This is a genomic window from Streptococcus sp. HMSC072C09 (assembly GCF_001813105.1).
Lineage (GTDB): Bacteria > Bacillota > Bacilli > Lactobacillales > Streptococcaceae > Streptococcus.
In genome coordinates this window covers 11,708-69,378 of record NZ_KV811496.1, presented here as the reverse complement: position 1 = coordinate 69,378, position 57,671 = coordinate 11,708, and the positions used below count along the sequence as shown (strand labels likewise).

The following is a 57,671-nucleotide window of genomic DNA, read 5'->3' as shown; positions in this document are numbered from 1 at the left end:
GGGCGCACTCGACCGGTGTTCTTAGGAAACTAGTCTTGAATGTCCAAGTGCGCAATGAACGAGCAGTTCACCTGTATAAAAAGTTAGGTTTTGAGATCGAAGGTTGCCAAGCTCGTGGAGCTTGTTCAGCTGAAGGAGAATTCTTAGATGTTTACCTTATGGGGAAACTGATAGATTAGAGAGAGATTCTATATGGTTAAAAAAATTATTTTGATGTTTTTGAGCTTATTGACGGTAACAGTGATTGGGATCGGAGCCTATGGCCTTACCATCCTAAACCAAACGACTGGGACTCTCAGTAAGACTTATAAGGGCTTTGGAAATGAGACCAATGTCATTGCAGAAAACAAGCCAATGACCATCCTTTTGATGGGGGTTGATACAGGTAGCGGTTCTCGGGAAGATCCTTGGGCTGGAAATAGTGATACCATGATTTTGGTGACTGTCAATCCTCAAACAAAAGAAACAACCATGACGAGCTTGGAAAGAGATATCCTAACCAATATTACTTCAGATGGTGAAACGGTCCAAGCAAAATTGAATTCGGCTTATGCTCAAGGTGGTGCCAAGTTAGCCATTAAGACCATTCAAGAACTTTTGAATATCCATATTGACCGCTATGTCATGATCAATATGAAGGGGCTGGTTCAATTAGTGGATAAGGTTGGTGGCATCACGGTCAACAATCCATTTGACTTCGATATCTCGATCGAGGAAAATGAGCCAGAATATACGGCTAAGATCGCACCAGGACGTCAGGAGATTAATGGGGACCAAGCTCTCGTTTATTCACGGATGCGCTACCAAGACCCAGAAGGAGACTATGGACGTCAAAAACGCCAACGTGAAGTGATCAAAAAGATTGTTGAGAAAGTTTTAAGCCTCAATAGTTTGAGTCACTACAAAGGAATCATTGAGTCTGTTAGTGACAATATGCAAACCAACATTTCACTTGATAGCAACAGTCTTCTTCAATTGTTAGGATATAAAGATGCCCTTTCAACGATTCATCAGTACCAGTTGAAAGGAGAAGATGCCACCTTAGCAGATGGTGGTAGCTACCAGATTGTCACTTCAAAACATCTCTTGAAAATTCAAAATATCATCCGCAAAGCTTTAGGCAAGAAAGAAATTAAAACACTGAAAACCAATGCTTATCTATTGGATGGAGATGAAGATTTGAAGAATGCTTCTTCTCAAAATGATACGCCAGTGGCATCATCTGAGGAAGCACCTGTTTACCAAGAGTTTAACCAACTGCCAGTTGCACCATCGACTCAGGATACGGGAGTGGTGACACCTCAAAGTTCTGTCGCACCAGTAACGCCAGTTGCCCCTGCAGCTACAGAGTCGAGCAGTGTCGCACCAGCTGCGCCGTCGGAATAAGAAAAAAACGATTGAGTTTTCTCAATCGTTTTTACTTGGTTGCCAGATGTCTTGAATTTCTTTTAGAGAGGCAGTTGCTTGCTGGCTAAAGAGTTTGGTCTTGTATTGGAAATCCGTTACCAATTCTTGAAGATTGGTCTTTTGGTCTTGGATAATATCCAGATTACGTTGGATTTTTGCTAGGTTATCTTGAATGCCCTTAACCAATTGGCTGGATTCAGTCACCTCAGTTTTGATTTCTTTGCGGTTTTTAACCAGATGGTAGCTAATGCTAGCTCCTGTTGCAAACCAAAAGAGATTTTTGAGTTTCATATGGCCTCCTTTTTAACTGTTTTTGATGGTTTCTGCGAGAACTGCTAGTTGTTCAAAATTAGGCTCGTGTTCAGTAAAAGAAATGGCAAGCTCATCTTGATCGGAATAGCGAGGGATAATGTGGACATGTGTGTGAAATACGGTTTGTCCAGAAACTTCTTCCATGTTGCTGATGATATTCATTCCCTTAGCTTGGGTAGCAGCTTCTACTTTTTTAGCAACTTTAGAAACACGTGCAAATAGTTGAGCTGTGGCGGTTTCGTCCATCTCTAAAAGGTTGCGAGCGTGTTTTTTTGGAACCACTAACGTATGACCTGGTGTAACCTGAGAGATGTCCAAAAATGCGAGGACTTCCTCGTCCTCATAGACTTTGGAGGAAGGAATGTCGCCAGCTATAATCTTACAAAAAATACAATCGTCAACCATAAATACACCTCATTTAGACTAAATTTTGTTATAATATAAGAACATTATACCAGAAATCGGAGAAAATATGTTAGAAATCAACAAGTTGACAGGGGGCTATGTCAACATCCCTGTCCTGAAAGAGGTGAGTTTTTCAGTTCCGGATGGCCAACTGATTGGTTTGATTGGACTAAATGGAGCTGGGAAGTCAACCACGATTAATGAAATTATTGGTCTCCTGCATCCTTATGCTGGGGAAGTACGGATTGACGGCTTGAGTCTTCCAGAAGCTCCAACAGACTATCGTAAAAAAATCGGCTATATTCCAGAAACTCCTAGTCTATATGAAGAATTAACCTTGAGAGAGCATATCGAAACTGTAGCTATGGCCTATGATTTAGACATGGATCAGGTCATGGTGCGCGTCCAGCCTTTATTGGAACGATTCCGTTTGGCTGAAAAATTAGATTGGTTCCCGACCCAGTTTTCAAAAGGGATGAAGCAAAAGGTCATGATTATTTGCGCCTATGCAGTGGATCCAAGTCTTTATATTGTCGATGAACCCTTTTTGGGATTGGATCCTGTTGCGATTGCAGATTTGATTCAGTTATTGGCCGATGAGAAAGCAAAAGGAAAATCGATTTTGATGAGTACCCACGTTCTGGATTCGGCTGAAAAGATGTGTGATGGTTTTGTGATCCTCCATAAGGGTCAGATCCGAGCACAAGGGACCTTGGACGAGCTGCGTTCAACTTTTGGGGATGAGAAAGCAAGTCTAAATGATATCTACATGACCTTGACAGAAGAGGAAACAGCATGAAAGAGTTGATGAAAAAACGGCAACAAACGTTTCGAACTCAATGTGTAAAATATAGCCGCTATGTTCTCAATGATCATTTCGTCCTCTTTATGTTGATTTTCATAGGATTTTTGGCGGTTCAATACAGCCAATTCTTACAAGATCTCCCCAAAGATACAAGCCTGATCCGCTGGAGTCTCATGATTGGTTTGCTCCTCTTGGTTCCGATTGGCTCCATTGCGACCTACTTAGAGAAACCCGATGCTTTATTCCTTTTAGTAAAGGAAGAGGAAGTGAAACGTTATATCAAAGGGCAGGCCAAGAAGTCTTTTGTGTTTTGGTTTTTGATTCAAAGTTTTGTCCTTCTATTATTTGTGCCTCTTCTTCTGGCAACGGGGCTGGATAACCTTGCTATTGTAGCTTATATCCTTGTCTTAGGAGTGGCTAAATGGGCTGTTTTTAGCTGGAAGGAAGCGCGCTTCTACCAGGATGGAAATTTGAATTGGAACTTGGCCATTGCTCGTGAGAATGCAAGGAAACAATTGATTCTTCGTTTCTTTGCCTTGTTTACAACGGTTAAAGGGATCACTAACAGTGTTAAAAGAAGAGCTTACTTGGATGGTTTCTTAGGGCTTCTTCCCAAAACACATGGCAATACGTGGCTTCACTTATATATGCGCTCCTTCCTACGGAATGGAGATCTTTTCTCTATGACTCTCCGACTCTTGGCTCTTTCCATTCTCGCTATCATCTTTATTCCCCAGCCTCTCGTAGTGATTGCCCTTGTAGCCTTGCTCAATTACTTGGTTATTTTTCAATTACTGGGGCTTTACAGTGCTTTTGATTACCAACCCTTGACCCTCCTTTTCCCGATGAAAAAGGGCAGTAAAAAGGCAGGGTTGAACAAAACGATTCAGCTGGTCATGGGGATGATAACGGTGATAGAAGGGGGGATTGGTCTGGTCTTTATTTCAGATAAAGTCCTGTTGTTAGGCTTACTGGCTTACACAGTTGCTTTAATCCTACTCTATCTTCCATTTAAGATGGCGCGCTTGGTTGACGAAAGTCGTTAAAATTAGTAAAATAGATTGGAAACTTTTTACGGAGGAAAAGATGGACTCGAATGAAAAAGAGCTAAGCCTCACCCCAATTCCTGGGAAGAGTGGGAAGGCCTACATGGGGACCTACCCAGATGGTGGGCGCGTTTTTGTAAAAATGAATACGACCCCAATCCTTGCGGGTCTAGCAAAAGAACAGATTGCTCCTCAATTATTATGGAGTCGACGATTGCCAGATGGAAATGTGATGAGTGCCCAAGAATGGTTGAATGGGGAAATTCTCACGCCAAATGGGATGTCGAAAAAACAAGTCGTCAATATTTTAACGAGATTGCACCGTTCTAGACCTTTGATGACCCAATTGAAAAAACTTGGCTATCCTGTGGAATCTCCATTAGAATTGCTCAATTCTTGGAGCAATCGGTTGCCAATTGCCCTACGTCAGAACCACTATATCCAATCAGTCGTAAAGAATTTACGTAAGACAGTGCCTGCCTTTCGGGAGGATTATGCGACGATCGTCCACGGGGATGTTCGTCATAGTAACTGGATTGAAACAGAGAGCGGCTTGATTTATCTAGTCGATTGGGACTCTGTTCGTTTGACAGACCGGATGTTGGATGTGGCGCATATCTTGAGTCACTATATCCCAGATTCTAATTGGCGCGATTGGTTAGGCTATTATGGCTACAAGTACAATCAAAAAGTATTTGATAAACTCTATTGGTTTGGTCAATACTCTTTCTTGTGCCAAATTGCTAAATACTATGAAAATAATGATTTAGAAAATGTCAATCGCGAGATCTATGCTCTGCGCAATTTCCGGTTGAAATATGGAAAGGAAATATGAGAGTTAGAAATCGCAAGGGAGCGACTGAATTATTAGAAGCGAACCCGCAATATGTGGTCCTAAATCCAGAAGATGCCAAGGGAAAGTGGCATGAAATTTTCGGGAATGACCATCCTATTCATATCGAAGTGGGTAGCGGGAAAGGGGCCTTTATTACTGGGATGGCCAAGGCCAATCCAGAGATCAACTACATCGGAATTGATATTCAAAAATCGGTCTTGAGTTATGCTTTAGATAAGGTCTTAGAAGCTGATGTTCCTAACATTAAATTGCTTTGGGTAGACGGAGATAGCTTGACCAACTATTTTGAAGATGGGGAAATTGATCAACTCTATCTGAATTTTTCAGATCCTTGGCCTAAGAAACGTCATGAGAAGCGTCGCTTGACTTACAAGACTTTCTTGGATACCTTCAAGCAAATTCTTCCAGAACATGGGGAGATTCACTTTAAATCAGATAATCGAGGTCTATTTGAATACAGTTTGGTGAGCTTTTCTCAATACGGAATGACTTTGAAGGGAGTCTGGTTGGACCTTCATGCTAGTGATTTTGAGGGGAATGTCATGACGGAATATGAGAAAAAGTTCTCCAGTAAAGGCCAGGTCATTTACCGTGTAGAAGCACAGTTTTAGCATATTCCTTGCAATCGTTGGGGAATCGTGTTATAATACCTTAAATGAATAGAAAAGGAGAGGCGGGGAAATATCTTCGCCTCTTATCTATGAGGAGGTGGCAACCATCGCAACGATTGTTGACTTAGTAACAGAAGTGATTCAGCCAGCTATAAAGGAACCATTTGAATTGGTCGATGTTGAATATGGCAAAATGGGTGGTGACTACGTCTTAAGCATTTTCGTAGACAAACCAGAAGGAATCACACTGAATGATACAGCGGATTTGACAGAAATCATCAGTCCGCTATTGGATCAAATCAAACCAGACCCATTTCCAGAACAGTACTTTTTAGAAGTCACCAGTCCTGGCTTGGAGAGACCTTTGAAAACCAAGGAAGCACTCGAGGGAGCTGTTGGCAAGTACGTCAATATCAGCTTGTATAAGGCTGTTGAAAAGCAAAAGGTTTTTGAGGGAAACTTGGTAGGTTTTGAAGAGGATGTTTTGACCATTGAGTATATGGATAAAACACGAAAGAAAACTGTAGAAATTCCTTATAACCTTGTGTCCAAAGCAAGGTTGGCTGTAAAATTGTAACAGAATGAAAGAAAGGATGCCTTTATAGTAGAGGCAAGAAAAACATGAGTAAAGAAATGCTAGAAGCCTTCCGCATTTTGGAAGAAGACAAAGGGATCAAAAAAGAAGATATCATCGAAGCCGTCACAGAATCATTGCGTTCAGCTTATCGCCGTCGTTATGGACAATCAGAAAGTGCAGCGATTGAATTCAATGAAAAAACTGGAGATTTCCGTGTTTATACGGTTCGTGAAGTGGTGGATGAAGTCTTTGATAGCCGTTTAGAAATCAGCTTGAAGGATGCCTTGGCCATTAGCTCTGCTTATGAGTTGGGGGATAAGATCAAGTTTGAAGAAGCACCAGCTGAATTTGGTCGTGTAGCAGCTCAATCTGCCAAACAAACGATCATGGAAAAAATGCGTAAGCAAACGCGCACCATCACCTATAACACTTATAAAGAACATGAAAATGAAATCATGAGTGGAACGGTGGAGCGCTTTGACAATCGTTTTATCTATGTCAATCTTGGCTCAATCGAAGCACAATTGTCTAAGCAAGACCAGATTCCAGGAGAAGTGTTCCAATCTCATGATCGAATTGAAGTATTTGTCTACAAGGTAGAAGATAATCCACGTGGTGTCAATGTCTTTGTTAGCCGAAGCCACCCTGAAATGATCAAACGTTTGATGGAACAAGAAATTCCTGAAGTCTATGATGGAACTGTTGAGATTATGAGTGTAGCGCGTGAAGCTGGAGATCGTACAAAAATTGCGGTTCGTAGCCATAATCCAAACGTAGATGCGATTGGGACTATCGTTGGTCGTGGTGGATCGAATATTAAAAAGATTACCAGCAAGTTCCACCCAGCTCGATACGATCAAAAATTAGACCGTATGGTTCCAACAGAAGAAAACATCGATGTCATTGAATGGGTTCCAGATCCAGCTGAATTTATCTACAATGCGATCGCTCCTGCAGAAGTGGACCAAGTTATTTTTGATGATGAAGATAGCAAACATGCTCTCGTTGTGGTTCCAGACAACAAATTATCTCTTGCCATTGGTCGTCGTGGTCAAAACGTTCGTTTGGCAGCTCATTTGACTGGTTACCGCATCGATATCAAATCTGCTAGTGAGTTCGAAGAAATGGAAGCAGCTCAAGAAACTTTTGAAGACCAAGTAGAAAGTGACGAAGAGCAAGTCGATTAAGAGAGGGAGGGAACATGGTTAAAACAAGAAAAATCCCTTTAAGAAAATCTGTCGTTTCAAATGAAATCATTGATAAGCGCGATTTGCTCCGCATTGTCAAAAATAAAGAAGGACAAGTCTTTATCGATCCAACTGGCAAAGCCAATGGTCGAGGTGCTTACATCAAGCTAGACAATGAAGAAGCGGCACTTGCTAAGAAAAAGAAAGTTTTTAATCGTAGCTTTAATATGGAAGTGGAAGAAGCTTTCTATGATGAATTGATCGCTTATGTAGATCATAAGGTGAAGAGAAGAGAGTTAGGCCTTGAATAAGCAAAAGATAAGTAATTTGTTGGGCTTGGCGCAAAGAGCAGGAAAACTCATTTCTGGAGAAGAACTCGTGATCAAAGCCATCCAGGAAGAAAAAGCAAAATTAGTTTTTCTGGCAAATGATGCAGCTAGTAACCTGACAAAAAAGGTGACAGATAAGGGTCGCTATTATGAGGTTCAAGTATCTACCGTGTTTTCAACACTAGAATTAAGCACTGCAATTGGACGTGCCCGTAAGGTCGTCGCTGTTGTAGATGCTGGATTTTCAAAGAAAATGAGGTCTCTTATGGAATAGAAGAGGAGGACAGCAATTGTCTAAGAAAAGATTATACGAAATTGCCAAAGAATTGGGCAAGGAGAGTAAGGAAGTCGTCACTCGTGCGAAAGAATTAGGTTTTGACGTCAAGAGTCATGCATCTAGTGTCGATACTGATGTTGCTGAAAAGTTGATCAAGAGCTTTTCAGCGAAAAAAGAAACAGTCGAAAAGAAAGTAGCAGAAGTGGCTGCCAAGACAACGGCTGTCGCAGAGAAAAAAGAAGCAGCGCCCGTCAAAAAAGAAGGAGCAACTGAGACAAAATCAGTAACGCCAGCTGCTAAACCAAAGAGTCGTAACTTTAAAGCGGAACGAGAAGCGCGTGCAAAAGAGCAGGCTGAACGTAGGAAACAACAAGACAATCGTCCAAAACGTGATCGCAAGGACAATCAGCGTCATGGTGACAACCGAAATCAACGACCACAAGAGCGAAATGAACAACGAAATCAAGGTTCTGAGCGTCGCAATAACCGACCAGATCAAAGACGTAGTGGACAACCCCAAGTGGCACCAAAAGTTGATTTCAAAGCGCGTGCAGCGGCACTGAAAGCTGAACAAAATGCTGAATACGCACGTGGAAGTGAAGATCGCTACAAACAACAAGCTGCAAAAGCAGAACAAGAACGTCAACAGCGCCGGAAACGGGTAGAAGCACCAGAAGTGAAAGCGCCTGTACAGGAGCCAGCTGTTGAGAACCATACAAAACCAGCTGTTGCTGCTGCTCCAGCTCAAGTCGATACACGTCGGAAGAAACAAGCGCGACCAGATAAGAAACGCGATGATTTTGATCGTGAAGAAGATGGTCCAAGAAAACAACAAAGGAATCGAAATAGTCAAAATCAAGTGAGAAATCAGAGAAATAGTAACTGGAATAACAATAAGAAAAATAAAAAAGGAAAGAACAACCGTAATGATGCTCCAAAACCAGTAACAGAGCGTAAATTCCATGAATTACCAAGTGAATTTGAGTATACGGATGGAATGACGGTTGCAGAAATCGCAAAACGCATCAAGCGTGAACCGGCTGAAATCGTCAAGAAACTCTTTATGATGGGAGTCATGGCGACTCAAAACCAATCGCTGGATGGAGATACGATTGAACTCTTGATGGTGGATTATGGAATTGAAGCCAAGAAAAAGGTTGAAGTGGACAATGCCGATATCGAACGCTTCTTCGTTGAAGATGGTTATTTGAATCCAGATGAGTTGGTAGAGCGTCCACCAGTTGTCACCATCATGGGACACGTTGACCACGGTAAAACAACCCTTTTGGATACCCTTCGTAATTCACGTGTAGCAACAGGTGAAGCGGGAGGAATCACTCAGCACATTGGTGCCTACCAAATCGTAGAAAATGGCAAGAAGATTACCTTCTTGGATACACCTGGACACGCGGCCTTTACTTCTATGCGGGCGCGTGGTGCATCTGTTACGGATATTACCATCTTGGTCGTAGCGGCAGATGACGGGGTGATGCCTCAGACTATCGAAGCTATTAACCACTCAAAAGCAGCCAATGTCCCAATCATTGTGGCTATTAACAAGATTGATAAACCAGGTGCCAACCCAGAACGTGTCATCGGTGAATTGGCAGAGCATGGAGTTATGTCAACAGCTTGGGGTGGCGATTCTGAGTTTGTAGAAATCTCAGCTAAGTTCAACCAAAATATCGATGAACTCTTGGAAACGGTCCTTCTTGTGGCTGAAATCCAAGAACTCAAAGCAGATCCAACTGTTCGTGCCATCGGTACCGTTATCGAAGCGCGCTTGGATAAAGGAAAAGGTGCGGTGGCAACCCTCCTTGTTCAACAAGGTACTTTGAATGTCCAAGACCCAATCGTTGTTGGTAATACTTTCGGACGTGTCCGTGCCATGACCAATGACCTTGGACGTCGTGTGAAGGTTGCAGGACCATCTACTCCGGTTTCTATCACTGGTTTGAACGAAGCGCCAATGGCAGGTGACCACTTCGCGGTTTATGAAGATGAAAAATCAGCGCGTGCAGCTGGTGAAGAACGTGCCAAACGTGCTCTGATGAAACAACGTCAAGCAACCAACCGCGTCAGCCTTGAAAATCTCTTTGATACCTTGAAGGCTGGGGAAGTGAAATCTGTTAATGTCATCATTAAAGCCGATGTACAAGGTTCGGTTGAAGCTCTTTCTGCTTCCCTTCAAAAGATTGAAGTAGAAGGTGTGAAAGTGACCATCGTTCACTCAGCAGTTGGTGCGATCAACGAATCAGACGTGACCCTTGCAGAAGCTTCAAATGCCTTCATCATCGGATTTAACGTCCGTCCTACGCCACAAGCACGTCAACAAGCTGAAGCTGACGAGGTGGAAATCCGTCTTCACTCAATTATCTACAAAGTGATTGAAGAAATGGAAGATGCCATGAAGGGTATGTTGGATCCTGAGTTCGAAGAGAAAGTCATCGGGGAAGCAGTTATTCGTGAAACCTTTAAGGTCTCTAAAGTGGGTACCATCGGTGGATTTATGGTCCTCAGTGGTAAGGTTACACGTGATTCCAAAGTCCGTGTCATTCGTGACGGTGTCGTGATCTATGACGGAGCTCTTGCAAGCTTGAAACACTTCAAAGATGATGTCAAAGAGATCACAAATGGTCGTGAAGGTGGATTGATGATTGAAGGTTACAATGATATCAAGACAGATGATACCATCGAAGCCTACATCATGGAAGAAATTAAAAAATAAGCAAGCTGACTAGGAAAAAAGAGGGTTCCCTCTGATTTCCTAGTTTTTAAACACAGAGCAGAAAGGAGTTCCTATGGCAAGTCATTTTCGGACAGACCGAGTAGGGATGGAAATCAAGCGTGAAGTCAACGAGATTTTACAAAAGAAAGTCCGTGACCCGCGTGTTCAAGGCGTCACCATTACGGATGTTCAAATGCTAGGTGATTTGTCTATGGCCAAAGTGTATTATTCAATTATGAGTGATTTGGCTTCAGACAATCAAAAGGCTCAGACAGGCCTTGAAAAAGCAACAGGAACCATCAAGCGTGAATTAGGTCGGAATCTGAAATTGTACAAGATTCCAGATCTTACTTTTGTGAAAGACGAATCCATCGAATACGGGAACAAGATCGATGAGATGTTGCGCAATTTGAACAAAGACTAGAGAGGTTGGAAATTTTCCACGTCCAGATTGAAAGACAAAGTCTTCTTAGAAACTTTCCTTAGGTGAGTACGGACGTCAGCGAACTTCTTCGAAGTTCCATGACTAATTATTGAGCCTAAGGTCTCAATAATTCCGAGTACCTGAAACTATTAAGTTTCAGGTACTTTTCTCACGACGAAAAGTTTCAGTAGATGATTGAATCACTCTAACGAGTAACATTTCTTTTTATAGAATTTATTAGATTTATAAAAAAGAATAGTTTGTCTACAGTCTCGGGTTGGAAATTTCCAACCTCTTTTTTGGCTCTTAAAATGAGGAAAATAAAACAGAAAGAAAAAAACGGTTTCAAAAAATAATAGAAATTTACAGAAATCTCTTGTGTGATTGGAAATTATCCTTTACAATAGGAGAGGAGTTTTATTTCTGATCTCATATTTGGAGGAATGATCATGTCCATTAACTGGCAGGAAATTTTGTTTAACTTTTTGGGAGGGTTGGGTCTCTTTCTCTATAGTATTAAAACCATGGGAGAAGGACTGCAACAAGCCGCAGGGGACCGTCTTCGCTACTATATTGATAAATATACCAGCAATCCCTTTCTTGGAGTCTTAGTAGGGATTGTAGTGACAGCCCTTATTCAGTCTAGTACTGGGGTAACGGTGATTACCGTTGGTCTGGTCAGTGCGGGTCTCTTGACCCTGCGTCAAGCCATTGGGATCATCATGGGGGCTAATATTGGGACCACGGTCACCTCATTCATTATTGGGTTTAAACTGGGGACTTATGCCCTTCCAATTATGTTTCTTGGAACGGTCTTACTTTTCTTTACCAAGAATCGAATGGCCAATAATATTGGTCGGATTCTCTTTGGGGTTGGAGGAATTTTCTACGCTTTAAACCTGATTAGTGCGGGAATGAGTCCTTTGAAAGAATTGCCAGAATTTAGTCAGTACATGATCACCCTTGGAAAAAATCCAATTCTGGGTGTTTTAGCAGGAGCCATCATCACCGTTTTGATTCAAGCTTCGTCAGCTACCATTGGGATTCTACAAGGTTTGTATTCAGGTGGTTTCCTAGATCTTCGCGGTTCTTTACCTATTCTTTTTGGGGATAACATCGGAACAACCTTGACAGTTATTATTGCAGCGATGGGGGCCAATGTTTCTGCTAAGCGTGTTGCAGCAACCCACGTGCTCTTTAACTTGATCGGTACAATCCTTTGTTTGATCTTGTTAACACCTTTTACGGCCATGATTGAATACTTCCAAGGGCTCTTGCATTTGTCACCAGAAATGACCATTGCTTTTTCTCACGGAGCTTTCAACGTGACCAATACCATCATTCAATTCCCATTCATTGGAGCTTTGGCATACTTTGTAACCAAACTGATTCCTGGTGAGGATGAGGTTGTTAAATATGAACCGCTCTATTTGGATGAAAACTTGATCACTCAAGCCCCTTCGATTGCTCTAGGAAATGCGAAAAAAGAGTTGCTTCATTTAGGTGGATATGCAGACAAAGCTTTTAATCTCTCTTATGATTATATTGTTCATCAAAATGAAAAAACAGCTGAAAAGGGACATAAGACAGAAGAAGCCATTAATACCATTGATGATGATTTGACTCGCTACTTGATTCGTTTGTCGAGTGAAGCCTTGAGTCCGAGAGAAAGTGAAGTTCTCACCAACATCCTAGATTCCTCACGGGACTTGGAGCGGATTGGAGATCACGCGGAAGCCTTGATCAATCTGACCGATTATTTAATTCGTAAGAAAGTGGTCTTTTCAGAAGCGGCCTTGGCTGAATTGGAAGATATTTACAACCAAACCCATCAATTTGTAGAGGATGCTTTGAAAGCTATCGAGCACAATGATGTGAGTCTTGCAAATCAACTGGTAGCACGTCACGAGGCAATTGAAAAATTGGAGAAAAGACTTCGGAAAACTCATATTCGTCGTTTGAACCAAGGTGAATGTACGCCACAAGCCGGAGTGAACTTTATTGATATCATTTCTCACTATACACGTGTTGCAGACCATGCCATGAATCTAGCTGAAAAAGTACAAATCGATCAAATTTAATGAACGTCAAACAGAGTAAGTAGGAAGCTTACTCTGTTTTTTGTTGGATTCTATTCAAAAATAGGTCTAGACCATTTACAAATAGAAGTGAAAGCGTTATAATATGTATGAATATAAATGGAACACAGTTCCTACAATGGAAAGGACGATTTTATGTCTACATATATTAAAGCAGATCAATTTTATTACCCACATGGGGTTCGCCGCGGAGGCTATTTGGAGCTTGTTGATGGCAAGTTTGGAAAACATGTGGAAAGCTTACCAGAAGGTGCGGATGTGCTGGATTATTCTGGTTACAGCATTGCGCCTGGCCTCGTAGATACCCATATTCACGGATTTGGTGGGGTAGATGTGATGGATAACAATATCGAAGGCACTCTCCATACCATGAGTGAAGGTCTCTTGAGTACAGGGGTTACGAGTTTTTTGCCTACGACCTTGACTTCTTCTTACGAACAACTTTTGGCAGTAACTGAAAATATCGGTGCACGATACAAAGAAGCAACAGGAGCTAAGATTCGCGGGATTTATTTTGAAGGACCTTATTTTACAGAAAAATACAAGGGAGCTCAAAACCCATCTTATATGAAGGATCCAAGTATGGAAGAATTCCGGGCTTGGCAAAAAGCTGCCAATGGTTTGTTGAATAAGATTGCCCTTGCTCCCGAGCGTGAAGGGGTAGAAGAATTTGTTCGGACTATTACAGGAGAAGGGGTGACTGTCGCTCTGGGACACTCCAATGCTACTTTTGAAGAAGCTAAAAAAGCGGTTGATGCAGGTGCGAGTGTCTGGGTGCATGCCTACAATGGTATGCGTGGTTTGACGCACCGTGAACTCGGTATGGTTGGTGCCATGTATGAGTTGCCTCATACCACAGCAGAGTTGATCTGTGATGGCCATCACGTGGATCCTTTAGCTTGTGATATCCTGATGAAACAAAAAGGAAAAGAAAATGTTGCCTTGATTACGGACTGTATGACAGCTGGGGGCTTAGAAGACGGAGACTACATGCTTGGGGAATTCCCAGTTGTGGTCGCTGAAGGGACGGCTCGCTTGAAATCAACTGGTAATCTAGCTGGCTCAATCTTGAAATTGAAAGATGGATTAAAAAATGTTGTAGAGTGGGGAATTGCTAACCCTCACGAAGCAGTGATGATGGCCAGCCTCAATCCGGCAAAATCAGTCCATATTGATGATGTTTGTGGTCAAATTCGAGAAGGGTATGATGCGGACTTCATCGTGCTTGATCAAAATTTGGATCTGGTTGCGACCTATCTCGATGGGGTCAAACGTTACCAAGCTACCAATTAGATTCAAGAATCGCAGATAGAATACTTCCTCTCTAGGTCATACCTAGAGAGGTTTTTGTTTACCAATGGTAGTGCAATTTTGTGAATGCTGTCTTTTCATGCTATAATGGGAATTGAAATGTGAGGTAGCTTATGAAGGCAATTGATATACGTTTTTTATTGATGGGGATTTTTTTCTTGCTCTATGGGATTGTAAGAAAAAATATCTTTATTGTGATTGTTGGTGGGGCATTTTTACTCTATAGTTTTTATAGCAAGAAGATGGAGCCAACCAAGAAAAATATTTTTAAGCCAGAGCTCAAGCTTCGAGGGCCTAAGAAACCGAAATCGAAGAAAGGAAAGAAAAAATGAATCATTATCGTTTAAATAATGGGGTGGAGATTCCTGTATTGGGATTTGGAACCTGGAAAGCAGCGGATGGAGAAGAAGCCTATCAAGCTGTCTTAGCTGCATTAAAAGCAGGTTATCGCCATATCGATACAGCTGCGATTTATCAGAATGAAGAGAGTGTGGGCCGGGCCATTAAAGACAGTGGTCTTGCGCGCGAAGACCTGTTTATTACCACCAAACTTTGGAATACTCATCACACCTATGAAGACGCTCAAGCTGCTTTGGAAGAGTCTCTTGAGAAACTAGGCTTGGACTATGTAGATCTTTATTTGATTCATTGGCCAAATCCAAAACCCCTTCGAGAAAATGATGCTTGGAAACAACGAAATGCTGAGGTTTGGCGGGCAATGGAAGATATGCTAGCTGCTGGCAAGGTTCGAGCTATTGGTATTAGCAATTTTCTGCCTCATCATTTGGAAGCCCTCCTTGAAACAGCTCGGGTCATTCCGGCTGTGAACCAAATTCGTCTAGCACCTGGGGTGTACCAAAGTGAAGTCATTGCATCAAGTCGTAAGCATGGCATTTTACTAGAGGCTTGGGGACCTTTTGGCCAAGGAGAATTGTTCCAAAATGAACAAGTAAAAGAAATGGCTACTAAATATGGAAAGACCGTCGCTCAACTAGCCTTGGCTTGGAGTTTGCAAGAAGGTTTCCTTCCACTGTCAAAATCGGTTACACCTGAGCGGATTGCGAGTAATTTAAATTGCTTTGATTTTGAATTGACGGCAGATGATATGGAACTCCTTCGCCATCTTCCGGTTGAAGCAGGTGCACCAGATCCGGACACCAAAGATTTTTAAGAGAGAATTTCTATTCATTAATGAAAACCGAGGACAGTTTCGTTCTCGGTTTTTAAAATCCTTTCAAGGATTAAATAATTTTAAAACTCCAACAAAAACAGACGTTCTATAATACTTTCCCATACTAATTTACATTTTTCCGAACGAAAATAAATTAACAGTTAGTAACATTCGTAAATGTTACATTTGTGTTACATTTTGTTTTTTGAATGAATTTTCAGATAATTTTGCGTTATAATAGTTACTATTAAAATAAAAGGGGAGTTTCTATGAATAGACAAGAACGTTTTTCATTAAGAAAATACAAATTTGGTGTAGCCTCAGTTTTATTAGGGGCTGTTTTGGTATTTGGATCTGCACAAGCGAGTGCTGAAGAACAAGCGGCTAACCAAACGAGTGCTGGAACACAGCTTGTAGCCACTACTCAACAGGCACCTGCTGAAGAAGAGCATTCACAAGCAACAGAAGCAAATACAGCAGTTGCTAGTGAGAAAGTAGCAGTTGCAAAAGAAGCAACAGTTGCTGAAAAGACAACGAATACAACAGAAGCAGCTCTTATTGAAAAAACAGAAGCTCCGAAAGAAGCAGCTGCTGTTCCAGAAACAAAACCGGAAGTAGCAGAAAAACCTGTAGAAAAAGCAACAGAAGTGGCTTCTGCGACAAGTTCAGAAACAACGAATCGCCATGAGGCAGCTGAAAAACCTCAAAGCATCGAAAGTGACGAAATTATTACTGTTCCCCAAACCTGGAAGCAAGGTTATAAAGGGGAAGGGATGGTTGTCGCCGTCATCGACTCTGGTTTGGATGTGAACCACGAGGTTCTTCGGATTACCGATCCTTCAAAAGCTAAGTTTAAAAACCAAGGAGAAATCGAAGCTGCTAAGAAAGCAGCAGGAATTGATTATGGTAAATGGTACAACGACAAGGTTGTCTATGCCTATGACTACTTTGATGGGACCGACAATATCAAAGAGGCCGAAAGAGATTCTCATGGGATGCACGTTACAGGGATTGCAACAGGGAATCCTGATAAAGCAGCAGGAAACGGAGAAAAGATCTATGGTGTAGCACCAGAAGCGCAAGTTATGTTTATGCGTGTCTTCTCAGATCGCCAAAAAACAACGGGATCTGCTCTTTATGTAAAAGCAATTGATGATGCTGTAGCTCTTGGTGCAGATACTATCAACATGAGTCTTGGTTCTACGACTGGTTCTACGGTCAATGCGGATTCAGATATTGTGGATGCCATTAAACGGGCGCGCGCTAAAGGCGTATCTGTCTTAATTTCTGCAGGAAATAGCAATACTTTTGGGAATGGTTATTCTAGACCAGCAGCAGAAAATCCAGATTACGGTTTGGTTGGAAATCCATCAACGGTAGAGGACTCTATTTCTGTTGCTTCAATCAATAATAAAATCATTACCACAGAGGTTTTTGAAGTCAAAGGTTTGGAAGGTAATGCAGAAGTAGATAACGGGAAGTTTGATTACAGTAAATCTGCTGCAGACGCTGATTTTGAAAAAGGCAAAGAGTACGAATATGTGTCAGTTGGTCTTGGAAAAGAAGATGATTTCAAAGATCTGGATCTTACCGGTAAATTAGCCTTAATCCAACGCGGGGAAATTCCATTCTCAGAAAAGATTGCGAATGCCTTCCATCATGGTGCAGCAGGAGCTTTGGTCTACAATAATGTGGAAGGATCGAACCTTGGAATGGCAATTGAAGGAGATGCGAAAAAGATCCCATCTGTCTTTATTTCAAAACGTTATGGGGAAGCTCTTAAGGCAGGTTCCTACAAAATTGTCTTTAACAATACTATGGCCAACCGTCCATCTCCAGAGGCAGATCAATTGTCTGATTTCTCAAGTTGGGGAGTAACAACAGATGGTCAGTTGAAACCAGATGTCACAGCACCTGGTGGAAATATCTTTTCTTCTTTGAATGATAATACCTACGGAGATATGAGTGGTACAAGTATGGCCTCTCCTCATGTAGCAGGTGTGGCAGCTTTGGTCAAAGAATACCTTGTGAAGAACCACCCAGAATTGACTCCAGAACAAGTTTCTGAAACTGTCAAAGCCTTGATGATGTCTACGGCTAAACCACATGTTAATAAAGAAACCGGTGTTTATACTTCTCCACGTCAACAAGGAGCAGGGGTTGTAGACACAGCTGCAGCCGTTTCAACAGACTTGTATGTGACTGGTGAAAACAACTATCCAAGCGTTACTCTTGGAAATGTTGGAGATAGCTTTACCTTTGATGTGACGGTTCACAATATTTCAGATACCGATCGTACCTTGAAAATGTTGGTGAATACTGACACAGATGAAGTGAAGGATGGTAAATTTACCCTCCGTCCACGTAAATTGACTGAAACAGCTTGGCCTGAAGTAACCGTGAAAGCACATAGCTCTGAAACGGTTACGGTGAAAGTCGATACAAGTAAATTCACAGAAGAGTTGAGCAAAGAAATGCCGAACGGCTATTTCCTTGAAGGATTTGTTCGCTTTGTAGATCCGGCAGATGATGGGGATGTGGTCAGCTTGCCGTTTATGGGATTCAAGGGAGAATTCCAAAACCTTCCAGCTGTTGAAAAACCAATCTATGATTTGGTTCGCGAAGGAAAAGATGGCTTCTACTATCATGTTCCAAAAGATTTGAATATCTCCTCTAGTGCCAATGTTTCTGCGCTTGTTACCCTGCAAAATGACCTTCTCCTCACACAAGGAAAACGAGATGGTCGTCGGATTACAGTTCTTGGTATTGAAGAAAATGCGGAAGGTACACATTCTCTTCAATTAGATGAGAATGGGAATGTTCGCATTGCCATTTCGCCAAATGAAGATGGAAATAAAGACCTCGTTGAATACAAGACAGTCGCCCTTAGAAACATTGAAAACCTTCGTGCAACTGTTTATGCAGCAAGTGATACGGAACATAAAAATCCATTGTGGGAAGGAACTCCATCTGACCATCGTAAGAACTTCTTCAACGGTGACCAAAAGAACCCACGCAGTTACACACTAGATAACACTGCTTGGAATGGTATTGATGCGAATGGAAAAGCAGTAGCAGATGGTCTATATGATTATGTCATTCGTTATACACCAATGGTTCCTGGTGCTGAAGAGCAATCAACGACCTTTAAGGTTCAAGTTGATACCCAAAAACCAGTGATCACATCTGGATATATTCGCTTTAAAGATGGGGCACAACAGTTTGTAGCTCGTAAAGCCAAAGATGTTGGCGATGGTGGTATCTTAACTGAAAAACTCGTCTACGTGACTCCATTCGATGATCAGGGGACAATGGTCCAAACCAGTGAAGATAAGAATGGTACACGTGCGCTTGAAAATTACCATGTGATCAAGGCCAATGCAGATGGTAGCTTCGATCTTCCTGAAAACATCGATAAGAAGAATATCTACTACTATGTAGAAGACTTTGCGGGTAACGTAGATTATGTTTCACTAGCTGATTTAGTTCGGGATCAAAATAGTGGTCGGGTTCAAATTGCAGTTCGTGACGCTAAAACGAACAAAGATTTGGATACTATGTATGTTTACCGAATCAAAGATAGCAATGGCCAATACGTATCAGTTGATAAGACAAAAGATATTAACTTCTTGAACTTTGGTCATTATACTGCAGAAATCTTTACGTATGATCGTACAGAAGTGAAATTTGTCAGCAGCTTGACACAAGAATTTGATTTGACAGAGGATAATAGTTTCCAAACGATTGCTTTCCTTGCCAATACTTTAGAATATGCACCAGTTAGCATCAGCTTTGATCAACCGGTTTCAAAAGCAGCTACGATCGTATTAAAAGGGGCAGATGGTGAAAACTTTGTCTTGCCTGCTGAAAAATATGGTAAAAATGGCTTTGGTAAATCTGTAGCAACTGGTCAATATACCTTGGTTGCAACTCTTCCTACAGGCTATGAACTAGCTGAGGAGGCACCAGTGATCTCAGTTGTCGCAGGACGCAACAACAATTATCGTATTGGAGTGATCTTAAAAGTGGATCTCTTGGCTGCTTTGAACAACCAAGCAGATGTTACAAAGACAGCGCAATACTTCAATGCCAGTGCGGATAAGAAGGAAGCCTATGATCAAGCCTTGCAAGCTGCCCAAGCAGCCTTGACCAACAAGGTTAGTCAAGAGCAAGTCAACCAAGCTCTAGCTAGTCTTGAAGCTGCCAGCCAAGCTTTGGATGGGAAAGATTCAAACGTTGCGGCCTTGAAAGAAGCCATGCAGGCTTACGATGCTACAACTAAAACTGGTCGTTATGCCAATGCCAAAGAAAAAGTACGTCGCGACTACGATCGTGCTTTCCAAACAGTTGCCTTGCTTGCAGTTGATCCAACTGTGAAACAAGAACAAATCAATCAAGCACTTGCTGAGCTTAGCCTTGCGGAAGGAAAATTAAACGGGAAAGCAACTGATTTTTCAAGCCTTGAAAAATACATCAAGGAAGAATTGAAGTTCCAAGAAAAGAATGCCAAATTCATCTATGCTGGAAATGAAGAAAAAGAAGCTTACCTAGCAGCCTTCAAGGATGCACAAACCATCCTTTCAAATCCAGGAGCAAGCCAACAAGATGTGAAAGATGCTTTGACAGCCTTGAAGAATGCCAAGAAAAAACTTCATGGTAAAAAACCAAAAGCTGCGAGACGTCCATAAGAAAAACAACCTTGTTTGTTAGCCTAAAATCCGTATGAAACGATTGTTTCATGCGGATTTTAATTTACAAGTCACTAAAAATCTGTTATAATACTAGTCAAGAAAGAAGGGCTTACGGCGTTTTTCTAGCGAGCTTGGGATAGTGAGAGCCAAGTAGAGCAAAGTAAGCAAGTGGCGCTTTCTCTCAGTAAAAAGCTGAGTAAAGTAAAATAAAATGAAGTAATAAATTAGGGTGGAACCGCGTTTCTGACGCCCCTAGGTCATAGACTTAGGAGCAGAGACACGGTTCTTTTTGTATCCTAAGTCACAAGAAACTTTATGAATAAGGAGTAAAACATGTCTAAAAAATTGACTTTCCACTGCGTCAGTGGCAGAGATCTCCTTACAGTCGGACTGCCACACGCTCAGCACTAGGGTGCCTGAGCTAGACGCAGTACTAACTCGTCTTGCTTCGTGTAATCGACGGGGCAGACTCGTGTCGCAAGAAATCATTTAAATCAAGGAGTATTTAATGTCTAAGAAATTAACCTTTCAAGAAATTATTTTGACTTTGCAACAATACTGGAATGACCAGGGTTGTATGCTGATGCAGGCTTATGATAATGAAAAAGGTGCGGGAACCATGAGTCCTTACACCTTCCTTCGTGCCATTGGTCCTGAGCCATGGAATGCGGCTTATGTAGAGCCATCACGTCGTCCAGCGGACGGTCGTTACGGAGAAAACCCAAACCGTCTTTACCAACACCACCAATTCCAAGTGGTCATGAAACCATCACCATCAAACATCCAAGAGCTCTACCTTGAATCATTGGAAAAATTGGGGATCAATCCTTTGGAACACGATATCCGTTTCGTTGAAGATAACTGGGAAAACCCATCAACTGGTTCAGCTGGTCTAGGTTGGGAAGTTTGGCTTGACGGTATGGAAATCACTCAGTTCACCTACTTCCAACAAGTTGGTGGATTGGCAACTGGTCCGGTAACTTCTGAGGTCACTTACGGATTGGAACGTTTGGCTTCTTACATCCAAGAAGTCGATTCTGTTTACGATATTGAGTGGGCTCCAGGCGTTAAATACGGAGAAATCTTCCTTCAACCAGAATATGAACACTCAAAATACAGTTTTGAAGTTTCTGACCAAGATATGCTTCTTGAAAACTTCGAAAAATTTGAAAAAGAAGCAGGACGTGCTTTGGAATTGGGTCTTGTTCACCCCGCCTATGACTACGTTTTGAAATGTTCACACACCTTCAACTTGCTTGATGCTCGTGGAGCTGTATCCGTTACAGAACGTGCCGGCTACATTGCCCGCATCCGTAACTTGGCCCGTGTCGTAGCCAAAACCTTCGTCGCAGAACGCAAGAAACTTGGTTACCCACTTCTCGACGAAGCCACACGCGCCAAACTCCTAGCAGAAGAGGAAGAATAAAAAGAGTTACAAGAATGGAAAATGGGCAAACAAAGTGAGCCCGTACGGCTACCCAGAGGCAAGTCGGAGACTTGCTAAAGGGATAGGCACCGCCGTACTGCTTGATGGGGATTTTTGAAACGTTAGGTTCAAAAATCAGTTGGCTAAATCCACTTTGATGAGACTGTTGGAAATCGATGTCAAAGAGACAGAAGATTTCCCTACAGCCTCACAAAGTTAGTTAGCGACGTCCCCGGTACCTAAGGTGCCTATCAAAAAGAAGAATTTTGTAAAGGAAAAAACATGACAAAAAACTTATTAGTAGAACTTGGACTTGAAGAGTTGCCAGCCTACGTTGTCACACCAAGTGAAAAACAACTCGGTGAGAAAATGGCAGCCTTCTTGGATGACAACCGACTTTCATACGAAAGCATTCAAACCTTCTCAACACCACGCCGTTTGGCTATCCGTGTGATTGGTTTAGCAGATCAACAATCTGATTTGACCGAAGATTTTAAAGGACCTTCTAAGAAAATCGCCTTGGATGCAGATGGAAACTTCTCAAAAGCGGCTCAAGGATTCGTCCGTGGGAAAGGCTTGACGGTTGATGATATCGAATTCCGTGAAGTCAAGGGTGAAGAGTACGTTTATGTTACGAAGCACGAAGCTGGAAAACCAGCTAAAGAAGTCTTGGCTGGCCTTCCAGAGGTGCTTGCTTCATTGACCTTCCCTGTTAGCATGCACTGGGCTAACAACATCTTTGAATACATTCGCCCAGTTCACACCTTGATCGTTCTTTTGGGCGACGAAGCACTCGACCTTGATTTCTTGGATATTAAGTCGGGTCGTGTGAGTCGTGGGCACCGTTTCCTTGGACATGAAGTAGAAATTACCAATGCGGATTCGTATGAAGAAGACCTTCGCACGGTTTACGTGATTGCGGATAGCAAAGAACGTGAAAACATGATTCGTGAGCAAATTAAGGCTATCGAAGCAGAACAAGGTGTTCAAGTTCAAATCGAAGAAGGACTTTTGAACGAAGTCTTGAACTTGGTCGAATATCCAACTGCCTTTATGGGAAGTTTTGACACTAAATATTTGGATGTTCCAGAAGAAGTTTTGGTGACCTCAATGGAAACGCACCAACGTTACTTTGTTGTACGTGACCTTGATGGTAAGCTGAAACCAAACTTCATCTCCGTCCGTAATGGGAACGCTGAGCACTTGGAAAATGTTATCCGAGGAAATGAAAAAGTCTTGGTGGCACGTCTTGAAGATGGTGAATTTTTCTGGCGTGAAGACCAAAAACTTAAGATTGAAGACCTCGTTGCTAAATTGGCGAACGTGACCTTCCATGAAAAAATTGGTTCTCTTTCAGAACACATGGCGCGTGCGGGTGTTATTGCAGCGTCACTAGCTGAGCAAGCTGGTTTGACTGCAGAAGAAACGGCAGCCGTCGCTCGTGCAGCTGAAATCTACAAATTTGACCTCTTGACGGGTATGGTCGGTGAGTTTGATGAATTGCAAGGAATCATGGGTGAAAAATACGCCCTTCTCGCTGGTGAAGATGCTGCGGTTGCGAGAGCTATCCGTGAGCACTACCTTCCTGATTCAGCAGACGGAGCCCTTCCAGAGACTAAGGTTGGTGCCATTCTTGCCCTTGCAGATAAATTGGATACCCTTCTTTCCTTCTTCTCAGTTGGCTTGATTCCATCAGGTTCCAATGACCCTTATGCACTTCGTCGTGCAACACAAGGGATTGTTCGTATCTTGGATGCCTTTGGTTGGCACATCCCTATGGATGAGTTGATTGACAGCCTTTACGGACTTTCATTTGATAGCCTTTCCTATGACAATCAAGCAGAAGTGCTCAACTTCATCAAGGCGCGTGTGGACAAGATGATGGGACGCACACCAAAAGATATCAAAGACGCTGTTCTTGCTGGTTCAAACTTTGTCGTGGCTGATATGCTGGAAGCAGCTGAAGCTCTTTCAGAAGCTGCGAAGACCGATGGTTACAAGGCAGCTGTTGAATCCCTCTCACGTGCTTTCAACTTGGCAGAAAAAGCAGATGCTTCAGTAGCAGTCGACGCTAGTCTCTTTGAAAATGATCAAGAAAAAGCCCTTGCTAAAGCGATTGAAGAGCTTGAATTGACCGGTTCAGCTAGCGACAAATTGGCTCAACTCTTTGCTCTGAGCCCAGTCATTGATGCTTTCTTTGACAATACCATGGTGATGGCAGAAGATGAGGCTGTTAAAAACAACCGTTTGGCCCTTCTTGCGGGCCTTGTAGCTAAAGCTAACGCTGTTGCAGCCTTCAACCAATTGAACACAAAATAAGTACCTGATGACAGGTAGAAAGTAGGTTTTATTATGACACCTGAAAAAATCGCTCGTATCAATGAGCTTGCTAAAAAGAAAAAAACAGAAGGTTTGACACCAGAAGAAACAGTGGAACAAGCAAAACTTCGTGAAGAATACATTGAAGGTTATCGTCGTTCGGTTCGTCACCACATTGAAGGTATTAAAATTGTGGATGAAGAAGGAAATGATGTAACACCTGAGAAACTACGCCAAGTGCAACGTGAAAAAGGTTTGCATGGCCGTAGCCTCGATGACCCTAATTCATAAGCAAAAGAGTGCTGGAAGAGACTCCAGCACTCTTTTGTATCTTTAAAATTCAGAATATTCTGGACTAGATTGACCAATTTTTAAAAACATGGTATAGTAGATTGTGTGAAAATTTGAAGTATACTTTTCTGAAAATGTACAGAAAAAGAATTGGAGTAATCATATGTCAAAAAAACATCATCCTGGTGAAGAAACCGGAAATGGGATGGTTCGTGGTCTGCAAAATCGGCATGTTCAGCTGATCGCTATTGCAGGAACCATCGGGACAGGACTCTTTCTTGGAGCCGGTCGTTCCCTTTCTTTGACAGGTCCTTCTATTATTTTAGTCTATATGCTGACTGGCGCCTTCATGTACTTGATGATGCGGGCAATCGGAGAAATGCTCTATATGGACCCTGATCAACACACCTTTATCAACTTTATCACCAAGTATATAGGAAAAGGTTGGGGTTATTTTTCAGGATGGTCCTATTGGGTCTCCTTGGTATTTTTGGGAATGGCAGAGATCACCGCTGTTTCCAACTATGTCCAGCTTTGGTTTCCAAATTGGCCAGCCTGGCAGATTCAAATTATCTTTTTAGCGCTCTTAAGTTGTATAAACTTGATCGCTGTGAAGGTTTTTGGAGAGGTTGAATTCTGGTTTGGAATGATCAAGATTGTCACGATTTTAGCCTTGATCGCAACAGGAATCTTTATGGTGACGACGAATTTTGAAACACCAGCTGGACACGCTAGCTTAAGTAACATTACCAATGGTTTTCAAATGTTTCCAAATGGTTGGGTCAAGTTCGTCATGGCCTTCCAAATGGTCTTCTTTGCTTACCAAGCAATCGAATTTGTTGGAATTACTACTTCTGAAACAGCTAATCCCCGACAAGTATTGCCAAAAGCTATTAAAGAAATTCCAATCCGGATTGTAATCTTTTATGTAGGAGCTTTGTTGGCGATTATGGCTATTTTCCCTTGGCAACAGCTTCCTGTCAATAAGTCACCGTTTGTAACGGTCTTTCAGATGGTAGGAATCAAGTGGGCAGCTGGATTGATTAATTTTGTTGTACTGACAGCTGCTGCATCTTCCTTGAATTCCACCCTCTATTCAACAGGGCGTCACTTGTACCAGATTGCAAAAGAAACACCAAACAGCAAAGTGATGAATCGTTTGAAACTGAATAGCTTATCTCGTATGGGGATTCCAAGTCGCGCGATTATTTTTTCTGCGATTGTGGTTGCTGTTTCTGCCTTTATCAATGTGTTGCCAGGTGTCTCAGATGCCTTTGCCTTGATTACGGCATCTTCTTCTGGTGTCTACATTGCTATTTACATTTTGACGATGCTTGCCCATCTTAAGTACCGTAAATCGAAAGAATTTATGCCAGATGGTTTTGTCATGCCAGCCTATAAAGTGTTGAATCCATTGACCATTGTTTTCTTCCTCTTCGTATTCGTTTGTCTCTTCTTGCAAGAATCAACATACATTGGAGCGATTGGAGCAACCATCTGGATCATTCTTTTTGGGATTTACAGCAATTGGAAACATAGTAAATAAACCGCAAAACTCACCAAACGGTGAGTTTTTATTATTTCAGAGCTAGTTTGCTTTCTTTTAAGGAATTACTTGGAGGGAATAAAAGAAAAACAGAGGTGGAAGAAATTATTTTTCTTCCATCTCTGTTTTTTGTCCTTGAATGGCTTTTTTGAGCCACCAAAGTGAGCCGGCTAGGATCAGGGCAGCAAGCCAAAAAATCCAAGCCTCAATAGTGGTTAGAAAAAAGTAGAGAGCGATAGCATCGACCAATAAAAGTGGGATGAGAATCTGTTTTCTTATTTTCATAAGAATATTGTATCATAAATCCTAGAGGAAACAAATAAAATCAAGCCTTTCTAGGTATTTTGAAGGATCCGAAAAGGTCCGATAGGATTAGTTAGTGAATTTTCTTTCAGGAGTGCATCTTGGTCCCATTTGTGGTAAAATAGTAAAGATATGAGTAAAGAATTTCATCATGTAACGGTTTTGCTTCATGAAACGATTGATATGCTGGATGTTAAGCCAGATGGTATCTATGTAGACGCCACATTGGGTGGGGCAGGCCACAGCGAATATTTGTTAACAAAATTAAATGAATCGGGCCATCTTTATGCCTTTGACCAAGATCAGCATGCAATTGAGAATGCTAAGATTCGTTTGGCACCTTTCATTGAGAAAGGCATGGTGACCTTCATTAAGGATAACTTTCGTCATTTGAAGGAACGTCTAAACGAATTGGGTGTGACTGAAATTGATGGAATCTGTTATGACCTAGGTGTCTCTAGTCCTCAGTTAGATGAACGGGAACGCGGATTTTCTTACAAGAAAGATGCGCCACTGGACATGCGGATGAATCAAGAAGCTTCCTTGACCGCCTATGAGGTCGTAAATAGCTACGATTACCATGATCTAGTCCGTATTTTTTTCAAATATGGAGAGGACAAATTTTCCAAGCAAATTGCGCGGAAAATTGAGCAAGCACGAGCAATTAAACCGATTGAAACGACGACTGAATTAGCAGAGATTATTAAATCTGCTAAACCAGCTAAGGAGCTCAAGAAAAAGGGCCATCCTGCTAAACAGATTTTCCAAGCCATTCGTATCGAAGTCAATGATGAACTGGGAGCTGCAGATGAATCAATTCAGCAAGCCATGGATTTGTTGGCCCTCGATGGTCGTATTTCTGTGATTACCTTTCATTCGTTAGAGGATCGATTGACCAAACAATTGTTTAAAGAAGCTTCGACAGTTGAGGTTCCAAAGGGGCTTCCCTTTATTCCAGATGATTTGAAACCAAAGATGGAGTTAGTCAACCGGAAACCTATTTTGCCAAGTGATGAAGAGCTTGAGGATAATAATCGATCCCATTCAGCAAAACTACGGGTTGCTCGAAAAATACACAAGTAAGAGGAATTGATATGGCAGCAAGAGATGAGAGAACAAGAACACAGGTACTGCAAGATCGCTTTCGCCGTTTCTCTAGAGTAGAAAAGGCTTTTTATGGGTCGATTGTCCTAACAGCTGTGATTTTAGCCATTAGTATCGTCTTTATGCAGACACGAATTTTACAAGTACAGAGTGAGTTGACTGATTTGAATACGGAACTAGAAGCCAAAAAGACGGAATTGGCAGATGTTCGTCAAGAGGTCAATGAATTAACACGTTATGACCGCTTATCACAGTTGGCTAGCTCCCAAGGAATGAAGCTGCAAAAAGAAAATCGAAAAACAGTGAGTGCAAGTAGTGATGAATAAATTTAAAAAATTTTTAATCAGGTATTCGATAAAGAAACGTCGCTTGCCGGATCAGAATCGAAAACAAGTTGGGAAAAATCTCAGTGTACTGGCGATTTTCCTCTTTTTTCTCTTTCTGATTAATTTTGCAATGATTATTGGGACTGACAAAAAATTCGGTGTGACCTTATCGGATCAAGCAAAAAAAGTCCATGAGGAGACGGTTATTGTTCCTGCAAAACGTGGAACGATCTATGACCGAAATGGAGCAGTAATTGCTGAAGATGCGACGACCTATAACGTTTATGCTGTTATTGATAAAAAGTACAAATCAGCAACCGGAAAAATCCTCTATGTAGAAGAGAGCCAATTTAAAAAAGTAGCAGAAATCTTTAAGCAGTACTTAGGGATGGATGAGGATTACGTCATTCAACAGTTGTCGCAAAAGAAATTGAAACAAGTTTCTTTTGGATCGAACGGAAACGGCATTACTTATAGTAATATGACAGCTATCCGTGAGGCCATGGAAGCAGCGAAGATTGAAGGGGTTGCCTTTACAACTAGTCCAAATCGAAGCTATAAAAATGGAGTTTTTGCCTCTCAATTTATAGGGCAGGCCTCTCTTCAAGAAGATAAAGAGGGGAATAAAACCTTGAAGGGGCAATCAGGAATGGAGAAATCCCTCGATCGTATTCTCGCTGGTCAAAATGGGGTTATCACCTATGACAAAGACCGAAACGGGAATATCGTTCCTGGTTCAGATAAGGTTTCTGTCAAAACAGAAGATGGGAAGGATGTATACACAACCCTTTCTGCGGAACTTCAAACCTATCTCGAAACCCGAATGGATGTTTTCCAAGAAAAAGTAAAAGGAAAGTATGTTAGTGCGACTCTTGTGAGTGCAAAAACTGGAGAAATCCTGGCGACAACGCAACGTCCATCCTATAATGCGGATACCAAACAAGGGTTGGATCTGAAAAACTTGAAAACCTGGAATACCATCCTTTATCAAGGTCAATATGAACCGGGTTCAACGATGAAGGTCATGTTATTAGCTTCGGCGATTGATCATGGAACCTTCCCAGCCTATAATGAAGTATACTACAGTAACGAACTACAAGTAAAAGATGCGACGATTCGTGACTGGGATGTCAATATGGGCTTGATGGATGGACGCTATATGAACATTGCTCAGGGCTTTGCCTATTCTAGTAATATTGGGATGACCAAGCTAGAGCAGAAGATGGGAAATAACGTCTGGATGAATTACCTCCACCGCTTCAAATTTGGTCTCTCTACCCGTTTTGGCATGGGCGATGAGAGTTTTGGAAGCCTTCCGGGTGATAACTATGTTACTCAAGCTATGTCTGCCTTTGGACAAGGGATATCTGTCACCCAAACGCAGATGTTGCGGGCCTTTAGTGCCATCGCTAATGATGGGCAAATGTTGGAGCCGAAGTTTATTAGTGCTATTTACGATAAAAAATCAGACACAGCCCGCAAATCAAAAAAAGAAGTTGTTGGAAAACCAGTTTCAGGATCAGCTGCGCAACAGACACGGAACTATATGATCACCGTCGGAACAGATCCAGAGTATGGAACCTTGTACAGCGATGGACCCATCATTCAGGTACCCGGTCAAAACGTTGCGGTGAAATCAGGGACTGCCCAAATGGCGACAGATCAAGGATACTTACAAGGAGAAAATGATTATATCAACTCGGTTGTAGCCATGACACCTGCAGAAGATCCTGAATTCATCATGTATGTGACGGTCCAACAACCAGAAGTGAAATTCTCAGCGACCAGCTGGGAAGAGCTGGTCAATCCTATTTTGGAAGATGCAGTTGCTTTAAAAGACGAATTGCATCTAACATCAGAAGCACCAACGTTGGATGGTGTGACCAAAGAAACGACCTACAAAATCCCTTCAGTAGAAACTCTCTCTAAGGAGTTGAATCTGAAACAAAATTTGAGCCCAGGTGCTTATTCAGAAGAATTGCGTCGCAATTTGGTGCAACCAATTGTCCTAGGAACCGGGAAAAATATCCGCAAAATGTCTGTGGATGTAGGCTCTAAAGTCAAAGCCAATCAGCAAGTATTGTTATTGACAGAAGACTTTGATGCGGTTCCAGATATGTATGGTTGGACTAAGAAAAATGCGGACATCTTTGGAGAATGGACTGGAATTGAGATTACCTATAAAGGTAGTGGAAAGAAAGTAACTAAACAAAGTGTCAAAATGAACACCTCACTCAATAAAACTAAAAAGATTACGTTAACATTAGGAGACTAAGATGTATATTGCTACGATCCTTGTATCGTTTCTATTAACAGTGGCTGCTATTCCAGCCTTTATTCGATTTTACCATCGTGCTCATATTTCTGGGCAACAAATGCACGAAGATGTGAAACAACACAAAGCGAAAGCTGGCACTCCGACAATGGGTGGAGTTGTATTTCTCATTACAGCCGTTCTAGTTAGTTTTGTCGTTACCGTATTGACTGGAAATTTCACGCGCCCTGTTCAACTGATTCTATTTATCTTGATTCTTTATGGAATTGTTGGATTTTTGGATGACTTTTTAAAAGTTTTTCGTAAGATTAATGAAGGTCTTAACCCAAAACAAAAATTGGCCCTTCAACTTGTTGGTGGAATCATCTTCTATATTTTTTCTGAACGCCACGGTGCAGGAAGCCTTTTGAATGTTTTCGGATATGAACTTTACTTGGGCCATTTCTACATTCTCTTTGCTTTATTTTGGTTGGTTGGTTTCTCAAATGCTGTCAATTTGACAGATGGGATCGATGGATTAGCCAGCATCTCCGTTGCTATTAGCCTGAGTGCCTATTCCTTTATTGCCTATATGCAAGGAAAATGGGACATTCTCTTTGTAACCTTGAGTATGATTGGGGCTTTGCTCGGATTCTTTGTCTTCAACCACAAGCCGGCTAAAATCTTTATGGGAGATGTCGGTAGTCTAGCTCTTGGAGGGATGCTTGCAGCCTTGTCAATGGCTTTGCATGTGGAGTGGACGCTGCTCTTAATTGGTCTGGTCTATGTTATTGAAACAGGTTCAGTGATGCTACAAGTGACCTATTTCAAATGGAGCAAGAAACGGTACGGGGAAGGACGTCGGATTTTCCGAATGACTCCTTTCCACCATCATTTAGAATTGGGTGGCCTTTCTGGCAATGGCCGAAACTGGTCAGAATGGAAAGTGGATGCCTTTATGTGGAGCATTGCCTTGGTGACAAGTGTCGTGACTCTAGTTCTTCTCTACCTATAAAACGACGGTGGGCTTGCCCATCGTTTTTTTACTGACTCAGAGAGAATTCGCTGGTTAGGAAAAATGACTCATAAGAGAGGCAAGAAGACAGCTTTTCTGATATAATAATAGAGATCATGAAAGGAACTGAGAAAATGAAATTTACAGAGTTTAATTTTAAGCCTTATATTCAAGAGGCACTGAAAGAAATCAATTTTAGAGAAGCAACCGAAGTACAGGAAAAACTAATTCCGATTGTCCTAGCTGGAAATGATTTGGTAGGAGAGTCAAAGACAGGTTCTGGGAAAACCCATACTTTCCTCTTGCCGATTTTTCAAACCTTAAATGAAGACAGCCAACAAGTAGAAGCGGTCATCACGGCTCCTAGTCGGGAGTTGGCGACGCAAATTTACCAAGCTGCTCGTCAAATCGCTAGTCATTCTGAAAAAGAGATTCGGATTGTAAATTATGTTGGAGGAACGGATAAAAGCCGTCAGATTGAAAAACTGCAGGTCAAACAACCACATATCGTGATTGGAACTCCAGGCCGGATTTATGATCTGGTTGCATCGGGTGATCTGGCTATTCATAAGGCCCATACTTTTGTGGTAGATGAGGCAGATATGACACTGGACATGGGATTCTTGTCTACTGTGGATAAGATTGCTTCAAGGCTTCCGCAACAACTGCAATTTTTAGTTTTTTCAGCCACCATTCCGCAAAAATTGCAGCCTTTCTTGAAAAAATATCTCTCAAACCCAGTCATGGAGCAAATTAAGACTAAGACGGTGATTTCAGATACCATCGATAATTGGCTGGTTTCCACCAAGGGTCGGGATAAAAATGAGCAAATTTACCAATTGACCAAGACCTTGCAACCTTATTTGGCCATGATTTTCGTTAATACCAAAACGAGAGCAGATGATCTCCTTGCCTATTTGGTGGCTCAGGGATTGAAAGTGGCAAAGATTCACGGAGATATCCCACCACGTGAACGGAAACGGATCATGAATCAGGTTAAAAATCTTGATTTTGAGTATATTGTGGCCACCGATTTGGCGGCTCGTGGAATTGATATCGAAGGGGTGAGTCATGTCATCAACGATGCTATTCCACAAGATCTTTCCTTCTTTGTTCACCGTGTTGGCCGGACAGGGCGCAATGGTCTACCAGGTGTCGCTATTACTCTTTATCAACCGAGTGATGATTCAGATATCCGTGAACTAGAAAAAATGGGAATTCGTTTCGTACCGAAAGTGTTGAAAAATGGGGTTATTGAAGATACTTATGATCGGGACAGACGAGCGAATCGTGAGAAAAAGCAAGAGAAACTCGACATTGAAATGATTGGTCTGGTGAAGAAGAAAAAGAAAAAAATCAAACCAGGCTACAAGAAAAAAATCAAATGGGCAGTTGATGAAAAGCGGAGAAAAGCTAAGCGAGCTGAAAACCGTGCGCGTGGCCGGGCGGAACGAAAGGCCAAACGCCAAACTTTCTAACCCCTTCTTTCAAATGTTCAGAAGAAAACATAGATTTTCTTTATGAACTCCATAAAGAAAAACTATTAGGAACTTGTCTAAAATTATGATAGACTAAATTTGAGTAGTCTATCATTTTTCTATTTCTGTAGCAATTTTTGGAATTCCGATAGTGAATGTGATAGAATGTTTATGTTCGAGAAAGGAAGTAACAAAAATGTTTACAACTAATCTTTTAGCTGCCAACTGGTATGCTGACTTTTTAAAACACGTTCCAGATAGCAAGCTGTTTAGTTTGAGAGCCGTATTGGATGCATTTCCGGCAGTCATTGGGAAATTGCCTGTGACGATTTTATTAGCCCTAGGAGGCGCATTTTTTGGGATTATTTTTGCCATGATTTTTGCTCTGGTCAAAATTAATCGTGTACGAATTCTTTACCCGATTCAAGCTGTTTTTGTCAGTTTTTTGCGGGGGACTCCTTTGTTGGTTCAGTTGATGTTGACCTATTATGGGATTCCTCTTATTTTAAAAGCGATCAATCAGTCTTATGGAACAGCTTTTAATATTAATGCCATTCCAGCTGAGTTATTTGCAATTGTGGCTCTTGCCTTTAATGAGGCGGCTTATGCGAGTGAGACCATCCGGGCAGCCATTTTATCAGTGGATCCTGGTGAAATTGAGGCAGCGCGTAGTCTTGGAATGACCAACCGTCAAGTTTATCGCCGGATTATTATTCCCAATGCAGCAGTCGTTGCAACTCCTACTTTAATCAACTCTCTCATTGGCTTGACCAAGGGGACCTCGCTAGCCTTTAGTGCCAGTGTAGTTGAAATTTTTGCCCAAGCACGGATTATTGGGGGGAGCGATTTGAAGTACTTTGAACGCTTTATCACGGTATCGATTGTTTACTGGATTGTGAACATTCTCATTGAAATACTAGGCCGTCACATTGAACGTCGACTGGATATTGAGACTCCCGTAGCAATTGATTTACCAGATCAGGAGGTCCGGATCTAATGATTTATATTTCAGAATTATCAAAGACATTTTCAGGTCAAAAGGTTTTAAATAATCTAAGTTTGGAAATTCAAAAAGGGGAAGTCGTGGCCTTAATCGGGTCTTCGGGAGCTGGTAAATCAACCTTCTTACGCAGTTTAAACTATTTGGAAGCTCCAGACAGTGGTAGAATTAAGATTGATGATTTCGAGGTTGATTTTGAGCACATTACCCAAGATCAAATCTTGACCTTAAGAAGAAAATTGGCCATGGTGTTCCAACAGTTTAATTTGTTTGGTAGAAAAACAGCTCTTGAAAATGTGAAAGAAGGGCTCATTGTTGTGAAGGGCTTATCCGACCAAGAAGCAACGAAAATTGCTCGAGAAGAACTGGCAAAAGTCGGCTTATCGGATCGTGAAAATCACTATCCTCGTCACCTCTCAGGTGGACAAAAACAACGGGTGGCTTTGGCCCGTGCCTTGGCCATGAAACCAGAGGTTCTTTTGCTGGATGAACCGACTTCGGCCTTGGATCCAGAATTGGTTGGAGAAGTTGAAAAATCCATTGCCAATGCAGCAAAATCAGGACAAACCATGGTACTGGTCAGCCATGATATGTCTTTTGTAGCGCAAGTAGCAGATAAGGTCCTATTTTTGGATAAAGGACGGATTATTGAATCTGGAACACCAGAGGAAATCATGCAACATCCAAAAGAAGAACGGACAAAAGAATTCTTTGCTAGTTACAAACGGACCTATGTTTGATATAATAGAGGAGAGGTAAGACTCAGCTGGCGATGCTAGCTGGGTTTGTTTTCTGAAAATGTAAAAATATTTGGAGTCGTGATGTTAAATAAATTATTGTCCTTATATTTACAAAGTTTAGTGACGACAACGATTTTAGTTGGGATCGCTTCTTGTATTTGGATTGGCTACCGTGCCCTTAAGAAGAAAGATAAAACAGCCAAGCAAAGACAAGCGCATTTGTATGATATCCTCTTAATTGATATCATGACGATTCCTATTTTAACCTTTGCGGTCATAGGGATCTTGTTTATCTTTCAAGCACGATAATTGCAAAAATACCGTGTTAGAATTATAATGATTACAACGAAACGGAAAAGAGGTTGAGTATGTTTGATACAGTGATTATTGGAGCAGGTCCTGCAGGGATGACTGCGGCCCTTTATGCAGCACGAAGTAATTTAAAAGTCGCATTGATTGAGAGAGGGATTCCAGGCGGCCAAATGAACAATACGTCTGACATTGAAAACTATCCTGGCTATGCCAATATTAGTGGCCCGGAGTTGGCTGAAAAAATGTTTGAACCCTTAGAAAATCTTGGTGTGGAACATTTGTTTGGTCAGGTAGAGCGCATCGAAGACCACGGAGCAACCAAAAAGATTGTCACAGATGACGGGGAATTTGAAGCTAAAACTCTTGTGATTGCAACAGGGTCTAACCACCGTTCATTGAATGTCCCTGGTGAAGAGGAGCTGAATAGTAGAGGGGTTTCCTACTGTGCTGTTTGTGATGGAGCTTTCTTTAGAGACGAGGATCTCTTGGTCGTTGGTGGTGGCGATTCTGCGGTAGAAGAAGCTGTTTTTTTGACTCAGTTTGCAAAAACAGTGACCATTGCCCATCGTCGTGATCAGTTGCGTGCCCAAAAAGTTCTTCAAGACCGTGCCTTTGCCAATGATAAAATTCACTTTGCTTGGAATACGGTTGTTGAAGAAATTAAGGGTGAACAAAAAGTAACGTCTGTCCTTTTAAAAGATGTGAAGACAGGAGTGGTTAGAGAGCAGGCCTTCGGTGGTGTCTTTATCTATGTCGGTTTAGATCCTGTCAGTGATTTTGCGACAGAACTTGGTATTTTAGATGAAAATGGCTGGGTGATCACGGATGATCATATGAGAACCACAGTCCCAGGTATTTTTGCGGTTGGCGATGTTCGTCAAAAAGATTTGCGTCAAGTGACGACAGCCGTCGGAGACGGTGCGATTGCTGGCCAAGAAGTTTATAAATATATCACAGAAAACTTTTAATCCCCAAAAAAATCTGAGCTTCCTGTCTCAGATTTTTTTCATGCTTTCCTTTCAGTATTCAATAGGGCTGAAATGTGCTATAATGGTACTAATTTTATGGTAGGAATTCATAGAACAAATCTATAAAAAAGAGGTATACATATGTATCCAGATGACAGTTTAACCTTACATACTGATTTATACCAAATCAACATGATGCAAGTCTATTTTGATCAAGGTATCCACAATAAACATGCCGTATTTGAAGTCTATTTTCGTCAACAGCCTTTTAAAAACGGCTACGCAGTATTTGCTGGCTTAGAGAGAATTGTGAAATACTTGGAAAACTTGAGTTTTTCTGAGAGCGATATTGCCTATTTAGAGTCACTTGGTTATCATGGGGCCTTCTTGGAATATCTCCGTGATCTCAAGCTGGAGCTGACAGTACGCTCGGCTCAAGAAGGAGACTTAGTCTTTGCCAATGAACCAATTGTTCAGGTAGAGGGCCCTTTAGCTCAGTGTCAATTGGTGGAAACAGCCCTTTTGAATATCGTCAACTTTCAGACCTTGATAGCCACAAAAGCTGCTCGTATTCGTTCAGTCATTGAAGATGAGCCCTTGATGGAATTTGGAACACGTCGTGCGCAAGAAATGGATGCGGCCATTTGGGGAACTCGTGCAGCAGTCATCGGAGGTGCCAATGGAACTAGTAATGTTCGTGCAGGAAAACTCTTTGGAATCCCAGTTTTAGGAACCCATGCCCATTCTCTTGTACAGGTTTATGGAAATGACTACCAGGCCTTTAGGGCTTATGCGGAAACCCATAAAGATTGTGTCTTCCTCGTCGATACCTATGATACGCTTCGTATTGGGGTCCCTGCTGCTATTCAGGTAGCGCGTGAAATGGGAGATAAAATCAATTTCCTAGGCGTCCGGATTGACTCAGGAGATATTGCCTATATTTCTAAAAAGGTTCGCCAGCAATTAGATGAGGCTGGTTTTACAAATGCTAAAATCTACGCTTCAAATGACTTGGACGAAAATACCATCCTCAACTTAAAAATGCAAAAAGCAAAAATTGATGTTTGGGGTGTAGGAACCAAGTTAATTACAGCTTACGATCAACCAGCGCTTGGGGCGGTATACAAAATTGTTTCTGTTGAAAATGATAAAGGAGAGATGATCAATACCATCAAGCTTTCCAATAATGCCGAAAAAGTTTCTACTCCAGGTAAAAAGCAAGTCTGGCGGATTACTAGCCGTGAAAAAGGCAAGTCAGAAGGGGATTACATCACATATGATGGCGTGGATGTTTCACAATTGACAGAACTAAAAATGTTCCATCCGACTTATACCTACATCAATAAAACGGTCCGAAACTTTGAAGCCATTCCTCTTTTAGTGGATATTTTTAAAGAGGGTCAATTGGTTTATCAACTACCAACATTATCAGAAATTCAAGAATATGCTCGTAAAAATTACGATCAATTGTGGGATGAATACAAGCGTGTCCTCAATCCACAGCATTACCCGGTTGACTTGGCAAAAGATATTTGGCAGGACAAGATGGACCTGATCGAGAAAATGCGTAATGAGACCAATGGAGAAGGAGAAGCAAAATGAGTTTGCAAGAAGAGATTATCCAACAATTGGGTGTCAAGCCAAGCATTGATTCTCAAGAAGAGATTCGCCGCTCGGTTGATTTCTTAAAAAGATATCTAAAAAAACATCCCTTCTTAAAAACATTTGTATTAGGGATCTCAGGAGGACAAGATTCGACTCTGGCTGGGCGATTAGCTCAATTAGCCATGGAAGAAATGCGAGCAGAAACAGGAGATGCCTCCTATCAATTTATTGCTGTTCGTCTTCCTTATGGGGTACAGGCAGATGAAGCAGATGCACAAAAAGCATTGGCCTTTATCCAGCCGGATGTTAGCCTAGTTGTGAATATCAAGGAGTCTGCTGACGAAATGGTACGAGCAGTAGAAGCGACTGGAATAGAGGTTTCTGATTTTAACAAAGGCAATATTAAGGCTCGCAGTCGCATGATTGCTCAGTATGCTCTAGCTGGAGCACGGAGTGGAGCGGTGATTGGTACGGATCATGCTGCAGAAAATATTACTGGTTTCTTCACAAAATTTGGAGATGGTGGTGCAGATATTTTACCCCTTTTCCGTTTGAACAAGCGCCAAGGAAAACAATTGCTTAAAGCCTTGGGAGCTGATCCTGCTCTCTATGAGAAAATCCCAACTGCAGATTTGGAAGAAGAAAAACCAGGAATAGCAGACGAAGTAGCGCTGGGTGTCACCTATAATGAAATCGATGATTACCTAGAAGGCAAACAAGTGAGCCCAGAAGCTCAAGCCACTATTGAAAAATGGTGGTACAAAGGCCAACACAAACGCCACCTGCCAATCACAGTATTTGATCATTTCTGGGAGTAAAAAGGTCCACTGGACCTTTTTAGCCCGAGTCTTAAAATAGGAAAACGAGACAGAAATCGGTAACTCGCAGAGTTCGATTTCGTAGTCTCACCATACAATATTGTGAAAAGCATCAAAAAGAAGGGCGGTTTCATCCGCTCTTTTCTTCTAGATTAAAGTAAAAAATTTGCAAAGTTCAAGTTGCATGAAAGAATGAAGGGAGACAATCTATGAATCATCTTGGAAGTCTTGTCATAGAGGCAGAGCATTTATACTTGAGGCCTTTCGTTTTGGAAGATGCACCAGCGATGTATGAAAATTGGGCTTCTGATCCTGAAAATCTGAAATATGTCACCTGGGATGCCCATACATCTTCTGAGAGGACCAGAGAATCAATCAAAAGATGGGTCGAACAGTATCAAAAACCAGATACTTATAAATGGGCGATCTGTTTGAAAACATCACCGGATCAGGTAATTGGAGATATTAGTGTGGTTTCCCAAGACCAGGAAAGTCAATCTTGCGAGCTGGGTTATATCCTTGGCAAGAAATTCTGGGGGAAGGGGTTCATGACAGAAGCCGTCATAGCTGTTTTGGATTTCTTATTGAACGAAGTCGGATTTAAAGAAATCAAAGCTTCCTATGTTAGTTTAAATCCTGCTTCTGGAAAAGTCATGGAAAAGGCCGGAATGCAATATGTAGAAACCATCCCTAAAGCCATTCAACGCAAAGGATACTGCGGGGATAAAATTATTTATTCCATACAGAACCCCTCTCTATAGGGTGATTTTTACTTGAAGATTCTGCTCAAAGGATTATAATAGTAGGTAACGAAAAAAGGAGATTGCTATGTCAGAATTAACGAAAGAATTTACAGACCAGCTCTATGCCAATTATGAAGCAAACGTGAAATATGCGGCTCTTGAAAATGCTGTTACCCATAATGGGATTCATGCATCGCTTGAAACGCGCAAGAGTGCAGTAGAACATACACCAGTCTTTTCACTTGATTTGACCAAGGACAAGGTTACAAACCAAAAAGCATCTGGACGTTGTTGGATGTTTGCGGCTTTAAATACCTTCCGTCACAAGATGATTTCAAGCTTCCAATTGGAGGATTTTGAATTGTCTCAAGCACATACTTTCTTTTGGGATAAGTATGAAAAATCAAACTGGTTTTTGGAGCAAGTGATTGCTACAGCGGACCAAGAGTTGACCAGCCGTAAGGTGGCTTTTCTCCTACAAACCCCACAACAAGATGGTGGTCAATGGGATATGGTGGTATCCCTCTTTGAGAAATACGGAGTGGTTCCAAAATCAGTTTATCCAGAATCGATTTCTTCAAGCAATAGCCGGGAATTGAACACCTACCTCAATAAACTCTTGCGTCAAGATGCGCAAATCTTGCGTGACTTGATTCACTCAGGCGCAGATAGTGAGGCAGTTGCGAGCAAGAAACAAGCGCTGTTGCAAGAAATTTTTAACTTCTTGGCTATGTCTTTAGGATTGCCTCCACGTGAATTTGACTTTTCATACCGTGATAAGGACAACCAATTCCATAGTGAAAGTGGCTTAACTCCACAAAGCTTCTACAAAAAATATGTAGACCTTCAATTAGACGATTACGTCTCTATTATCAATGCCCCAACTACAGACAAGCCATATGGAAAATCTTACACCGTAGATATGCTGGGCAATGTGGTTGGTAGCCGTCCAGTCCGCTACCTAAATGTTCCAATGGATCGATTGAAAGAATTAGCCATTGCTCAAATGAAAGCAGGAGAAACTGTCTGGTTTGGTTCAGATGTAGGCCAAGTCAGCAACCGTAAAGCGGGAATCCTGGCAACAGATGTCTACGATTTTGAAGCAGGCATGGACATTCATTTGACACAAGACAAGGCGGGTCGCTTGGACTATGCAGAAAGCCTCATGACACACGCTATGGTCTTGACAGGGGTTGATTTAGACGAAGCAGGTCAGTCTCGTAAATGGAAGGTTGAAAATTCATGGGGAGACAAGGTCGGTACAGATGGTTACTTTGTGGCTTCTGATGCTTGGATGGATGAATATACCTATCAAATCGTGGTTCGTAAAGAATTCCTAACAGCAGACGAATTAGCAGCCTATGAAGCAGAACCAATTGTCCTAGCACCGTGGGATCCAATGGGAGCTTTAGCAAAATAATGATATAGAAAAGAGCCGAAAGGCTCTTTTCAGATTGAAGACAAAATATCTTAAAAACTTTCCTTAGGTGAGTACGGACGTCAGCGAACTTCTTTAAAGTTCCATGACTAATTATTGAGTCTAAGGTCTCAATAATTCCGAGTGCCTGAAACAATAACGTTTCAAGCACTTTTCTCACAGCGGAAAGTTTCAGTATTTTCTTAAATCGATTTAAATATTGGAACTCAATTTTGTTTTTTGCAGAATCACTTAACTTATTTTGCTTTAAAATAGTTTGTCTACATTCTAATAAGAGCCGAAAGGCTCTTTTTTTTATATACTCAAAAATAAAAAAGCTGGGAAGTCTAACTAAATAAATCAGATTTTATTCGTTCTGGTTTTTTAACCATTGTTTTAAAAAAAGCCGGGCAAAAGCCCGACTTCTCTGTTATATTATTCGTTATGATTGTTAGATTCTTGTGAAGAAGGCTCAGATGGTTTAGATTGATTTTCTTCGTTCGAAGAGCTAGACGATGGTTCTTCATACGAATACTGATCAGTGGAATAACTTGGCTCATAGTAGTAGTTATTGTAGTTGTTCTTACCATTGTTTAAGTAGAGATAAGAACCACTTCGATACAGTCCACTTGGTTGCGTCCAATCCGTATGACCAGAGTTATTATTATTAGCAAGATAGAGCATCATTTGACGGTAGACATCCGTTGCGACCTGTATTCCATTATCCAATACTGGTGTAAAGCGATTGGAATAACCCGTCCAGACGGCCATAGCATATTCAGGTGTGTATCCTACGAATAATTCATCTGGTGTCACAATACTTGAATAACCTGTATTTTTTGTTAACTTATTGACCTCGTTATCATCATAGTTTGATGTACCAGTCTTACCAGCTTGGTAGATTCCCGAAATGGCAGCATTTGTACCGGTACCAGACAAGAGAACTGTCTTCATCATATCTGTCATCATGTAGGCAGTTGTTGCTTTCATTGCACGAGTTCCTTCGGACTCAAATTCCTTGGTTGTGCCATCACTAAAGACAACCCGACTAACATAGGATGGTTTGTAATAGGTACCGCCATTGGCAAAAGCAGCATAGGCAGCTGCCATTTTCTCACTGCTGGCTCCGTATTTGTTGCTAGAATCGCTAGTGTTACTCGAGATAGCGTTGGCGTAAACCATTTCTGGGTAATCGATCCCTAATCCATTGAGGAATTTCTTAGCTTGTTTAAGACCAACTTTTTCCAGGGCCTTCACCGCAGGCACGTTACGAGATTGTTGAATTGCGTAGGTAATGGACATGCTACCATAGTATGAACGGTCCCAGTTGTAGACAGGCGTTGATGAATGAGGGAAGTTGTATGGCGCATCTGTTGTAGTAGCTGCTGTAGAGGTATATTCCTCATGTTCAAGAGCTGGTGCGTAATCTGTGATTGGTTTCATTGATGAACCCCAGTCACGGTTCGTTTCAACCGCTTGGTTGGTACCGAAGGAAACGTTGCTAGATTGGTGACGAGAGCCAAGTTGTGCAATGACTTTACCAGTATTAACATCGATAACTGTTGAAGCTACTTGCAATTCATCATCTGGATAGTTGACATATTCATCTGTATTGTAGATATCCCATAGTTTCTTTTGAGCTTCTGTATCCACGTTTGTATAGACATCCATTCCGGTTGTCAACAAATTGTAGCCCGTTTCTTCTTCGACTTGCTCGATCACTTCTTTTAGGTAATTATCCATATAAGCTGGATAACTGCTTGAAGAGCTAAGACTTTGAAGACCATCTGTAACAGGTGTATTCACTGCCGCTTCGTATTGTTTATTGGAAATGGACTTCATATCGAGCATTTCTTTTAAAACTAAGTTTCGGCGTTGAAGTGCCGCTTCGGGATGAGAATAAGGATCGTATTGGTTCGGCGCTTGAGGCATCCCTGCTAGAAGCGCTACTTGAGGGAGCGATAGATCTTTTAGGTCTTTTCCATAATAGCTTTTTGCAGCTGTCTGCATTCCATAGTTCCCATTCGCCATAAATACTTTATTAACGTAATAGGTCAAGATTTCTTGTTTGGTTGCTTTCTTTTCCAACTGAGTTGCTAACCAAGCTTCTTGGATCTTACGAGAGAGGGTACGGTCAGAGGCTGAAGTGGAGAAATAGGTTAACTTGATCAATTGTTGCGTCAAGGTTGACCCACCTTGACTTCCTCCTCGCAAGTTGTGAAGGAAGGAACCGCCGATCCGAATAATATCGACCCCACGGTGATTGAAGAAACGGTGGTCTTCAATCGCTACGATAGCATTGACCAAATCAGTAGGGATTTCATTGGCTGTGACATTGATTCGTTTCTCAGCCCCCAAATCTGCGATCAAGTTATTTTGGTTGTCATAGATCTTACTAGATGTTGTTGCAACCAAATCTTTTTCAGACAAGGTTGGTGCTTTCATAGCATAGTAACCAAATATCAGTCCACCGAGGACAAATAAAAGTAAGAAAAATGAAATGGCTGCGATGGCAACATATTTCAACCATTGAATGACTGTTTGTTTATTCATTTAAATACCACCTAGAAGTTTCTGTTCGATAATATCAAGATAAGGAACGCTTGGAAGACGATTCTTATCTACTAGAAAGCCGTGCTCCTGAATATAGGAGAGGGGCATGGATTTACTACCATGATCGATGTTGTAATAGTGAATTAATGCAGGAGCAGGAAGTAAGTAGGTTTCACTCAACTTTGCAAAATGCAAGAGAACGAAACAGATACCGCCTTGCTGGACAACCGCCTCCATATGATCGATCTGATGTTGATGAAAATTTTTCATCGGCATGGATTGCTTTTGCTGTGTTTCCTTAGCTTCAAAATCGATATAGTGTCCCTTGTATACTCCAGAATAGTCCGTCGTTGAGGCTTGCCTGAAATAGGCTTCAACAATTTTTGCCCGACTGCGACGTGGATAATCCACTTTCACGATTTGAATCGGTGTTGGTTTTTTATGGATGACAGCTAGACCTCGAGAAAGATAGTATTGATTACTTTCATTGATCATTTTTTCAAATGTCATCCCACGATTCGCAAAGTCGATCGGATGTTTCTTTTGTGTAGAGACCAAGGTTTTTTTGGCTACTTTATGTGGATAGTTGACCATAGTTCTCCTTATTGGTACAATTACATCACTCTATTATATCATAAATTAGAATAATGAGGAAAAAATGAATACCATACTTGTTGCAGGTTATAAGAGTTTTGATGTGGGCGTCTTTTCCAATAAAGACCCTCGACTGACCATTATCAAAAAAGCCATTGAAAGAGATCTTCGTCGTTTATTTGAAGAAGGAGTGAAATGGCTGGTCTTTTCTGGTAATTTGGGATTTGAGGCTTGGGTACTAGAGGTCGCCTTTGCATTAAAAAAAGATTACGATTTTCAAATGGCGACGATCTTCCTATTTGAGAATGTTGGCGAAAATTGGAATGAAAGCAATCAGGAATTATTAGCACGCTTCAAACAGGTGGATTTTGTGAAATATGCCTATCCCCACTATAGCAATCCGGGTCAACTAAAAGAATACAATCAGTTTTTGATAGATAACGCGGATGGAGCTTATGTTTTTTATGATCCAGAAAATGAAACCAATTTAAAATATCTTTACAAAATGATGGTAGAAAAAGAACCATTTTATGTCAAACAATTAAGTTTTGATGACTTAAATGAACTTGCTGAAAATTTTTACGAAAACTAAGTGTTATACCTTGATTTTTCTTACCATTTTTTTATATAATTGAGATGATGAACTAGATTGGAGAGAGTAATGGCGAGTATTATTTTTACTGCGAAAGATATTTTTGATCAAGATTTCAAACGAGAAGTTCGTGGTTATAATAAAGATGAAGTAAATGAATTTTTGGATGATGTCATAAAAGACTATGAAACCTATGCTGCTTTGGTGAAAGAATTGCGTGAAGAAAACGCCCGCCTTCGTGAAGAACTTGCCCAAAAAGCACAGGAAACACCACAAACATCTCCGATTGCTAGCACTGCTACGCAAGAATTCCCGCAAGTGACAACAGCGACGAACTTTGATATTCTCAAACGTCTCAATCGTTTGGAAAAAGAAGTTTTTGGGAAACAGATCGTAGATCGCGATTATTAATCCCATAGATTGTGCAATTTTTGGATAATCGCGTGAGAGAATCCTCTCATGAGGAAAGTCCATGCTAGCACAGGCTGTGATGCCTGTAGTGTTTGTGCTAGGTGAATCCATAAGCCTAGGGACTTGGTATTCAAGTTACGGCGAGTGAAGGAGCTAAGTCTAAGGATAAGCTCTAGTAACTCTGAAAGTGCCACAGTGACGTAGTTTTTAGGGAAACCTAAAAAGTGGAACGAGGTAAACCCCTCAAGCTAGCAACCCAAACTTTGGTCGGGGCATGGAATGCGTGGAAACGAACATAGCATTCTGACTGGAAACAGTAGACAGATGATTATCGAAGGAAATGGTACCTAGTCATTTCTGGAACAAAACATGGCTTATAGAAAATTGCATATAGGTTGATGAGGTGGAGAGAGATCTCAACCTCCTTTTTTAAAGTGATAGGAATAAGATGAAAAAACAATTTGAATTGATTGCAACGGTCGCTGCTGGCTTAGAGGCTGTTGTTGGTCGAGAACTACGCGATCTCGGTTACGATTGCCAGGTTGAAAATGGACGGGTTCGATTTCAAGGAGACCGTCGAGCAATCATAGAAACCAACCTCTGGTTGCGCGCGGCTGATCGAGTGAAAATTGTGGTTGGGACTTTTCCAGCCAAAACCTTCGAAGAACTCTTTCAAGGTGTTTTTGCTTTGGATTGGGAAAATTATTTGCCTTTAGGAGCACGTTTTCCTATTTCTAAGGCTAAATGTGTCAAATCAAAGCTGCATAATGAACCTAGCGTTCAGGCCATTTCGAAAAAAGCAGTGGTTAAAAAGTTACAAAAACACTATGCCCGACCAGAAGGTGTTCCTCTCATGGAAAATGGGGCAGAGTTCAAGATCGAAGTATCGATCCTTAAAGATCAAGCCACTGTCTTGATTGATACCACTGGTAGTAGCCTCTTCAAACGTGGTTATCGGACTGAAAAAGGGGGAGCCCCTATTAAGGAAAATATGGCAGCAGCAATTCTTCTGTTGTCAAACTGGTATCCAGATAAACCCTTGATTGACCCGACATGTGGTTCTGGAACGTTTTGTATTGAGGCGGCAATGATTGCGAGAAATATGGCACCTGGTTTACGTCGGACCTTTTCTTTTGAAGAATGGAACTGGATGGATGATCGCTTGATTCATGAAGTCCGTCAAGAAGCAAGCAGAAAAATCAATCGCGAGATCGAATTGGATATTATGGGAACCGATATCGATGCACGGATGGTTGAGATTGCCAAAGAAAATGCCCAGAAAGCGAGCGTTAGCAGTGATATTACTTTCAAACAAATGCGAGTCCAAGATCTTCACTCAGATAAGATCAACGGGGTGATTATCTCCAATCCTCCATATGGAGAACGCTTATCCGATGATGAGGGTGTGACGAAATTGTATACTGAAATGGGGCACGTATTTGCACCTCTCAAAACCTGGAGTAAATTTATCTTAACCAGTGATGAAGGTTTTGAATCTAAATTCGGTAGTAAAGCAGATAAAAAACGAAAACTTTATAACGGAACCCTAAAAGTTGATCTCTACCAATATTTTGGGGAACGAGTAAAACGGCAGATTAAGGCATAGAAAGGATTTTTATGACAGAGAAGGATAAAAAGCCATTAGAGCAAGAAACAGAATCAATTTTAGAGTTTGAAGATGCTAAAGAGATGACGATTGGGCAGGCCAATCGAAAGGCAGAAGAAATCGAAGCAGGTGTCACTGAAGGTGATAATGTCTTAGACAAATACATCAAACAACACCGAGCAGAAATTGAAGCTGAAAAATACGATACAAAAATTTTGGCCAAAGAAGAATTGGCTAAAGCTGAAGAGTTGGCAGCTACAGAAACAGTTGCAGAAGTAGCTGAAGCAGTGGCGGCACCGGAAGTGACGGAAACGGTCTTGGAACAAAGGCCTGAAATGGATGCTATCTCAACAGAATTACCTGCTAAGATTAAATTTGGACCCACACCAACTGAACCAATTGTAGAAGCAGAGGAGCTTCCTGAGGAAACACCAAGCAATGCGGGTAAACGAATCAAAGCAGTTCTATACTCTGCATTAGGTCTAGCGATTGTCGGGTCAGCCATTTTTGTGACCTATAACTGGATGCACAGTCGTGGGAAATCTGGTGGTACAACTGTTGTATCGTCTTCATCTAGCAAGTCATCTTCTACTTCTAAATCAAGTAGCAGTGAAACACAAGCTCAAAAATTGGAAGAGTTTACCAAAGCCTACGATGCCTTTTTTGTAGATGAATCAAAAAGTTCTCTTAAAAATGATAAATTTGGAGACTTGGAAAATCTTAAAAAACTGCTGGACAAATTAGAAGGAAGCAGTGATTATAATGCGGCTAAAACAAAATATGAAGACCTTGTGAAGAAAGTTTCTGCTATTCAAAAAGTGAATTCTCAATTCAGTTCTCCAGTCATCAAAGATGGAGTTCTTGATGCAACTGCCAAAGCGAAAAGTGATGCGACCTTTGCAGAAACAAAGACAGGCAATGAAAAATTAGATAGCTTATTGAATGAAGCAGTTGCGCAAGGACGTTCACAACAAGTTGCGACACCGGCACCAGTGACTGGAACAGGAGGTACAGATACTTCTAATGCAACTCCAGTCCCAGCTCAAGCAGCAACGCCTACGGCCCCAGCTGTCAATGCTGCTACAGGTAGTGCAGGAACGGCAAACCCAGGCTATTCAGGGTACGGTCTTCCAAGCGATGGTGTCCCACTTCAGCGGAACTTGAGCCGTGTGCCGTATAATCAAGCGGCTATCAATGATGTGAATAACCCAGCTTGGATATTTGGTGATGGGATCCTTGAAAAAGTATTGAACATTGCTCGTAAACGTGGACATATCACTGGCAATCAATACATTTTAGAGCGTGTCAATATCATTAACGGTAATGGCTATTACAACCTCTTCAAACCAGATGGAACCTATCTCTTTAGTATCAATGCCAAAACTGGTTATTTCGTAGGAAACGGAAAAGGTCATTCAGATGCTCTGGATTATTAATGCTTGATCAGACATCCCCTTTTTGGGAAAAATGACAAAAAAAAGAGAGTGGGACAGAAATCGGTAATTCGTTAGAATTCGATTTCGTCGTCCCACCTCCGCACAGTTGAGTAGGGCTGTAAAAACTGATGAAATCAGCGTAGTAGAGCCCACTCAACCACTGCGTCTTGCTCGACAATCCAAAAACAATTGAGAGGCTAGGACTTTTGTCCCAGCCTCTTTTTCGTATTAAACAAGATGACGTTCAAATGGATCATCTGAGATTCCTTGATCTAGAATCAGGCGACACCATTCTTTGGCTGAGAAGAGGCTGTGGTCCTTGTAATTTCCACAAGACTCAATGGTTGTGCCTGGCACATCCTCCCAAGTGCTGACAGATGCAATTTCTTCTAAAGATTCTTTGATTACTTTAGCAATTTCCGTACTCGAATGCTGTCCCCACATGATCATATGAAAACCGGTGCGACATCCAAATGGGGAACAATCAATCATACCATCGATGCGTTTGCGAATAAGCATTGCAAGAAGGTGCTCGATCGTGTGGAGCCCTGCCGTTGGAATCGCATTTTCATTGGGTTGCACTAAACGAATATCAAAGTTGGAGATGATGTCTCCTTTGGGTCCAGTTTCTTCCCCAATCAAGCGTACATAGGGAGCCTTCACAGCCGTGTGGTCCAATTCAAAACTTTCAACAATTACTTCTTTTGTCATACTCAAATCCTTCTTTGTTTTTCTTGATTATAGCATAAAAAAGCAGATTCAACAAAGTGGAAATAAATGAATTCCTAACAGATGTTCCATGAAAGAAACGTGGATAAAAGAACAAGCGTTAAACAAAAATATAAAAGGTTTTTCCTGTTTTTTTAGATTGTTAATTTTAGTAATTTATGGTAAAATGAAAAAGAATTTTTAATTCAACTAATTAAATAGATTTGGGGTAAAAGCATGAATTTTGTTATTACAGGTGTTTTTGCCGCGGTCATTGGTTTAGTCATTGGATATGTGGGAACTGCTCTTAAAATGAAAGCTTCAAAAGAAGCTGCGGAACTCACCCTTTTGAATGCTGAACAAGAAGCAACGAATTTACGTGGACAGGCTGAACGTGAAGCCGATTTGATTTTAAAAGAGGCGAAGCATGAGTCAAGTTCACTTAAAAAAGAAGCACTTTTGGAGGCAAAGGAAGAAGCCAGAAAATATCGTGAAGAGGTCGATGCTGAGTTTAAGTCAGAACGACAAGAATTGAAGCAATTAGAAAGCCGTTTGGCAGAACGTGCTAGCAATCTTGATCGCAAAGACGACATTTTAACAAGCAAAGAACAGTCTCTTGAACACAAAGAGCAAAGTCTTACAGATAGAACTAAACACATTGATGCGCGTGAACAACAGCTGGAAGAGCTTGAACACAAGAAAGTAGAAGAACTGGAACGTGTCGCTGCTCTAAGTCAAGGAGAAGCGCGTGACATTATTTTGAGTCAGACGGAAGAGCAACTTTCAAAAGAAATTGCCTCACGGATTCGTGATGCTGAATTGGAAGTGAAAGAACGTTCTGATAAAATCGCAAAAGACATTCTCGTGCAAGCTATGCAGCGAATGGCAGGTGATTTTGTTGCTGAGCAAACAAACTCAACGGTTCATTTGCCAGATGATAGCATGAAGGGCCGTATTATCGGTCGTGAAGGACGCAATATTCGTACCTTTGAGAGCTTGACAGGTGTCGATGTGATTATCGATGATACGCCTGAGGTGGTGACCTTGTCAGGATTTGATCCGATTCGTCGTGAAATTGCCCGTATGACAATGGAGAGCCTTCTCAAAGATGGTCGGATCCATCCAGCCCGCATCGAAGAGCTGGTTGAGAAGAACCGTCAGGAAATTGACAATCGTATTCGTGAATACGGTGAGGCCGCTGCCTATGAAATCGGTGCGCCAAACCTCCATCCAGATTTGATGAAAATCATGGGACGGTTGCAATTCCGTACTTCTTATGGTCAAAATGTTTTGCGTCACTCCATTGAAGTTGCCAAACTTTCTGGTATTATTGCTAGCGAGTTGGGTGAAAATGCTACCTTGGCACGACGTGCAGGATTCTTACATGATATCGGAAAAGCGATTGACCGTGAAGTGGAAGGAAGTCACGTTGAAATTGGGACAGAATTGGCACGGAAGTACAAGGAACACCCAGTGGTGGTCAATACCATTGCCAGTCACCATGGTGACGTGGAACCCGAAAGTGTCATCGCAGTCATTGTCGCTGCAGCGGATGCCTTGAGTGCAGCTCGACCTGGAGCACGAAGTGAGTCACTTGAAAGCTACATCAAACGCTTGCAAGATCTTGAAGAAATTGCAAATAGTTTTGAAGGAGTTAAGACAAGTTTCGCCCTTCAAGCAGGTCGTGAAATCCGTATTATGGTTAGCCCTGAGGCAATCAAGGATGATAAAGTGACGATCTTAGCTCATGATATTCGTGAGAAGATCGAATCTAATCTTGAATATCCTGGAAACATTAAGGTTACCGTTATTCGAGAATTGCGTGCAGTCGATTACGCAAAATAAACAAAAAGCTTGAGATCTAGCATCTCAAGCTTTTTGAATGAAAAAATCAGTTGAAAATTAGGCCGTTTTTTGTTACACTAGTTAGAAAGACATTGAAGGAGAAATCATGGCGGATCGTGGCTTATTAATCGTATTTTCTGGCCCTTCGGGGGTTGGAAAAGGAACGGTCAGACGAGAAATTTTTGAAAACTCGGACAATCAGTTTCAGTATTCTGTATCGATGACGACGCGTGCACAACGTCCAGGTGAAGTGGATGGTGTCGACTATTTTTTCCGTACACGTGAAGAATTTGAAGATTTGATCCGTCAAGGGCAAATGTTGGAGTATGCTGAGTACGTTGGAAATTACTATGGGACTCCTTTAACCTATGTGAATGAAACCTTGGACGAGGGAATCGATGTATTCCTTGAAATTGAAGTTCAGGGTGCACTTCAAGTAAAGAAGAAAGTTCCAGATGCAGTTTTTATTTTCTTAACTCCGCCTGATTTGGATGAATTGCAAGATCGATTAGTTGGTCGCGGGACAGATAGTGCAGAAGTCATTGCGCAACGGATTGAAAAAGCAAAAGAAGAAATCGCCATGATGCGTGAATATGACTACGCCATTGTGAACGACGAGGTTCCTCTTGCTGCTGAGCGTGTCAAACGTGTGATCGAAGCAGAGCATTTCCGTGTAGACCGTGTCATTGGCCATTATCTGGATATGTTACCAAAAACACAAACTATTGTGAAGAGATAAATAATTAGAAATTAGGTATAGGAATATGATGTTAAAACCTTCTATTGATACATTGCTTGACAAAGTACCATCAAAATATTCATTGGTCATTCTTGAGGCAAAACGGGCCCACGAATTGGAAAGTGGTGCAGTACCCACTCAAGAATTCCAATCAGTTAAATCAACATTACAAGCGCTTGAAGAAATTGAGTCCGGAAACGTAGTTGTTCACCCGGATCCAGAAGCAAAACGTGAAGCGCTTCGTCGTCGGATTGAAGCAGAGCGGATTCGCAAAGAAGAAGAAGAGCGCAAAATTAAGGAACAAATTGCCAAAGAAAAAGAAGATGGTGAAAAAATTTAAGGTTGGGGCTTCTCAATCTTATTTTTTGCTATTTAAAGGGTTCCGTGATAAAGTAAAGCTCATATGATAGAGGCTGGAGGTGAAAAAGTGATAGCAAAAGTCATCGTAGACGTCCCATTGATGCAGACAGATAAACCCTATTCGTATCAGATTCCATCAGAATTTGAAGATATGGTTGAGGCGGGAATGCGAGTTCATGTTCCCTTTGGTAAAGGGAATCGCCTCATTCAAGGGATTGTGGTAGACGTTGTAGAAGAGGCAGATACAAGCGAGGAATTGAAGGCGATTGGAGAGGTATTAGACTACACTCCAGTCTTAAATCAAGAGCAGTTCTGGTTGGCAGATCAATTGCGAAAAAGTGTCTTTTCCTACAAAATAACAATTTTAAAAGCCATGCTTCCCTCACTTCTTAATTCCAGTTATGACAAGATTTTGTATCCTCAACCATCTTTGGATCCAACTCTCAAAGAGAAACTTTTTTGTGAAAAAAATGAAGTTTCTTTTTCTTCTCTAGATGTGGCCGATCAAGCCCAAGTGATGCGGTTGGTCAGAAAAGGTGATTTGGTACTTGAATACAAGGCCAAGGATAAGAAACAAATTAAAACAGAAAAATGGTATCGCGTTAACCAGGAACGATTAAAAGAACTGCAACCGACTGCGAGAGCTAAAAAAAGACTAGTATTGAAAGAACGCCTGTTGCTAGAGCAAGAGGAGCAACCTTTAGCAGGATTGTATCAGGATTTTTCACGAGAAGTAGTGGCCTATTTTATTGATCAGGATATATTAGAAATTACCGAACGAGAAGTGAATCGGGCAGCATCTTACTATGAAGGAAAAAAACAAACCCGAGCTTTAGTCTTAAATCCAGAACAATCAAAGGCTGTAAAAACAGTTGTTTCTAAACTTGGGAAAGAATCAAAGCCCTTCTTATTAGAAGGTGTGACTGGAAGTGGGAAAACAGAAGTTTATCTGCAGATTATTCAGGAAGTTCTAAATAAGGGGAAAACGGCTATTATGTTGGTTCCTGAGATTTCCCTGACGCCACAGATGACGGATCGTTTTATTTCCCGTTTTGGTCAGGAAGTAGCCATTCTACACTCGGGCTTATCAAATGGTGAGAAGTATGATCAATGGCGAAAAGTTGAACGTGGGGAGGCCAAGGTAGTCGTTGGAGCACGCTCAGCCATCTTTGCTCCTTTAAAAAACATCGGAGCGATCATTATTGATGAGGAGCACGAGGCTTCCTACAAACAAGATAGTAATCCACGCTACCACGCAAGGGATGTCGCAGTCCTAAGGGCTCAGTACAATCAAGCAGTCTTGCTTCTTGGATCTGCTACACCAAGTTTAGAATCACGGGCTCGTGCAACAAAAGGGGTTTATGAATTAATTCGTCTAACCCAGCGGGCCAATCCGGCAGCCAAAATTCCAGAAGTTAAAGTCGTTGATTTTCGTGATTATATTGGCCAAAATGAAGCTGGTAACTTCACTCCGGTTCTAGTGGAAGCTATTGCTGATCGCTTGCAGAAAAAAGAGCAGGTTGTCTTGATGTTGAACCGCCGTGGTTATTCCAGTTTTGTCATGTGTCGCGAGTGTGGAACTGTAGATACTTGTCCCAATTGTGACATCTCACTGACCCTCCATATGGATACTAAAACCATGAACTGTCATTATTGTGGCTATAGTAAAGCGATTCCTCGACACTGTCCAAATTGCCAAAGTCCTTCTATTCGTTATTACGGGACAGGAACGCAAAAAGCCTATGATGAATTACAAGAGATCTTTCCTGAAGCTAAAATTCTGCGCATGGATGTGGATACCACTCGAAAAAAAGGGAGCCACGCAGCGATATTAGATGCTTTCGGGAATGGAGAAGCGGATATTTTGTTAGGGACGCAAATGATTGCGAAGGGCTTGGATTTTCCAAATGTGACGTTAGTGGGTGTCTTGAATGCGGATACTTCTTTAAATTTACCGGATTATCGATCCTCTGAGAGAACCTTTCAACTCTTGACTCAGGTGGCAGGAAGGGCCGGACGAGCAGAGAAAGAAGGAGAGGTTATCATTCAAAGCTACAACCCCAATCATTATGCGATTCGATTTGCCAAAGACCAAGATTATGAAGGTTTTTTTGCCTATGAAATGCAGATTCGCCGGCAGTTAGGCTATACGCCTTATTACTTCACAGTTGGACTAACCCTATCTCATAAGAGTGAGGAAATGGTGATGGAGAAGTCACATCAGGTCATGGAAATTCTCCGATCTGGCTTATCTGATCAGGTCCAAATCTTAGGACCAACACCTAAACCAATTGCACGCACACATAATTTGTATCATTATCAAATCATTGTGAAATATCGTTTTGAAGTAGGTATGACACAGGTCTTGAATCAAATCTTAGAATTTACGCAAGAAAGAGGCAACCAAGATCTACGTGTCAGTATTGATAATGAACCTCAAAGTTTCATGTAAGGAAGAAAGAAATGACAAAATTAATTTTTATGGGAACGCCTGATTTTTCAGCGACTGTTTTAAAGGGATTGTTAGCAGATTCGCGCTATGAAATTCTGGCGGTTGTGACTCAACCCGACCGCAAAGTAGGTCGCAAAAAAGAGATTCGAATGACCCCGGTGAAGCAGGTAGCTTTGGAACATCAACTACCGGTTCTTCAGCCGGAGAAATTATCGGGTAGTCCAGAAATGGAAACTCTCTTATCACTAGATGCAGATGGAATTGTGACCGCTGCTTTTGGACAATTTTTACCGACAAAATTGTTGGAGAACTTCCAATTTGCGGTGAATGTCCACGCGTCTTTATTGCCTAAATATAGAGGTGGAGCTCCCATTCACTATGCCTTGATCAATGGTGATGAAGAAGCTGGGGTTACAATTATGGAAATGGTCAAGGAAATGGATGCCGGAGACATGATTGCAACTCGTTCTCTCCCAATTTTAGATGAGGACAATGTGGGAACCTTGTTTGAAAAATTGTCTGTCCTTGGACGTGACCTACTCCTAGATACTTTGCCAGCATACCTGGCAGGGGAGATCAAGCCAAGTCCACAAGATCCAAGTTTGGTCACATTTTCACCGAATATTTTACCGGAAGAAGAGGTTTTGGACTGGACCAAAACCAATCGCCAAGTCTTTAACCAGATCCGGGGGATGAATCCTTGGCCAGTTGCTCATACGTTATTAAATGGTCAGCGCTTTAAAGTTTATGAAGCAGAGCTATGCGAAGGAAATGGAAATCCAGGAGAAGTGATTGCTTTGACCAAAAAAGAGTTGGTGGTCGCTGCAGGAGAAGGCGCATTGTCCCTCAAAGTTGTGCAGCCGGCAGGAAAACCAAAAATGTCCATCACAGACTTTTTGAATGGCGCTGGCCGTCAATTGAAAGTAGGAGATCACTTTGAAAGTTAAACAAATGAATGCGCGTGAACAGATCGTTCGAGTGTTAGAAGAGGTTTTTGAACAGGGAGCTTATTCTAATATTGCTTTAAATCAAGCGCTGGAACATTCTCAACTTTCAGATAAGGATAGAAGCTTTGTTACGGAAGTTGTATACGGTACTGTAGCACGGAAGATAACACTCGAGTGGTATCTCGCCCACGTAATTGAAGACCGGACGAAATTAGATCCTTGGCTCTATTATCTTTTGATGATGAGTTTGTATCAACTTGTCTATTTAGACCGAATTCCCGATCATGCCATCGTCAATGAAGCTGTCCGGATAGCAAAACGTCGTAAAGAAGGCAGTGAGAAGTTTGTCAATGCTATTCTTAGAAAGCTCCTCCGCGAGGGGCTACCAGCTGTTGATACGATCAAGCGAAAGAACAAACGTTATTCGGTAGAGTATTCCCTACCTGTATGGTTGGTCAAAGCATTGATCGAAGAATACGGTGAAGAACGTGCTTGCGCTATTTTTAAGAGTCTCTATCAGCGTAATAAATCCAGTATTCGTGTGATTGATTTGGACGAAAAAGAAGAGTTGGCTCAGCTACTCGAAGCAACCTCCTCTCTACTTGCTTCGTCCGCTCTCGTGAAAGAGCAGGGACATTTTGCGGCGCATTCCTTGTTTAAAGAAGGGCGCATTACTATTCAAGACGAGTCCAGTCAATTGGTGGCACCAGCTTTGGATTTGCAAGGAGATGAGTGGGTTTTAGATGCCTGTGCGGCGCCAGGTGGAAAGACGACTCACCTGGCTTCTTATCTCACAACTGGGAAAGTCACAGCCTTGGATCTGTATGATCATAAATTGAAATTGATTCAAGAAAATGCCAATCGGCTCCATGTTGCGGACAAAATTTTGACAAAGAAGTTAGATGCGACAAAAGTCTTTGAAACATTTGGACCTGATGCTTTCGATAAAATTTTGGTGGATGCGCCTTGTTCAGGGATTGGTTTGATACGGAGAAAGCCTGATATCAAGTACAATAAAGAGAGTGCAGATTTTGTATCTTTACAAGCTATTCAATTGGCAATCCTGGATAGTGTTTGTCAAAGTGTGCGTAAAGGTGGTATAATAGTGTACAGTACGTGTACAATTATGGGCAAAGAGAATTTTGAAGTGGTGGACCAATTTTTGAAAAACCATCCAAATTTCGAACAAGTCCCATTGGATCACGAAAGAAAAGATATTCTTAAAAATGATTGTATCCTTATTACACCCGAATTATATGGAAGCGACGGCTTCTTTATTAGTCGTTTTAAGAGAATCTCATAATATCAGGAGGAAACTGACAGTATGGATATGACGATCTTAACCGATGTAGGTCAAAGACGGACAAATAACCAAGACTATGCAAATCAATATACAAACAAGGCAGGAAAACCGATGGTTTTTCTTGCTGATGGTATGGGAGGACACCGTGCCGGAAATATTGCTAGTGAAATGGCAGTCACAGACCTAGGTGCGGCTTGGGTTTCTTCTGAGATCGAGACGGTTAATCAAGTACGGGAATGGTTTGCAGAACATTTAGAAGCTGTGAATCGTCGGATTCATTTGGCTGGGCAAGATGATGAGCACAAAGGAATGGGAACGACACTAGAAGCCTTGGCTTTTGTAGAAGGACAAGTGATTTATGCCCACGTTGGGGATTCACGGATTGGCCTCATTCGTCAGGGCGAATACCAGCAGTTGACCAGTGACCATTCTCTTGTAAATGCTCTTTTGCGAGCTGGTCAAATTACAGAGGAAGAAGCTGCCCATCATCCTCAACGTAACATCATCACTCAGTCCATTGGTCAAAAAGATGAGTTAGAGCCGGATTATGGTTTGGTGACGGTTGAAGCAGATGATTATATTTTGATCAATAGTGACGGTTTAACCAATATGATTGGCCCAGATGAAATCAGAGACATTGTCTTGAGTGATGTTTCACTGGAAGAAAAAGCTCAAACCTTGATTCGTTTTGCCAATAATGCTGGAGGCTTGGATAATATCACCGTTGTACTGCTCCACTTTACTGAGGAGGACGCAGCATGATTCAAATCGGCAAAATTTTTGCCGGGCGATATAAAATCATCCAACAAATTGGACGCGGCGGGATGGCAGATGTTTATCTTGCGCGTGATTTGATTTTGGATGGGGAAGAAGTTGCAGTCAAGGTACTGCGTACGAATTACCAGACGGATCCCATTGCAGTTGCGCGTTTTCAGCGTGAAGCAAAGGCGATGGCAGAGCTGGACCATCCAAATATCGTTCGGATTACAGACATTGGCGAAGAAGAAGGGCAACAATACCTTGCAATGGAATATGTTGCAGGTTTAGACTTGAAACGCTATATCAAAGAAAATGCTCCTTTATCAAATGAAGAAGCTGTTCGTTTGATGGGGCAGATCCTTCTAGCTATGCGTCTTGCCCATACGCGTGGCATTATCCATAGAGATTTAAAACCACAGAATGTTCTCTTGACACCAGATGGAACAGCAAAAGTTTCAGACTTTGGGATTGCAGTGGCCTTCGCAGAGACTAGTTTGACTCAGACCAACTCGATGTTGGGGTCGGTTCATTATTTGTCCCCTGAGCAGGCGCGCGGTTCAAAAGCTACGGTGCAAAGTGACATCTACGCGATGGGGATCATTTTCTATGAGATGTTGACAGGACACATTCCTTATGATGGAGATAGTGCAGTTACAATCGCTTTGCAGCATTTTCAAAAGCCACTCCCATCTATTCGGGAAGAGAATAAGAATGTTCCACAAGCTTTAGAAAATGTGGTGATCAAAGCGACAGCTAAAAAACTGACGGATCGCTATAAATCAGTGGCAGAGATGTATGTGGACCTTTCAAGTTGCTTGTCCTACGAGAGAAGAAATGAGAAAAAACTGATTTTTGAAGATCAATCGAAAGCTGATACAAAGACTCTTCCAAAAGTGAGTCCAACTCCAAAGACGGCTCCTGTTCCAATCTCTGAGGTACGCAGTGAAATCAGTTCGGTAGATCCTAATCGACCATTATCTGACCAGCAGACAATGGCACCAAGTAAAAAGCCAAGAAGACGCTTGCGGGCGCGCTACAAGGTATTGTTTGTTGCCATTGCACTAGTTCTTGCAGCCTTTACTTTCTTGTTGTATATGAGTCCAGCCAATAAAACAGTTCCAGATGTTTCCGGCAAAACCATTGCCGAAGCTAGAGCGGTTATTGAGGGACAAGACCTTCAAGTCGGTGAAGAGAAAGAAGAGTACAGTGATTCGGTTGCAGAAGGCTATGTCATTCGGACCAATCCAAATGCAGGTGCTCAAAAGAAAGAACAAAGTCGCATTGATTTGATTGTTTCAAAAGGTCCAAATAGTTTTGAAATGCCAAACTATGTAGGAGAAACACGAGCTAAAGCAGAGGAAGATCTGAAAAATACTTATAAAGTATCAAGCAAAATGATCACGATTGAAGAAGTTGAGACCTTCGATTATGCTGCAGGGACAGTTCTTGAACAAACCCCAGCTCC

General features: G+C 41.7%; 51 protein-coding genes, 1 other RNA gene and 2 pseudogenes (1 of these 54 cut by a window edge). 48 read left to right on the top strand and 6 right to left on the bottom strand.

Annotation, left to right across the window (positions count from 1 at the left end):
* On the top strand, nt 1–179 hold the final stretch of the coding sequence (locus tag HMPREF2893_RS04260) for a GNAT family N-acetyltransferase (RefSeq protein WP_024056393.1). The gene continues 352 nt to the left of window position 1, outside the view; the window shows 179 of its 531 coding nt (coding positions 353–531); the start codon falls outside the window, past its left edge; the stop codon is at nt 177–179.
* Nucleotides 180–192: 13 nt separating this feature from the next.
* The gene (gene brpA, locus HMPREF2893_RS04255; RefSeq protein ID WP_070674568.1) at nt 193–1,386 is read left to right on the top strand and encodes a glycopolymer--peptidoglycan transferase LytR; all 1,194 of its coding nucleotides are present in this window, start codon (nt 193–195) and stop codon (nt 1,384–1,386) included.
* A gap of 21 nt (nt 1,387–1,407) precedes the next feature.
* Here brpA and HMPREF2893_RS04250 read toward each other — a convergent pair whose 3' ends face one another.
* Both HMPREF2893_RS04250 and HMPREF2893_RS04245 read right to left on the bottom strand, forming a co-directional pair.
* Entirely contained in the window at nt 1,408–1,698 is a 291-nt protein-coding gene (locus HMPREF2893_RS04250; protein WP_003012641.1) for a hypothetical protein, read from the bottom strand.
* A 12-nt stretch (nt 1,699–1,710) separates the two neighbouring features.
* Nucleotides 1,711–2,124: an HIT family protein gene (locus tag HMPREF2893_RS04245; RefSeq protein WP_003012582.1), complete on the bottom strand. Its 414-nt coding sequence runs from the start codon at nt 2,122–2,124 to the stop codon at nt 1,711–1,713.
* A 67-nt stretch (nt 2,125–2,191) separates the two neighbouring features.
* Between HMPREF2893_RS04245 and HMPREF2893_RS04240 the strand changes: the two genes are divergently transcribed.
* From HMPREF2893_RS04240 to HMPREF2893_RS04150, 20 genes and pseudogenes are all read left to right on the top strand, one after another.
* Complete coding sequence (locus tag HMPREF2893_RS04240) at nt 2,192–2,923, top strand: ABC transporter ATP-binding protein (RefSeq protein WP_049472475.1); 732 nt, start codon at nt 2,192–2,194, stop codon at nt 2,921–2,923.
* Nucleotides 2,920–3,975, top strand: a complete 1,056-nt coding sequence (locus tag HMPREF2893_RS04235) for an ABC transporter permease (RefSeq protein WP_031575219.1) — start codon at nt 2,920–2,922, stop codon at nt 3,973–3,975. Before HMPREF2893_RS04240 ends, HMPREF2893_RS04235 begins: the two co-directional genes overlap by 4 nt.
* 40 nt (nt 3,976–4,015) lie before the next feature.
* Complete coding sequence (gene ccrZ / locus HMPREF2893_RS04230) at nt 4,016–4,810, top strand: cell cycle regulator CcrZ (protein WP_003003852.1); 795 nt, start codon at nt 4,016–4,018, stop codon at nt 4,808–4,810.
* Nucleotides 4,807–5,442 (top strand): tRNA (guanosine(46)-N7)-methyltransferase TrmB, encoded by a 636-nt coding sequence (trmB, locus tag HMPREF2893_RS04225; protein ID WP_070674565.1) that lies wholly within the window; start codon nt 4,807–4,809, stop codon nt 5,440–5,442. The genes ccrZ and trmB overlap by 4 nt, the downstream gene beginning before the upstream one ends.
* Before the next feature lie 97 nt (nt 5,443–5,539).
* Nucleotides 5,540–6,019 carry a ribosome maturation factor RimP gene (rimP, locus tag HMPREF2893_RS04220; protein ID WP_021154518.1) on the top strand — a complete coding sequence of 160 codons (480 nt, stop codon included), beginning with the start codon at nt 5,540–5,542 and terminating at the stop codon, nt 6,017–6,019.
* 44 nt (nt 6,020–6,063) lie between these two features.
* Nucleotides 6,064–7,206 carry a transcription termination factor NusA gene (nusA, locus tag HMPREF2893_RS04215; protein WP_070674562.1) on the top strand — a complete coding sequence of 381 codons (1,143 nt, stop codon included), beginning with the start codon at nt 6,064–6,066 and terminating at the stop codon, nt 7,204–7,206.
* Nucleotides 7,207–7,220: 14 nt separating this feature from the next.
* A complete protein-coding gene (gene rnpM, locus HMPREF2893_RS04210) occupies nt 7,221–7,517 on the top strand; it encodes an RNase P modulator RnpM (RefSeq protein ID WP_003010401.1) in 297 nt (98 codons plus the stop codon).
* Nucleotides 7,510–7,809 carry a YlxQ-related RNA-binding protein gene (locus HMPREF2893_RS04205; protein WP_003003969.1) on the top strand — a complete coding sequence of 100 codons (300 nt, stop codon included), beginning with the start codon at nt 7,510–7,512 and terminating at the stop codon, nt 7,807–7,809. The genes rnpM and HMPREF2893_RS04205 overlap by 8 nt, the downstream gene beginning before the upstream one ends.
* A gap of 16 nt (nt 7,810–7,825) precedes the next feature.
* Nucleotides 7,826–7,949, top strand: a pseudogene (locus HMPREF2893_RS11290) (translation initiation factor IF-2 N-terminal domain-containing protein); the annotation flags it as partial.
* A gap of 98 nt (nt 7,950–8,047) precedes the next feature.
* Nucleotides 8,048–10,540 (top strand): annotated as a pseudogene (gene infB, locus HMPREF2893_RS04200) (translation initiation factor IF-2); the annotation flags it as partial.
* Nucleotides 10,541–10,613: 73 nt separating this feature from the next.
* Complete coding sequence (rbfA, locus tag HMPREF2893_RS04195) at nt 10,614–10,964, top strand: 30S ribosome-binding factor RbfA (RefSeq protein ID WP_003003976.1); 351 nt, start codon at nt 10,614–10,616, stop codon at nt 10,962–10,964.
* Between the two features lie 449 nt (nt 10,965–11,413).
* On the top strand, nt 11,414–13,045 hold the full coding sequence (locus HMPREF2893_RS04190; protein WP_070674577.1) for a Na/Pi cotransporter family protein: 1,632 nt from the start codon (nt 11,414–11,416) through the stop codon (nt 13,043–13,045).
* Between the two features lie 153 nt (nt 13,046–13,198).
* Entirely contained in the window at nt 13,199–14,356 is a 1,158-nt protein-coding gene (gene nagA, locus HMPREF2893_RS04185; RefSeq protein WP_042760248.1) for an N-acetylglucosamine-6-phosphate deacetylase, read from the top strand.
* A gap of 131 nt (nt 14,357–14,487) precedes the next feature.
* Complete coding sequence (locus HMPREF2893_RS04180; protein ID WP_003018530.1) at nt 14,488–14,706, top strand: hypothetical protein; 219 nt, start codon at nt 14,488–14,490, stop codon at nt 14,704–14,706.
* On the top strand, nt 14,703–15,545 hold the full coding sequence (locus HMPREF2893_RS04175) for an aldo/keto reductase (RefSeq protein WP_070674556.1): 843 nt from the start codon (nt 14,703–14,705) through the stop codon (nt 15,543–15,545). The genes HMPREF2893_RS04180 and HMPREF2893_RS04175 overlap by 4 nt, the downstream gene beginning before the upstream one ends.
* A gap of 269 nt (nt 15,546–15,814) precedes the next feature.
* Nucleotides 15,815–20,233: a S8 family serine peptidase gene (locus HMPREF2893_RS04170; protein ID WP_070674553.1), complete on the top strand. Its 4,419-nt coding sequence runs from the start codon at nt 15,815–15,817 to the stop codon at nt 20,231–20,233.
* Between the two features lie 511 nt (nt 20,234–20,744).
* Nucleotides 20,745–21,662: a glycine--tRNA ligase subunit alpha gene (gene glyQ, locus HMPREF2893_RS04165; RefSeq protein WP_002886077.1), complete on the top strand. Its 918-nt coding sequence runs from the start codon at nt 20,745–20,747 to the stop codon at nt 21,660–21,662.
* 282 nt (nt 21,663–21,944) lie between these two features.
* Entirely contained in the window at nt 21,945–23,981 is a 2,037-nt protein-coding gene (gene glyS, locus HMPREF2893_RS04160; RefSeq protein WP_070674550.1) for a glycine--tRNA ligase subunit beta, read from the top strand.
* Between the two features lie 33 nt (nt 23,982–24,014).
* Nucleotides 24,015–24,272 carry a DUF896 family protein gene (locus tag HMPREF2893_RS04155; protein WP_003010384.1) on the top strand — a complete coding sequence of 86 codons (258 nt, stop codon included), beginning with the start codon at nt 24,015–24,017 and terminating at the stop codon, nt 24,270–24,272.
* 163 nt (nt 24,273–24,435) lie between these two features.
* Nucleotides 24,436–25,818 carry an amino acid permease gene (locus HMPREF2893_RS04150; RefSeq protein WP_070674546.1) on the top strand — a complete coding sequence of 461 codons (1,383 nt, stop codon included), beginning with the start codon at nt 24,436–24,438 and terminating at the stop codon, nt 25,816–25,818.
* 105 nt (nt 25,819–25,923) lie between these two features.
* On the opposite strand, the gene HMPREF2893_RS04145 is transcribed toward HMPREF2893_RS04150, so the two are convergent.
* Nucleotides 25,924–26,103, bottom strand: a complete 180-nt coding sequence (locus HMPREF2893_RS04145) for a hypothetical protein (protein ID WP_037599920.1) — start codon at nt 26,101–26,103, stop codon at nt 25,924–25,926.
* A 150-nt stretch (nt 26,104–26,253) separates the two neighbouring features.
* On the opposite strand from HMPREF2893_RS04145, the gene rsmH reads away from it, so the two are divergent.
* The 13 genes from rsmH to pepC all read left to right on the top strand — a co-directional run bounded on the left by rsmH (nt 26,254) and on the right by pepC (nt 39,904).
* The gene (gene rsmH / locus HMPREF2893_RS04140) at nt 26,254–27,204 is read left to right on the top strand and encodes a 16S rRNA (cytosine(1402)-N(4))-methyltransferase RsmH (protein WP_024054758.1); all 951 of its coding nucleotides are present in this window, start codon (nt 26,254–26,256) and stop codon (nt 27,202–27,204) included.
* Between the two features lie 11 nt (nt 27,205–27,215).
* Complete coding sequence (ftsL, locus tag HMPREF2893_RS04135) at nt 27,216–27,551, top strand: cell division protein FtsL (RefSeq protein ID WP_003003929.1); 336 nt, start codon at nt 27,216–27,218, stop codon at nt 27,549–27,551.
* A complete protein-coding gene (pbp2X, locus tag HMPREF2893_RS04130; RefSeq protein WP_070674543.1) occupies nt 27,544–29,826 on the top strand; it encodes a penicillin-binding protein PBP2X in 2,283 nt (760 codons plus the stop codon). The genes ftsL and pbp2X overlap by 8 nt, the downstream gene beginning before the upstream one ends.
* A 1-nt stretch (nt 29,827) precedes the next feature.
* Entirely contained in the window at nt 29,828–30,820 is a 993-nt protein-coding gene (gene mraY / locus HMPREF2893_RS04125; RefSeq protein WP_070674540.1) for a phospho-N-acetylmuramoyl-pentapeptide-transferase, read from the top strand.
* A gap of 134 nt (nt 30,821–30,954) precedes the next feature.
* Complete coding sequence (locus HMPREF2893_RS04120) at nt 30,955–32,298, top strand: DEAD/DEAH box helicase (protein ID WP_070674537.1); 1,344 nt, start codon at nt 30,955–30,957, stop codon at nt 32,296–32,298.
* A 196-nt stretch (nt 32,299–32,494) separates the two neighbouring features.
* Nucleotides 32,495–33,295 carry an amino acid ABC transporter permease gene (locus HMPREF2893_RS04115; protein ID WP_024054761.1) on the top strand — a complete coding sequence of 267 codons (801 nt, stop codon included), beginning with the start codon at nt 32,495–32,497 and terminating at the stop codon, nt 33,293–33,295.
* Nucleotides 33,295–34,038 (top strand): amino acid ABC transporter ATP-binding protein, encoded by a 744-nt coding sequence (locus tag HMPREF2893_RS04110; protein WP_003003991.1) that lies wholly within the window; start codon nt 33,295–33,297, stop codon nt 34,036–34,038. The genes HMPREF2893_RS04115 and HMPREF2893_RS04110 overlap by 1 nt, the downstream gene beginning before the upstream one ends.
* 81 nt (nt 34,039–34,119) lie before the next feature.
* Nucleotides 34,120–34,347: a DUF4059 family protein gene (locus HMPREF2893_RS04105; RefSeq protein WP_003003995.1), complete on the top strand. Its 228-nt coding sequence runs from the start codon at nt 34,120–34,122 to the stop codon at nt 34,345–34,347.
* Nucleotides 34,348–34,406: 59 nt separating this feature from the next.
* Nucleotides 34,407–35,318, top strand: a complete 912-nt coding sequence (trxB, locus tag HMPREF2893_RS04100; RefSeq protein ID WP_070674534.1) for a thioredoxin-disulfide reductase — start codon at nt 34,407–34,409, stop codon at nt 35,316–35,318.
* 141 nt (nt 35,319–35,459) lie between these two features.
* Nucleotides 35,460–36,920, top strand: coding sequence for a nicotinate phosphoribosyltransferase (locus HMPREF2893_RS04095; protein WP_070674531.1), 1,461 nt, complete (start codon nt 35,460–35,462; stop codon nt 36,918–36,920).
* Nucleotides 36,917–37,741 carry an ammonia-dependent NAD(+) synthetase gene (gene nadE / locus HMPREF2893_RS04090; RefSeq protein ID WP_070674528.1) on the top strand — a complete coding sequence of 275 codons (825 nt, stop codon included), beginning with the start codon at nt 36,917–36,919 and terminating at the stop codon, nt 37,739–37,741. The genes HMPREF2893_RS04095 and nadE overlap by 4 nt, the downstream gene beginning before the upstream one ends.
* 209 nt (nt 37,742–37,950) lie before the next feature.
* Nucleotides 37,951–38,502: a GNAT family N-acetyltransferase gene (locus tag HMPREF2893_RS04085; protein ID WP_070674525.1), complete on the top strand. Its 552-nt coding sequence runs from the start codon at nt 37,951–37,953 to the stop codon at nt 38,500–38,502.
* A 67-nt stretch (nt 38,503–38,569) separates the two neighbouring features.
* Complete coding sequence (pepC, locus tag HMPREF2893_RS04080; protein ID WP_049474365.1) at nt 38,570–39,904, top strand: aminopeptidase C; 1,335 nt, start codon at nt 38,570–38,572, stop codon at nt 39,902–39,904.
* 432 nt (nt 39,905–40,336) lie between these two features.
* Here the strand turns inward: pepC and pbp1a are convergent, their stop codons facing one another.
* Both pbp1a and recU read right to left on the bottom strand, forming a co-directional pair.
* Nucleotides 40,337–42,454, bottom strand: a complete 2,118-nt coding sequence (pbp1a, locus tag HMPREF2893_RS04075) for a penicillin-binding protein PBP1A (protein WP_070674522.1) — start codon at nt 42,452–42,454, stop codon at nt 40,337–40,339.
* On the bottom strand, nt 42,455–43,048 hold the full coding sequence (recU, locus tag HMPREF2893_RS04070; protein WP_070674519.1) for a Holliday junction resolvase RecU: 594 nt from the start codon (nt 43,046–43,048) through the stop codon (nt 42,455–42,457).
* Between the two features lie 64 nt (nt 43,049–43,112).
* Here recU and HMPREF2893_RS04065 point away from each other — a divergent pair, with 64 nt between their 5' ends.
* The 5 genes from HMPREF2893_RS04065 to HMPREF2893_RS04045 all read left to right on the top strand — a co-directional run bounded on the left by HMPREF2893_RS04065 (nt 43,113) and on the right by HMPREF2893_RS04045 (nt 47,093).
* Complete coding sequence (locus tag HMPREF2893_RS04065) at nt 43,113–43,640, top strand: SLOG family protein (RefSeq protein ID WP_023920293.1); 528 nt, start codon at nt 43,113–43,115, stop codon at nt 43,638–43,640.
* Nucleotides 43,641–43,709: 69 nt separating this feature from the next.
* Nucleotides 43,710–44,051, top strand: a complete 342-nt coding sequence (gene gpsB / locus HMPREF2893_RS04060; protein WP_003010351.1) for a cell division regulator GpsB — start codon at nt 43,710–43,712, stop codon at nt 44,049–44,051.
* Between the two features lie 16 nt (nt 44,052–44,067).
* Nucleotides 44,068–44,433: RNase P RNA component class B (gene rnpB / locus HMPREF2893_RS04055), an RNA gene on the top strand.
* A 66-nt stretch (nt 44,434–44,499) separates the two neighbouring features.
* Nucleotides 44,500–45,657: a THUMP domain-containing class I SAM-dependent RNA methyltransferase gene (locus HMPREF2893_RS04050; RefSeq protein ID WP_070674515.1), complete on the top strand. Its 1,158-nt coding sequence runs from the start codon at nt 44,500–44,502 to the stop codon at nt 45,655–45,657.
* Nucleotides 45,658–45,668: 11 nt separating this feature from the next.
* Nucleotides 45,669–47,093, top strand: a complete 1,425-nt coding sequence (locus HMPREF2893_RS04045) for a cell division site-positioning protein MapZ family protein (protein ID WP_024055087.1) — start codon at nt 45,669–45,671, stop codon at nt 47,091–47,093.
* Between the two features lie 228 nt (nt 47,094–47,321).
* On the opposite strand, the gene HMPREF2893_RS04040 is transcribed toward HMPREF2893_RS04045, so the two are convergent.
* On the bottom strand, nt 47,322–47,804 hold the full coding sequence (locus tag HMPREF2893_RS04040) for an S-ribosylhomocysteine lyase (protein WP_024054576.1): 483 nt from the start codon (nt 47,802–47,804) through the stop codon (nt 47,322–47,324).
* A gap of 234 nt (nt 47,805–48,038) precedes the next feature.
* Between HMPREF2893_RS04040 and HMPREF2893_RS04035 the strand changes: the two genes are divergently transcribed.
* The 8 genes from HMPREF2893_RS04035 to pknB all read left to right on the top strand — a co-directional run.
* A complete protein-coding gene (locus HMPREF2893_RS04035; protein ID WP_049492366.1) occupies nt 48,039–49,646 on the top strand; it encodes a ribonuclease Y in 1,608 nt (535 codons plus the stop codon).
* A gap of 106 nt (nt 49,647–49,752) precedes the next feature.
* Nucleotides 49,753–50,385: a guanylate kinase gene (gmk, locus tag HMPREF2893_RS04030; protein WP_061591373.1), complete on the top strand. Its 633-nt coding sequence runs from the start codon at nt 49,753–49,755 to the stop codon at nt 50,383–50,385.
* 25 nt (nt 50,386–50,410) lie between these two features.
* Entirely contained in the window at nt 50,411–50,725 is a 315-nt protein-coding gene (gene rpoZ, locus HMPREF2893_RS04025; RefSeq protein ID WP_003010339.1) for a DNA-directed RNA polymerase subunit omega, read from the top strand.
* 63 nt (nt 50,726–50,788) lie between these two features.
* Nucleotides 50,789–53,197, top strand: a complete 2,409-nt coding sequence (locus HMPREF2893_RS04020) for a primosomal protein N' (protein WP_070674512.1) — start codon at nt 50,789–50,791, stop codon at nt 53,195–53,197.
* Nucleotides 53,198–53,208: 11 nt separating this feature from the next.
* Nucleotides 53,209–54,144, top strand: coding sequence for a methionyl-tRNA formyltransferase (gene fmt / locus HMPREF2893_RS04015; RefSeq protein ID WP_070674509.1), 936 nt, complete (start codon nt 53,209–53,211; stop codon nt 54,142–54,144).
* A gap of 4 nt (nt 54,145–54,148) precedes the next feature.
* Nucleotides 54,149–55,447, top strand: a complete 1,299-nt coding sequence (gene rsmB, locus HMPREF2893_RS04010; RefSeq protein ID WP_398577636.1) for a 16S rRNA (cytosine(967)-C(5))-methyltransferase RsmB — start codon at nt 54,149–54,151, stop codon at nt 55,445–55,447.
* Between the two features lie 21 nt (nt 55,448–55,468).
* Complete coding sequence (locus tag HMPREF2893_RS04005) at nt 55,469–56,209, top strand: Stp1/IreP family PP2C-type Ser/Thr phosphatase (protein WP_049486055.1); 741 nt, start codon at nt 55,469–55,471, stop codon at nt 56,207–56,209.
* On the top strand, nt 56,206–57,671 hold a 1,466-nt coding region (gene pknB / locus HMPREF2893_RS04000; RefSeq protein WP_070674503.1), incomplete at its 3' end, for a Stk1 family PASTA domain-containing Ser/Thr kinase. The genes HMPREF2893_RS04005 and pknB, both read left to right, overlap by 4 nt.

Excerpts from the sequence above, each read along its gene's own strand:
- brpA (WP_070674568.1), top strand. The coding sequence starts at position 193 with ATGGTTAAAAAAATTATTTTGATGTTTTTGAGCTTATTGACGGTAACA.
- HMPREF2893_RS04250 (WP_003012641.1), bottom strand. The coding sequence starts at position 1,698 with ATGAAACTCAAAAATCTCTTTTGGTTTGCAACAGGAGCTAGCATTAGC.
- HMPREF2893_RS04245 (WP_003012582.1), bottom strand. The coding sequence starts at position 2,124 with ATGGTTGACGATTGTATTTTTTGTAAGATTATAGCTGGCGACATTCCT.
- HMPREF2893_RS04240 (WP_049472475.1), top strand. The coding sequence starts at position 2,192 with ATGTTAGAAATCAACAAGTTGACAGGGGGCTATGTCAACATCCCTGTC.
- HMPREF2893_RS04235 (WP_031575219.1), top strand. The coding sequence starts at position 2,920 with ATGAAAGAGTTGATGAAAAAACGGCAACAAACGTTTCGAACTCAATGT.
- ccrZ (WP_003003852.1), top strand. The coding sequence starts at position 4,016 with ATGGACTCGAATGAAAAAGAGCTAAGCCTCACCCCAATTCCTGGGAAG.
- trmB (WP_070674565.1), top strand. The coding sequence starts at position 4,807 with ATGAGAGTTAGAAATCGCAAGGGAGCGACTGAATTATTAGAAGCGAAC.
- nusA (WP_070674562.1), top strand. The coding sequence starts at position 6,064 with ATGAGTAAAGAAATGCTAGAAGCCTTCCGCATTTTGGAAGAAGACAAA.
- rnpM (WP_003010401.1), top strand. The coding sequence starts at position 7,221 with ATGGTTAAAACAAGAAAAATCCCTTTAAGAAAATCTGTCGTTTCAAAT.
- rbfA (WP_003003976.1), top strand. The coding sequence starts at position 10,614 with ATGGCAAGTCATTTTCGGACAGACCGAGTAGGGATGGAAATCAAGCGT.
- HMPREF2893_RS04190 (WP_070674577.1), top strand. The coding sequence starts at position 11,414 with ATGTCCATTAACTGGCAGGAAATTTTGTTTAACTTTTTGGGAGGGTTG.
- nagA (WP_042760248.1), top strand. The coding sequence starts at position 13,199 with ATGTCTACATATATTAAAGCAGATCAATTTTATTACCCACATGGGGTT.
- HMPREF2893_RS04180 (WP_003018530.1), top strand. The coding sequence starts at position 14,488 with ATGAAGGCAATTGATATACGTTTTTTATTGATGGGGATTTTTTTCTTG.
- HMPREF2893_RS04175 (WP_070674556.1), top strand. The coding sequence starts at position 14,703 with ATGAATCATTATCGTTTAAATAATGGGGTGGAGATTCCTGTATTGGGA.
- HMPREF2893_RS04170 (WP_070674553.1), top strand. The coding sequence starts at position 15,815 with ATGAATAGACAAGAACGTTTTTCATTAAGAAAATACAAATTTGGTGTA.
- glyQ (WP_002886077.1), top strand. The coding sequence starts at position 20,745 with ATGTCTAAGAAATTAACCTTTCAAGAAATTATTTTGACTTTGCAACAA.
- glyS (WP_070674550.1), top strand. The coding sequence starts at position 21,945 with ATGACAAAAAACTTATTAGTAGAACTTGGACTTGAAGAGTTGCCAGCC.
- HMPREF2893_RS04155 (WP_003010384.1), top strand. The coding sequence starts at position 24,015 with ATGACACCTGAAAAAATCGCTCGTATCAATGAGCTTGCTAAAAAGAAA.
- HMPREF2893_RS04150 (WP_070674546.1), top strand. The coding sequence starts at position 24,436 with ATGTCAAAAAAACATCATCCTGGTGAAGAAACCGGAAATGGGATGGTT.
- HMPREF2893_RS04145 (WP_037599920.1), bottom strand. The coding sequence starts at position 26,103 with ATGAAAATAAGAAAACAGATTCTCATCCCACTTTTATTGGTCGATGCT.
- rsmH (WP_024054758.1), top strand. The coding sequence starts at position 26,254 with ATGAGTAAAGAATTTCATCATGTAACGGTTTTGCTTCATGAAACGATT.
- ftsL (WP_003003929.1), top strand. The coding sequence starts at position 27,216 with ATGGCAGCAAGAGATGAGAGAACAAGAACACAGGTACTGCAAGATCGC.
- pbp2X (WP_070674543.1), top strand. The coding sequence starts at position 27,544 with ATGAATAAATTTAAAAAATTTTTAATCAGGTATTCGATAAAGAAACGT.
- mraY (WP_070674540.1), top strand. The coding sequence starts at position 29,828 with ATGTATATTGCTACGATCCTTGTATCGTTTCTATTAACAGTGGCTGCT.
- HMPREF2893_RS04120 (WP_070674537.1), top strand. The coding sequence starts at position 30,955 with ATGAAATTTACAGAGTTTAATTTTAAGCCTTATATTCAAGAGGCACTG.
- HMPREF2893_RS04115 (WP_024054761.1), top strand. The coding sequence starts at position 32,495 with ATGTTTACAACTAATCTTTTAGCTGCCAACTGGTATGCTGACTTTTTA.
- HMPREF2893_RS04110 (WP_003003991.1), top strand. The coding sequence starts at position 33,295 with ATGATTTATATTTCAGAATTATCAAAGACATTTTCAGGTCAAAAGGTT.
- HMPREF2893_RS04105 (WP_003003995.1), top strand. The coding sequence starts at position 34,120 with ATGTTAAATAAATTATTGTCCTTATATTTACAAAGTTTAGTGACGACA.
- trxB (WP_070674534.1), top strand. The coding sequence starts at position 34,407 with ATGTTTGATACAGTGATTATTGGAGCAGGTCCTGCAGGGATGACTGCG.
- HMPREF2893_RS04095 (WP_070674531.1), top strand. The coding sequence starts at position 35,460 with ATGTATCCAGATGACAGTTTAACCTTACATACTGATTTATACCAAATC.
- nadE (WP_070674528.1), top strand. The coding sequence starts at position 36,917 with ATGAGTTTGCAAGAAGAGATTATCCAACAATTGGGTGTCAAGCCAAGC.
- HMPREF2893_RS04085 (WP_070674525.1), top strand. The coding sequence starts at position 37,951 with ATGAATCATCTTGGAAGTCTTGTCATAGAGGCAGAGCATTTATACTTG.
- pepC (WP_049474365.1), top strand. The coding sequence starts at position 38,570 with ATGTCAGAATTAACGAAAGAATTTACAGACCAGCTCTATGCCAATTAT.
- pbp1a (WP_070674522.1), bottom strand. The coding sequence starts at position 42,454 with ATGAATAAACAAACAGTCATTCAATGGTTGAAATATGTTGCCATCGCA.
- recU (WP_070674519.1), bottom strand. The coding sequence starts at position 43,048 with ATGGTCAACTATCCACATAAAGTAGCCAAAAAAACCTTGGTCTCTACA.
- HMPREF2893_RS04065 (WP_023920293.1), top strand. The coding sequence starts at position 43,113 with ATGAATACCATACTTGTTGCAGGTTATAAGAGTTTTGATGTGGGCGTC.
- gpsB (WP_003010351.1), top strand. The coding sequence starts at position 43,710 with ATGGCGAGTATTATTTTTACTGCGAAAGATATTTTTGATCAAGATTTC.
- HMPREF2893_RS04050 (WP_070674515.1), top strand. The coding sequence starts at position 44,500 with ATGAAAAAACAATTTGAATTGATTGCAACGGTCGCTGCTGGCTTAGAG.
- HMPREF2893_RS04045 (WP_024055087.1), top strand. The coding sequence starts at position 45,669 with ATGACAGAGAAGGATAAAAAGCCATTAGAGCAAGAAACAGAATCAATT.
- HMPREF2893_RS04040 (WP_024054576.1), bottom strand. The coding sequence starts at position 47,804 with ATGACAAAAGAAGTAATTGTTGAAAGTTTTGAATTGGACCACACGGCT.
- HMPREF2893_RS04035 (WP_049492366.1), top strand. The coding sequence starts at position 48,039 with ATGAATTTTGTTATTACAGGTGTTTTTGCCGCGGTCATTGGTTTAGTC.
- gmk (WP_061591373.1), top strand. The coding sequence starts at position 49,753 with ATGGCGGATCGTGGCTTATTAATCGTATTTTCTGGCCCTTCGGGGGTT.
- rpoZ (WP_003010339.1), top strand. The coding sequence starts at position 50,411 with ATGATGTTAAAACCTTCTATTGATACATTGCTTGACAAAGTACCATCA.
- HMPREF2893_RS04020 (WP_070674512.1), top strand. The coding sequence starts at position 50,789 with ATGATAGAGGCTGGAGGTGAAAAAGTGATAGCAAAAGTCATCGTAGAC.
- fmt (WP_070674509.1), top strand. The coding sequence starts at position 53,209 with ATGACAAAATTAATTTTTATGGGAACGCCTGATTTTTCAGCGACTGTT.
- rsmB (WP_398577636.1), top strand. The coding sequence starts at position 54,149 with ATGAATGCGCGTGAACAGATCGTTCGAGTGTTAGAAGAGGTTTTTGAA.
- HMPREF2893_RS04005 (WP_049486055.1), top strand. The coding sequence starts at position 55,469 with ATGGATATGACGATCTTAACCGATGTAGGTCAAAGACGGACAAATAAC.